Here is a 44,782-nt window from a genome sequence, read left to right as displayed (position 1 = left end):
GGCCAGGCCCCCGCCCCCACGCCCGCCCCACGGCCCCCGCCCCCCCCCCCCCCCCGCCGCCGCCCCCCCCCCCCCCCCCCCCCAACAGCCGGAAGAGCGCGTCTTCCTCGTCTGTCATTGGCGGTGTTTTCGGGGTGGGCACGGCCGCGACTCAAGATTTGTTCACGGATGAACGCATCGCATGCTTTTCACTGCCGAAAAACCCTCGGGCTGTCCTGCCGCCCCGCTGTTGCCGAAAAGTCGCGTTCGCGGCAGGCGTCGCGGGCCGTCAATGGCCCGCGACGCGCCTTGCGCCCCCTTGGGTCAGGCGCTTTCGGGTTCGTTTGCCACCTCGGGGGCCGGTTCGCCCGCGTCTTCCTGTTCGGCCAGCCAGCGTTCGGCCTCCAGCGCGGCCATGCAGCCCATGCCGGCCGAGGTCACCGCCTGGCGATACTTGTGGTCGGTCAGGTCGCCGGCGGCATAGATGCCGGGAATGCTTGTCTCGGTGCTGTCGGGCTTGGTGACGACATAGCCGCCCATGTGCGTCTCCAGCGCGTCCTTGACCAGTTCGTTGGCCGGGGCATGGCCGATGGCCACGAAGACGCCGGTCACGGGCAGCTCTGTCACCGCCTCGGTTTTGACGTTCCTGACCTTGATCCCCTGAACGCCAAGCGGGCTTTCGGCGCCGTAGACCTCGTCAAGCTGATGATTCCACAAAATCTCGACCTTGGGGTGCTTGAACAGCCGGTCCTGCAGGATCTTCTCGGCGCGCAGCTCGTCGCGGCGGTGGATCAGCGTCACCTTGCTGGCGAAATTGGTCAGGAACAGCGCCTCTTCAACGGCGGTGTTGCCGCCGCCGATCACCGCGATCTCCTGCCCGCGGTAGAAGAACCCGTCGCAGGTGGCGCAGGCCGAGACGCCGAAGCCCTTGAACTTCTCCTCCGAGGGCAGGCCCAGCCATTTCGCCCGGGCGCCGGTGGCCAGGATGATGGCGTCGGCGATATATTCGGTGCCGCTGTCGGACTGGCAGCGGAAGGGGCGGGTGTCGAAATCGATTCTGGTGATGATGTCGCCGATGATCTCGCTGCCCACGGCCTTGGCGTGCGCCTCCATGTTGACCATCAGATCCGGGCCCTGGATTTCCGTTTCGCCGGGCCAGTTTTCTACGTCCGTGGTGGTGGTCAGCTGGCCGCCCGGCTCGATCCCCTGGACCAGGATCGGCTCAAGCATGGCGCGGCTGGCGTAGACGGCGGCGGTATAACCGGCCGGGCCAGACCCGATGATCAGGACCTTGGTGCGGCGTTGCTCTGCCATGACGATATTCCCTTCACGTGGTACGGCATCGGATATAGGCGGGCCGGACGTCGGGCGAAAGGGGCGGATCGACGCAAGAGGCATATGAAAGGATATTGCGTCTACGTGAAAGATTATTGCGCCTTAGGGCCTTTATGCGTATAGTCTCGCAAATCACCCTCGACAGGACAGCCCGCACATGCCCAGCACCCGTTTGGATGAGATCGACCGCATGATCCTGGCCGAGTTGCAGGCCGATGGCCGCATGACCAATGTGGAACTGGCCAAGCGGGTGGGTATCTCGGCGCCGCCCTGCCTGCGCCGGGTGCGCACGCTCGAGGAACAGGGGTTCATCCGCGGCTATCATGCCGAGGTGGACGCGCGCGAACTGGGCTTTGAGGTTCAGGTCTTCGCCATGGTCGGGCTTGTCAGCCAGGCCGAGAAAGACCTTTCCGCCTTCGAGGAGAAATGCGCGGGCTGGCCGCTGGTGCGCGAGTGTCACATGCTCAACGGTGAGGTCGATTTCATCCTCAAGTGTGTGGCCCCCGACCTGCGGTCGTTCCAGACCTTTCTGACGGAACATCTGACGGCCGCCCCCAACGTGGCCAGCGTCAAGACCTCTCTGGTGATCCGGGGCGCCAAGGATGATCCCGGCGTGCCCTTCGAAGTGCTGGAGGCCCGCCTGGCGCAGGAGGCCTGACCGGCGTCGATCGCGGTTATCGCCTCCCTGCGACCTTTGCGCGGGGCGTACGCGCGCTTAAAGCCGGATCGCGCTGATGAGGCGGCCGTAATCGGCCGCTTTCGCATGGGTGCTGCGGCGATAGCTGAAGAACCGGTCCGGGTCGGCGTAGGTGCAGTGGCGGGTCCATTGGGCCTGCCATACTCCGGCTGCGCGCAGCCGGTGCAGCCCGAACCCCGGCAGATCGAAAAGATACCTGTCGCCTGCCCCGCTGGCGAAAAATCGGGCGTTCTCGGGGTCGTCGGCCAGGAAATCATCCAGGAAGTCCGGGCCGACCTCGTAGTTGCGCTGGCTGATGCAGGGGCCGATGACGGCCAGGGTTGCGCCCCGGTCGGCGCCCAAGGCCTCCATCGCGTCGAGCGTGGCCTCCAGCACCCCGTCCAGTGTCCCGCGCCAGCCAGCATGCGCTGCGCCGATCACCCCGGCTGCGTGATCCGCGAACAGCACCGGCTGGCAATCGGCCGCCAGCACGGACAGCGCAAGCCCGGGCCGATCGGTGACAAGCGCGTCTGCCTTGACCGGTGACGTGCCCGGTTCGGTCACTGTGATCGCCTGGGCCGAATGCACCTGGTGTACGCCCAGCAGCGCCTCGGGCGCGACGCCAAGGGCGTCGGCGGCGCGGGTACGGTTGATCGTCACCGCCTCATGCTGGTCGGAACTGCCATAGCCGCAATTCAACCCGGCGAAGACCCCCGACGACGCGCCGCCCCGGCGGGTAAAGAACCCGTGGCTGAGGGGCGCAAGGCCGGGGGCGGTTATGATATCGAGCGTCATGTCTCCAGTCCGGGCGGGGCCGGGTGGCCCTCGGGAAACAGTCCCATCACCTTGAAGAGGTGACCCATCTCGTCGGGGTGCGTCAACCTTCGGTGCGCGGCGACGTGGCTGTCCAGCGCGGCCCCGTGCAATCCGCGGGCCAGGGCGCGGGCGCGGTCGGTGATGCCCAGCCGCTCTAGAAAGACGCCCTGCGCGGTCAGCCGCGTGTGGCACGCGGGGGCTGCCGCCAGGGCCAGGGCCTCGAAATCCACATGGGCCGTCAGGTCGGCCCTGCCCGGAGCGGCAAAGGGATCGGCCTGGGCGTGCTCCTCGAGCGCCTGAAAGGTGTCGCCCAGCGCGCGCCAGTCGCCGTAGTCGAGAATCAGCGCCGCGCCGCCATGGCGGGCGAGACGCGTGCCGATCTGCGCCACGATTCCGGGCAGGGCCGGGCAGGTCTCGACGATGTCGCCGGGGGCCGTGTCCTCCAGCCGATGGTCAAGCGCGGCCAGCGGGGCGGGATCGGACAGGCCGGGGCGCAGGGCCTCGCCCTCCAGTCCCACCATGACCTCGCGCCAACCGCCCGGATCGCGCTGGAACTGGCGGATCGGCAGGGCATCGAAGAACTCGTTGGCCACCAGAAAGAGCGGCGCCGCGGGCAGCGCGTCCAGCCCGTCGATATGGCGGGCCTGTGGCAGACGCTCGGCCTGTTGCGCGCGCAGTGGGGCCGAAGCCTCGATCAGGATCACCTGCGCGGCCGCATGGAACCCCGGCACGCCTGCCGTGGCGCGCAGGGCATCGGCCATCAGCGTGCCGCGGCCCGGGCCAAGCTCGGCCAGTACGAAGGCCGCCGGCGCGCCCTGGTCCATCCAGGCCTGCGCGAGCGCGAGGCCGATGACCTCGCCGAACATCTGGCTGACCTCGGGCGCGGTGATGAAATCGCCGGCCTGCCCCAGCGGATCGCGGGTGCTGTAATAGCCATGCTTGGGGTGCAGCAGGCATTCGGCCATGTAGTCGGACAGGGGAATCGGGCCGGTGGCCGCGATCCGGCGCGCCAGGAGATTGCCCAGTGGCGTCATGCCTTGGCCTGTGGCGCGCCCCGCAGGGCCCAGAGCATGACCGCCAGGCCCACCACGATCATCGGCAGTGACAGCGTCTGGCCCATGGTCAGGCCGATACCGTCGACATGAAACGCCAGCCCCACCGGGTTGCCGGGGCCGACGAATTGCGCGTCGGGCTGGCGCACGAATTCGACCAGGAATCGCGCCGTACCGTAGCCCGCGAAGAACAGCCCGGCCAGCGACCAACGGCTCTTGAGCCAGCCCCGCACGAAGGCAAGCCAGATCAGCAGCAGCCCCAGCAAGAGCCCCTCCAGCCCCGCCTCGTAGAGCTGGCTGGGATGGCGCGCGCAAAGCCCCTCGACACCGGGGCAATCCTGGGCGGCCGCGCCGGGAAAGATCACACCCCAGGGCAGGCCGGTGGGCCGGCCCCAAAGCTCGGCATTGATGAAATTGGCGATCCGGACAAGGAATATGGCGGGCGGGGCGGCCAGCGCCACCAGGTTGGCGATATCGCCCAGCCGCACGCCGTGCTTGCGTGCCACCAGCCAGACCGCCACGACGACGCCGAGAAAGCCGCCGTGAAAGGCCATGCCGCCCTGCCAGAGCATCGCGATCTCAAGCGGGTTCTGGATGTAATAGCCGGGCCGGTAGAACATCACATAGCCCAGCCGCCCGCCGATGATGACGCCCAGGATGATCGCGGTCAGCAGGTCCTCGACCTGTTCGCGGGTCATGGGCGCGCTGTCTCCGGCCCAAAGCCCCGGGCGGGTCACGGCCATCACCGCCAGCCGCCAGCCCAGCAGGATGCCGACGATATAGGCCATGGCATACCAGCGCAGGGCGAAACTGGCGCCGAAAAGCTGGATCGTGAAGATCTCGGGGCTGATGTCGGGAAAGGGAATGCCTGCGGTCATGAGCCTGTGCTTGCGGTGCGGAACGGGTGAAGTCAAGCCGGGGGCAGGGTTGCCAAGCCGCCCGGCGCCGCCCATATATCCTACAGATGTGACCGGAGGCTGACATGCAGACCCGAAACAAGGTGCTGGACGATTTTTCGCAACTGATGACCAACGCGATGGGCGTGGCCCAGGGCGCCAAGGACGAGGCGCAGACGGCGATGAGTTCCATGGTCGACCGCTGGCTGGCTGACCGCGACCTGGTCACACGCGAGGAATTCGAGGCCGTGCGCACCATGGCCCAGAAGGCCCGCGAGGAGAACGAGGCGCTCAAGGCCCGGATCGCGGCGCTTGAGGGCGGCTCCGGGTAGTCCCGGTTCGGGCCGGGGGCGAAGCGCCACCCGAATAGCGTGCAGTATGTCGGCGCGGGCCTTGACCTGCGTCACGCCTTCCGCCTCCAAGACCCTTTTTGAGGCGTCTGTCCTTTTATCCCCAAGAAAGTGCTTTACAGATCGGCCCGTCAAGGCCCACCATATCTTGTGAGGGATATGGCTTCGACCCGCTGTCCCTAGAGCAGGCAGCTAGCAATTGGGGCTTTGTCAGGCCCCGCCGCTAGCAGGACAGGAGGCCCCATGGCACTGACGGAGCAGGTCCCCGACTCCGCCGAGATACATCCCATCGACCTTGTCGAGCATATCGCCGAGCATCACGACTGGGCGTTCGACCGGATCGCCGATGACCAGATCGCCATGGCGGTCGAAGGCCAGTGGCGAACCTATTCGATCACCCTCGCCTGGTCGGTCTACGACCAGACGCTGCGGCTAATCTGCACCTTCGAGATGGAGCCGCCCGAGGAGCGCGTGCCCGCCCTTTACGAGGCGCTCAACAGTATCAACGACATGTGCTGGGCCGGGGCCTTCACCTTCTGGGCCGAGCAGAAGCTCATGGTCTATCGCTATGGCCTCGTGCTGGCGGGCGACCAGATCGCCAGCCCCGAGCAGATCGACACGATGATCTCGGCCGCCGTGCTGAGCGCCGAACGCTACTACCCGGCCTTCCAGCTTGTCACCTGGGCCGAGCGCAGCGCGGCCGAGGCGATCCAGGTGGCCATCGCCGAGGCCTATGGCACCGCTTGATCGGCGCGCGGGCCGGGTGCGCACGTCCCGGCCCCTGACCCGCAGCCTTGAACCCTGTGCCGCCTGTCCCTAACACTCGGGGTCAAATAGGGGTGCTCTCATGGACATGACAGAGATCGAACGCCGCGGCATGGTGCTTCTGGGCTGTGGCAGGATGGGGTCCGCCATGCTGGCGGGCTGGTTGGCGGGGGGCCTGTCGCCGGGCGCGGTCCGGGTGATCGACCCCGACCCCTCGGACTGGCTGCGCGCGCAGGGCGTGCATCTAAACACCGCGTTGCCCGATGACCCGGCGGTGGCCTTGGTGGCGGTCAAGCCGCAAATGATGGGCCAGGCGCTGCCCGCGATGCAGGCGCTGGGCAATGGCAAGACCGTGGTGCTTTCGGTGGCGGCCGGCACGCCGATGTCGGCCTTCGAGGCGGCGCTGGGCGCGCGCACCCCGGTGATCCGGGCCATGCCCAACACGCCCTCGGCGGTGGGGCGCGGGATCACCGCCATCGTCGGCAACAGCCATGCCAGCGCGGCCCAGATGGACCTGGCCGAGGCGCTGCTTTCGGCAGTGGGGCAGGTGGTGCGGCTGGATGTCGAGGGCCAGATGCACGCGGTCACCGCGGTGAGCGGCTCCGGCCCGGCCTATGTCTTCCACCTGATCGAGACGCTCGCGGCGGCGGGCGAGGCCGAGGGGCTGCCCGCCGAGTTGGCCCTGCGGCTGGCCAAGGCGACGGTGGCCGGCGCCGGCCAATTGGCCGAGGAGGCCCCGGAGGACCCCGGCCAATTGCGCGTCAACGTTACCTCGCCAAACGGCACCACGCAGGCGGCGTTGGCGGTTCTGATGGAGGAGGACACGGGGTTTCCGCCGCTTCTGCGCCGGGCGGTCAGGGCGGCAGCGGCACGCAGCAAGGAGCTCGCCGATGGCTGATGAGATCTCGATCGACGATTTCCTGAAGGTGGATATCCGCGTGGGGCGCGTGACCCGCGCCGAACCCTTCCCCGAGGCCCGCAAACCGGCGATCAAGCTCTGGGTCGATTTCGGCGACGAGATCGGCACCCGCAAGACTTCAGCCCAGATCACCGACCATTACACGCCGGGCGACCTGCCCGGGCGGCAGGTCATCGCCGTGGTCAATTTCCCGCCCCGCCAGATCGGCAAGTTCCTGTCCGAGGTGCTGGTGCTGGGCCTGCATGATGCTGATGGGGCCGTGGTCCTGTTGTCGCCGGACACCGATGTCCCGCAAGGAGCCCGGGTGTGCTGAAACTGCTGATCACGAGACCCATCGCCCAACCGGTTCTGGATCAGACCCGGGCCAGGTTCGACGTGACCCTGGGCGAGGCGGCGCTGAGTGAAGAAGAGGCGGCGCTGGCGCTGACCGCCTATGACGCGATCCTGCCGACCCTTGGCGATGCCTTCAGTGCGGCGGCCTTCGAACGCGCCGGAGACCCGCGGGCGAAAATTATCGGCAACTTCGGGGTGGGCTACAACCATATCGACGTGACGGCCGCCGCGGCGGCGGGCGTCGTGGTGACGAACACGCCGGACGTTCTGACCGATGCCACGGCCGATATCGGCTGGACCCTGATCCTGGCCACGGCGCGGCGCGCGGGCGAGGGCGAGCGCATGGTCCGTGCCGGCCAGTGGGGCGGCTTCGGGCCGCAATCGCTGCTGGGCACGGATGTTACCGGAAAGGTGCTGGGCGTGGTCGGCATGGGCCGGATCGGGCAGGCGGTGGCCCGACGCGGCCACTACGGCTTCGGCATGGAGGTGATCTACCACAACCGCTCGCCCAAGGACGCGGGCCTGCCCGCACGGCAGGTCGAGACGCTGCAAGACCTCATGGCGCAGGCCGATTTCGTGGTTGTCACGGTGCCGGGCGGGGCCGGGACGACCGGACTGATCGACGCGCGGGCGCTGGCGGCGATGAAGCCCGGCGGCATATTCGTCAACATCTCGCGCGGCGAGGTCGTGGACGAGGCCGCCCTGATCGCGGCGCTGGAACAGGGCCGCATCGCCGGGGCGGGTCTGGATGTCTACGCGGCGGAACCGCATGTGCCGGACCGGCTACGCGCGCTGGACAACTGCGTGCTGTTGCCGCACCTGGGCTCGGCCACCGTGGAAACCCGGCAGGCCATGGGCCAGATGGCGCTGGACAACATCATCGCCTTCACCGAAGGGCGCGACCCGCCGCAGCGGGTCAACTGAGGCGGGACCGACCGGCGACTACACCAGGGGCGGCGTGTCGCTTTCGGTGGCCGCGCGCCAGTGGCGGCGGCACAGGCTGACATAGCTTTCGTTGCCGCCGATCTGCACCTGCTCTCCCCCGGTCAGCACGCGGCCTGCGCCATCGGTCCGGACCACCATGGTGGCCTTCTTGCCGCAATGGCAGATCGTGCGCACCTCGCGCATCTCGTCGGCCAGCGCCAGCAGGGCGGCGGAGCCGGGAAAGAGCTGGCCCATGAAATCCACCCGCAGCCCATAGCACATCGCCGGCAGGTTGAGATCGTCCACCACCCGGGCCACTTGCCAGACCTGCGGTTCGGTCAGGAACTGTGCCTCGTCGATGAAGACACAGGCACAGGGGCCTTGGGCCAGGCGCGACTCGATCTTGCGAAAGAGATCCTCGCCTGGCGCGAAGGTGTCGGCCGGGGTTCCTATGCCGATCCGGCTGGCGATGCGGCCCTCGCCCGCGCGGGTGTCGAGTTGCGAGGTCAGCAGGTAGGTCTGCATGCCCCGCTCGATGTAGTTATGGCTGGCCTGCAGCAGCACGGTCGACTTGCCCGCGTTCATTGTCGAGTAGTTGAAATGGAGCTTGGCCATGACGTTGTCTCGGTTCGAGGTATGCGAGGGGTTGAGCCGTGGTGTCCCGGACCGGCGCCGGGTGCAAGGGCAAACGCGTCGGGCCTTGCGCGCGGGGCCGTCCCGCGACAGGGTCGCGGCACTGGTCCATCATCCCGAGGTTGCCGTGACCCACGACGACACCATGCCCAACATCGAGGCGGCCGCGCTGCGCCAGCCCGACCGTGCCGCGCTGGCCGCGCCCGGCGATCCGGGGCATCCGCCGCGCATCCTGCTGCTCTACGGATCGCTGCGCGAGACAAGCTATTCCCGCGGCGTCGCCGAAGAGGGCGCGCGGGTGCTGCGCGCGCTGGGCTGCGAGACGCGGTTCTTTGATCCGCACGGCCTGCCGCAGGTGGACGATCATGGCGTGGACGAGGGCCACGAGAAGGTGGCCGAACTGCGCGCGCTGGCGCTGTGGTCCGAGGGGATGGTCTGGTCCAGCCCCGAACGCCACGGCGCCATGAGCGGGCTGATGAAGACCCAGATCGACTGGCTGCCGCTGGCCCCGATCGGCGGCATCCGGCCCACGCAGGGCAAGACGCTGGCGCTCTGCCAGGTCTCGGGCGGCTCGCAGAGCTTCAACGCGGTCAACCAGATGCGCCTGCTGGGCCGCTGGATGCGCATGGTGACGATCCCCAACCAATCCTCGGTGCCCAAGGCCTGGGGCGAGTTCGACAAGGGCCGCATGAAGCCCTCGCCGCTTTACAATCGCATCGTGGACGTGATGGAGGAACTGGCCCGCTTCACCCTCATGGTGCGTGGCCGCAAGGAGATGCTGGTGGACCGCTATTCCGAACGGGTGGAAAGCCTCGACGCGGTTCATACGCGGGTGAATTCCTGACCCGGCCGTGACCATGCGGTGTGCTGCGCACGCTTTATGTGTGATTGGGGGCCAGCCCCCAAACCCCCGGAGTTTACCTGCCAAGATGAAGGGGCGGCTCAGGCGCGTTCCACGATCACCGAGCCCACAGAATAGCCCGCCCCGAAGGAACAGATCAGCCCGGTATCGCCGGTGTCGAGATCGTCCGAATACTGGGCGAAGGCGATGATGGAGCCCGCCGAGGAGGTATTGGCATAGTCCTGCAGGATGTTGGGCTGTTCCTGCGGGCTGGGCGTGCGGCCCAGGACCCGCTTGCCGATATAGTCGTTCATGGTCTTGTTGGCCTGGTGCAGCCAGAGCCGTTTCAGGGCGTCGGCGACCACGCCCTCTTGCGCCATGTGATCGGCGATATGTCGGGAGACCAGCGGCAGCACCTCCTTGAAGACCCTGCGGCCCTCCTGCATGAACTGCATGTCGCGGCGGTCTTCCATCTGGTCGTGGCTGCGACGCAGGAAGCCGTCGTTGTTGCGGATATTGTTGGAGAACTGTGTTGCCGCGCGGGTGGACCTGATCCTGAAATGCGGACCCTGCAGGTCGTCGTCACGCTCGATCAGAAGGGCGGTGCAGACATCGCCGAAGATGAAGTGGCAGTCCCGGTCACGCCATTCCAAGTGGGCCGAGCAGATTTCCGGGTTCACCACCAGTGCGCGGCGGATCGTGCCGGCGCGGATCATGTCGGTGGCGGCGAGGATGCCGAAGGTGGCCGAGGAGCAGGCGACGTTCATGTCGAAGGCGAAACCGCCGGTGCCCAGCAGGCTCTGGATTTCCACGGCGATGGCCGGGTAGGCCCTTTCGTGGTTGGAGGCGGCGCAGAGGATGGCATCGACGTCACCGGCGGCGACCCCGGCCTTGTCGAGGGCCTGCCGGCCGGCGTCCAGCGCCATCTCGGCCATCAGGCTGGGGGCGTCATCGGCGCGCGGGGCCAGGCGCGGAAACATGCGGTCGGGGTCGAGAATGCCGGACTTGTCCATCACGTAGCGGCTGCGGATGCCCGAGGCCTCTTCGATGAAGGCGGAGGAAGAGTGCGGGATGGGCGCGACCTCATCGGCGGCGATCGCCGCGGCATTGGCCGCGTTCTGCCGGTCGGCATAGGCGTTGAAGGCGGCGACCAGTTCCGCGTTGGAAATGCTCTGGTCCGGGGTGAAGACCCCGGTTCCGGTGATCGCGGCGCTGTGCATGTCTCTCCTCCCTCGGCTGCGTGCCAGGATGGGGAAAGGGCAGGCCCAAGGCAAGGGTGACGGAGCGTCTGAGGGCGCCCCGGCCGGCGCCCCGCCCGGGTATCGCTTCAAAAGGCCGACAGGGCCCTTTGTCCGGCAGGGCCGGACCGGGTGATTACCCCTGCAGTGCCCGCACGCGCACCTCGTCGCTGACCTTGGCGGTCATCGCCAGGGCGGCGGCGTGCGACCCGGCCAGGGTGGTGTAATAGGGGATCTTGTCGGCCAGGGCCACGGCGCGGATCGAGCGGCTGTCCTCGACCGCCGCCGCCCCCTCGGCCGAGTTGAAGACCAACGCGATCTCGCCGTCCTTGAGGCGGTCCACCACGGTGCGGCCGCCCTCGTAGACCTTGTTGACCACCTGCGGGGCAAAGCCCTGTTCGGCCAGCCATTTCGCGGTGCCGCGGGTGGCGCAGATCGTCATGCCGAGGTCGGTCACCATCTTGGCGGTTTCGCGCAGCACCGCGCCCTTGTCGGCATCCTTGATCGAGAAGAACACCGTGCCAGCGGTCGGCAGGTCCTGGCCCGCGCCCATCTGGGCCTTGAGGAAGGCGCGGCCAAAGTCGCGGGCCCAGCCCATGACCTCGCCGGTGGAGCGCATTTCCGGCCCCAGGATCGTGTCCACGCCCGGAAAGCGGTTGAAGGGCAGCACGGCCTCCTTGACCGAGAACCAGGGCGTCTTGGGATCGGCCAGGGTGAAGGGGTTGCCCAAAGGAAGCACATCCATCGGGTCCTCGGCGGGCGGGTAGGGTGGCCGGTGCGGGAAGTTCGACAGCGGCTCGCCCGCCATCAGCCGCGCGGCGATGGATGCGATGGCTGAATCGGTGGCCTTGGCGACGAAGGGCACGGTACGGCTGGCGCGCGGGTTCACCTCGATCAGGTAGACCTCGCCGTCCTTCACGGCGAACTGCACGTTCATCAGCCCCTTGACCCGAAGCGCGCGCGCGAGGTCGATGGCCTGGCGCTTCATTTCCTCGACGACATCGGCGGGCAGCGAATGCGGCGGCAGGCAGCAGGCGCTGTCGCCCGAATGCACGCCGGCCTCCTCGATGTGCTGCATGATCCCGGCGACATGCACCGCCTCGCCATCGCACAGGCAGTCCAGGTCGACCTCGACCGCACCCGAAAGATAGCCGTCCAGCAATACGGGGCTGTCGCCCGACACGATCACGGCCTCGGCGATATAGCGTTCCAGATGGGCCATGTCGCGCACGATCTCCATGGCCCGCCCGCCCAGCACATAGGAGGGGCGGATGACCAGTGGAAAGCCGATGCTCTCGGCGATTTCCAGTGCCTGTTTGTCGCTGCTGGCGAGGCCGTTCTTGGGCTGTTTCAGCCCCAGCTTGCCCACCAGCGCCTGGAACCGTTCGCGGTCCTCGGCAAGGTCGATGGCGTCGGGCGCCGTGCCCAGGATCGGGATGCCGGCCTGTTCCAGGTCATTGGCCAGCTTCAGCGGGGTCTGGCCGCCGAATTGTACGATGACACCATGCAGGGTGCCGTTGTCCTGCTCGACGCGCAGGATCTCCATGACGTGCTCGAAGGTGAGCGGTTCGAAATAGAGCCGGTCCGAGGTGTCGTAGTCGGTGCTGACGGTCTCGGGGTTGCAGTTGACCATGATGGTCTCGTAGCCCCGTTCGGTCAGGGCGAAACAGGCGTGACAGCAGCAATAGTCGAATTCGATGCCCTGGCCGATCCGGTTGGGGCCGCCGCCTAGGATCACGACCTTCTTGCGGTCGGAGGGCCGCGCCTCGCATTCGACCTCGCCCATCATGGGGGCCTCGTAGGTGGAATACATGTAGGGGGTCTGGGCCTCGAATTCCGCCGCGCAGGTGTCGATCCGCTTGAAGACGGCGGTGACACCGGCCGCTCGCCGGGCCTTGCGGACATCCGTCTCGCCTTGCTCGGTCAGCTTGGCAAGGCGGGCATCCGTGAAGCCCATCATCTTGAGCCTGCGCAGGCCCTGCGCCTGCGTGGGCAGGCCGTTCGATTCCACGTCCTGCTCGGTCTCGATGATCTCGCGGATGCGGGCCAGGAACCACGGATCATAGGCGGTGATGTCATGGATGTCGGAGTCCGGGAAACCCTCGCGCATGGCCTGGGCGATGACGCGCAGCCGGTCGGGGGTCTGCCGGGCCAGTTCGCGGGTGATCGCCGCGCGGCCGTTCGCGGGATCGTCGGCGCCGGGAATGGTGATCTCGTCGAAGCCTGACAGGCCGGATTCCATCGAGGCCAGCGCCTTTTGCACGGACTCGTGGAATGTGCGCCCGATCGACATGGCCTCGCCGACGGATTTCATGGCCGTGGTCAGATGAGGTTCCGAGCCGGGAAATTTCTCGAAGGCGAATTTCGGAATCTTGGTGACGACATAGTCGATGCTCGGCTCGAAGCTCGCCGGCGTGACCTTGGTGATGTCGTTGTCCAGCTCGTCCAGCGTGTAGCCCACGGCGAGTTTCGCGGCGATCTTGGCAATGGGAAAGCCCGTCGCCTTGGAGGCCAGCGCCGAGGAGCGCGACACGCGCGGGTTCATCTCGATCACGACCATGCGGCCGTCTTCGGGGTTCACGGCCCATTGCACGTTGGAGCCGCCGGTTTCCACGCCGATCTCGCGCAGCACGTTGATGCTGTGCGTGCGCATCAGCTGGTATTCCTTGTCGGTCAGCGTCAGCGCCGGGGCCACGGTGATGGAATCGCCCGTGTGCACGCCCATTGGGTCCACGTTCTCGATGGAACAGACGATGATGGCGTTGTCCGCCTTGTCGCGGACGACCTCCATCTCGAATTCCTTCCAGCCCAGCAGGCTTTCGTCCACGAGGATCTGCCCCACCGGCGAGGCATCCATGCCGGTGCGGCAGTAGTGGATATACTCCTCGCGGTTGTAGGCCACGCCGCCGCCGGTGCCGCCAAGGGTGTAGGCGGGGCGGATGATCGCGGGAAGGCCCACATCCTCGAGCGCCTCCAGCGCGATGGCGACCCCGGCGTCAAGGTCGTGGTGGCCGTCCGCGGCCCGCGGCGCGGTGACGATGGTGGCCTTCGGGTTCTCGATTCCCAGCCGGTCCATCGCCTCGCGGAAGAGGTTGCGATCCTCTGCCATCTCGATGGCGTCGCGCCGGGCGCCGATCATCTCGACGCCGTATTGTTCCAGCACGCCCATGTCGGCCAGCGCCAGCGAGGTGTTCAGCCCGGTCTGGCCGCCCATGGTGGGCAGCAGTGCGTCGGGGCGTTCCTTGGCGATGATCTTGGCGACGGTCTCGGGGGTGATGGGCTCAATGTAGGTGGCATCGGCCAGGCCCGGGTCGGTCATGATGGTGGCCGGGTTGGAATTGACCAGGATCACCCGGTAGCCCTCTTCGCGCAGCGCCTTGCAGGCCTGGGCGCCGGAATAGTCGAACTCGCAGGCCTGGCCGATGATAATGGGCCCCGCACCGATGATCATGATCGACTGGATGTCGGTTCTCTTCGGCATTGTGGCGGCCCCTCAGCTTTCAGGTGTGCGATTCAGGCATCGTGGATGTCCCCAAATTGTCGCGGGTTATAGGGATGGTGCGCGCCGGTGCAAGGGCTCATTGGTGCAGGCGCTCCGGGGCACCGCGGCGCGACGGCGCGATGCGGCGCCTTTGCCGGCCAAAGGGGCGTTTTCGGCCCTGTTCGCCCGGCAGGCCACGGACTATGTCTCGGGGTCGGAACGGCGCGGGGAAAGGGACGCATGTGCGGCTGAGGTTCGACAGCATGACAGGGCCGGAAATGGCGGGCGGCGCGGCGCAGTTCGACGGCGCGGAGCAGGTGATCCAGGCCGACGCACCCGACGAGGTGCCTCCCGCCCTGGCTGCTCTGGATGCCGCGCGTGCGGCGGGCAAGTGGCTGGCGGGCTATGCCAGCTACGAGTTGGGCTACGCGCTCGAGCCGGCGCTGGCCGGGCTGATGCCCGAAGGCCGCCGCTTGCCGCTGCTGTGTTTCGGGGTCTTCGACGGGCCGAAGCCTGCGGCGCCATTGGCAGAGGGGGCGGCGCGGATCGGGCCGCTGCGCCCGCGCTGGGACGCGGATCGCTATGAAACCGCCTTTGCCCGTGTCCATGACTGGATCGGGGCGGGCGACATCTACCAGGCCAACCTGACCTTTCCCGTCGACGCGCCTGTCGCGGGCGAGAGTGCCGCGCTTTACGCCGCGCTTGCCGCGCGCCAGCCGGTCGGCCACGGCGTGCTGGTCGAACAGGAGGGTCTGCCCGACATCCTGTCGCGCTCGCCCGAGTTGTTTTTCCGCATCGACGCCGATGGGCGGCTGGAAACCCTGCCGATGAAGGGCACCGTGTCGCGCGGCGACACGCCCGAGGCCGACGCCCTGGCCCGCGCGCATCTGTCCGGCGACGTCAAGAACCGGGCCGAGAACCTGATGATCGTGGACCTGTTGCGCAATGACCTGAGCCGCATTGCCGAGGTCGGCTCGGTGCGGGTGCCCGAGCTGTTCCACGTCCAGACCTACACCACCGTTCACCAGATGGTCAGCCGGGTGGTGGGGCAGTTGCGCCCTGTTGTCGGGCTGAGCGAGATTTTCGCCGCGCTATACCCCTGCGGCTCGATCACCGGGGCGCCCAAAGTTCGCGCCATGCAGATCATTCGTGAGTTGGAAGGGGCCCCGCGCGAGGCCTATTGCGGTAGCATCGGCTGGGCCGCCCCGGACGGGCGCGCCGAGTTCAACGTGGCCATCCGTAGCCTGCTGCGTGCGGGCGACACGGCCACGCTCAACGTCGGTGGCGGCGTGGTCTGGGACAGCACGGCGCGGGACGAATACGACGAGGCGCTGCTAAAGGCCAGCTTCGCGGTGCTCTAGATCACTGCGCCGCGTGCTGCTGCACCTCGGGCTGCGCATAAAGATAGTCGCGCGTCACCGGCACCGCGTATTGCGCGTGGGACAGCTGGAACTGGAACACGCCCTGGCGGGCCTGTTCGAAGGTCGCCTCGCAGGCCACGAGGTAGAACCGCCACATCCGTATGAAACGGTCGTCGTTCATGGCCCGGACCTGCGGCAGGGCGGCCTCGAAGCGCTGGCGCCAGTGGTTCAGCGTACGGGCGTAGTGCCCGCGCAGCACCTCGATGTCCGTGGCCCAGAGACCCGACCGCTCGATCGGCGGGGCCAGTTCCGACAGCGAGGGCACGTAGCCCCCCGGAAAGATATACTTCGCCAGCCAGTCCGAGGTCGGCCGCGGCGGGGCGACCTGCCCGATGGTATGAATCAGCGCCACGCCCTCGGGGGCCAGCAGATCATGCACCTTGCCGAAATAGGTGTCGTACTGTGGCAGCCCGACGTGTTCGAGCATGCCGACGCTGACGATGCGGTCGAAGGTCTCGTCGAGCTTGCGATAATCGGCCAGGCGGAAATCGACCCGGTCGGACAGGCCCGCGGCCTCGGCCCGCTGGCGCGCGGTGGCCAACTGGTTTTCCGACAGGGTCACGCCGGTGACCCGTGCGCCATGGTCGCGCGCCAGGGTCAGCGCCATGCCGCCCCAGCCGCAGCCGATATCCAGCACGCGGCACCCCGGCTCCAGCCGCAGCTTGGCGGCGATATGGGCCTTCTTGGCCTCCTGCGCCGCGTCCAGGGTCATGTCGGGGCGGGCGAAATAGGCGCAGGAATACTGCATGTCCGCGTCCAGAAAGAGACGGTAGAGGTCATCGGAGAGGTCGTAGTGATGCGCCACGTTGCGCCGCGCCCGGCGCGGGTCGTTACGCTGCAGGACGCGGTTCATCCGCCGCCGCAGGTTCTGCATGGTCCTGACCCAGGCTGGCAGTTGGCCGTGCCCGTGCATGTTATGGGTGAACAGCGCGACGAGGTCGTAAAGGCCCTCGGGCGCGACCTCGATCTGGCCGTCCATGTAGCCCTCGCCAAAGGCCATGACGGGGCTGAGGCAGAGCGCCCGGTAATGCGCCGGGTCTGTCAGCCGCACCCGGGCCGGGGCCACCGCGTTGCTGTCGCGTCCGTAGGTGCTGACCGATCCGTCAGCCCAGGTGACCTCGAGCCGCCCCGCGACGACGAGCCTGTCCAGCAGCCTGTCCAGTGTGGTCTTCCACATGGCCCCTCCTTTCGTCGCAGATCGTTGTAAGCCGTGCGACACATGAAAAGCAGTCAGATCATAGCCCAAAGCGGCGATCCGGCCAAGCCCGCCCGGCCTGCGCCCTTGCCCCCACCGAGGCCACGGTGTATCGGCCCGACCGACGCCCAAGCCCATCGCAAGAGGACATCCCATGCACGCCTACCGCACCCACAGTTGCGCCGCCCTGACGAAGGACAGCGTCGGCGAGACCGTCCGCCTCTCGGGCTGGGTCCACCGCGTGCGCGATCACGGCGGGGTACTCTTCATCGACCTGCGCGATCACTACGGCGTCACGCAGGTGCTCTGCGACCCAGACAGCCCGGTCTTTGCCGAGGTGGAAAAGCTGCGCAGCGAATGGTGCATCCGCATCGACGGCACGGTCAAGGCGCGCGACCCGGAGCTGATCAACCCCCGGCTGCCCACCGGCGAGATCGAGGTCTACATCCGCGACATCGAGGTCCTGGGCGCGGCCGAGGAACTTCCCTTGCAGGTCTTCGGCGATCAGGACTACCCCGAGGACACGCGCCTGCGCTATCGCTACCTGGACCTGCGCCGCGAAGAGATGCAGCGCAACATGACCCTGCGCTCGGACGTGGTGGCCGCGATGCGGCGGCGCATGTGGGACCAGGGCTTTCGCGAATACCAGACGCCGATCATCACCGCCTCGTCCCCCGAGGGCGCGCGCGACTTCCTCGTGCCCTCGCGCCTGCATCCGGGCAAGTTCTACGCGCTGCCGCAGGCGCCGCAGCTGTTCAAGCAGCTGATCATGGTCTCGGGCTTCGACAGGTATTTCCAGATTGCGCCGTGCTTTCGCGACGAGGACCCGCGCGCCGACCGGTCGCCCACCGATTTCTACCAGCTCGACATGGAGATGTCCTTTGTCGAACAGCAGGACGTCTTCGACACCATCCAGCCGGTGATCGAGGGCATCTTCGAGGAGTTCGGCGGCGGCAAGACGGTCGACAAGCACTGGCCGCAGATTTCCTATGCCGATGCGGCGAAATGGTATGGCACCGACAAGCCCGACCTGCGCAACCCGATCAAGATGCAGGACACCTCGGAGCATTTCCGCGGCAGCGGCTTTGCCATCTTCGCCAAGCTGCTGGAGCAGCCGGGCACCGAGGTTCGCGCCATCCCCGCGCCCGGCGGCGGGTCGCGCAAGTTCTGCGACAGGATGAACGCCTTTGCCCAGAAAGAGGGCCTGCCGGGGATGGGGTATATCTTCTGGCGCGATCAGGGCGAAGGGCTTGAGGCCGCCGGCCCTCTGGCCAAGAACATCGGCCCCGAACGCACCGAGGCGATCCGCCAGCAGCTGGGCCTCGGCGTGGGCGACGCGGCGTTTTTCCTGGGCGGCAAGCTGGCCAGCTTCGAGCGCATCGCGGGCAAGGCGCGCGACGTGATCGGCGAAGAGCTGGGCCTGACCGACCACGACCGCTTTGCCTTTGCCTGGATCGTCGATTTCCCGATGTACGAGGCCGACGAAGAGACCGGCGCGGTGGACTTCAGCCACAACCCGTTTTCCATGCCCCAGGGCGGGCTGGCCGCATTGGAGGGCGACCCGCTCCAGGTGCTGGGCTATCAGTACGACCTGGCCTGCAACGGCTATGAGCTGGTCTCGGGCGCGATCCGGAACCACCGGCTCGACGTGATGATCCGCGCCTTCGAGAAGGCCGGCTACGACGAGACCGAGGTCCGCAAGCGGTTCGGCGGGCTGGTCAGCGCCTTCCAGTACGGCGCGCCCCCGCACGGCGGCTGCGCCGCGGGCATCGACCGGATCGTCATGCTGCTGGCCGAGGAACACAACATCCGCGAGGTCATCATGTTCCCCATGACCCAGCGCGCCGAAGACCTGATGATGGACGCCCCGTCCGAGCCCACCAACGCGCAACTGCGCGAGCTGCACCTGCGCGTGATCCCGCCTGAGGAATGACGTCCAGCCCTGCCTGCCATCAGATCACCTGCACCCGGTCCAGGCGGTCCTGCACCATGGCGGCGACCCGGTCGCGCTGGTCCGCTGTGGACTGGCCGGTGGTCAGCAGATCCTCCAGGCAATCGACGGCCTCGGACAACGGGGTGTCGGCGGCACTGCGCGCCACGCCGCCCAAGAACTGCGCCAGGTAGCGCAACCGGCGCCTGTCGGTCGCCCCCGAGAGGGCATCGGCGGCCGCGGCCAGATCGTCGCGCAGGGCGATCCCGTCGGGTTCGACCCGGTCATCGGCCAGCACGCGCAGGCCGGTCGGCCGCCGTTCCTCGGACAGGTGTTCGAGGATCACCGACTGGAACTGGCCCAGCGTGGCGATGGGCTTGGCCAGAAACCCGTCCGCACCGGCCTTGAGCGCGGCGTCGTGGGTATCGGAATCGCCGCTCATTCCCAGCAGAACGTCCACGCGCGGGCTGGCCCGCCCCAGGGCGGCGATCAATCCTGCGCCCGAGCCATCGGGCAGCCCCATGTCCACCAGCACCACCGAGGGCCGGTAAACCCGCAGGTGGCGCCGCGCGTGGTGCAGGGTATCGGCGCGCCGGATGCGGGCCCCCGACCGCAGGCAAATCAGGCGGAGCGCCTCCGAGGCGAAGCGGCTGTCCTCGACCGCCAGAACGGTCAGGCCCAGAAGCGGGCGTTTCGCCGTCGGCGCGCGGTTGGGAACAATGTCGTCGAGGCTGTCCATGCGGCGATCCCCCGGAGGCTGTGGCTGTGGTGAGCCTCATTGGGACTCAGCTTGGTGAACGCTCGGTTAACGCCCGCGACGTTGAAGCGCGGGCGCGGGCCCGATGAACGGATTGCCCCGGATCCGGCGCTGGCGCATACTATGAACCGCCTTACAGGAGACGCAGATGATCGGACGCTTGAACCATGTGGCCATTGCCGTGCCCGACCTCGAGGCCGCGGCGGCGCACTACCGCGACGCATTGGGTGCCACGGTGGGCGCGCCACAGGACGAACCCGACCACGGCGTCACGGTGGTTTTCATCGAACTGCCCAATACAAAGATCGAGCTTCTGCATCCGCTGGGCGACGACAGCCCCATCGCCGGATTTCTTGAAAAGAATCCCGCGGGCGGCATCCATCACGTCTGCTACGAGGTCGAGGATATCGTCGCCGCGCGCGACACGCTGAAAGAGGCGGGCCTGCGGGTGCTCGGGGACGGCGAGCCGAAAACCGGCGCCCACGGCAAGCCGGTTCTGTTCCTGCATCCCAAGGACATGCACGGCACCCTGACCGAACTGGAACAGGTCTGATGGGCATCACATCGTCCCTCGTGCTGCTGGCCATCGTCTGGTTCATGGTCTTTTTCGTGGTGCTGCCGCTGCGCCTGACCACTCAGGGAGAGGCTGGCGAGGTCGTGCCCGGCACCCACAAGAGTGCCCCGTCCGATCCCGGGATCAAGCGCAAGGCCAAGATCACGAGTATCTGGGCGCTCCTGATCTGGGCGCTTCTGGCCGGGGTGATCTGGTCGGGCGCGATCTCGGTCAGCGATTACGACTGGGCCGACCGCATGGGCGATACCCGACAACCGTAGTGCGCCCCGGTCTTCCCGCGGAGCAGTTTTTCCTTGGCTCCCGGGCACTGTCACCTATCATTGTCGCAAGGTGCGGGTGAGCTGCGCCGTCCGTTGCGTGCCAACGGCAAATTCATCGTCGCGCCAAACCCGTCGCCGGGCGGCGCGCACCCTCCCTCAAAACTTCCACAAAATCGGAACCGTCATGGATACACATACCCCCCATCCCGCCACCCGCGATCTTGCCGCCGACCACCGCGCGGGCAAGCTTTCGCGGCGCGAATTCCTGACCCGTGCCACCTCGCTGGGGGTGTCCGCCGGGGCCGCCTACGGGCTGATTGGCCTGGCCGCGCCGAGTTCTGCGCGCGCCGAAGCCCATGTGCAGCAGGGCGGCACCCTGCGCATCCAGTCCGATGTGCGCGCGCTCAAGGATCCGCGCACCTATGACTGGCCGCAGATGTCAAACTTCTCGCGCGGTTGGCTGGAATACCTGGTCGAATACCAGCGCGACGGGTCGATCACGCCGATGCTTCTGGAAGACTGGGAGGTCAACGCTGACGCCACCGTCTACACCCTGCGCGTCCGGCCGGGCGTGACCTGGAACGACGGGAGTGATTTCACCGCCGCCGACGTGGCTCACAACATCACCCGCTGGTGCGAAAAGGATGTCGAGGGCAACTCCATGGCCTCGCGCATGACGCCGCTGATCGACCCCGACACCGGGTTGGCCCGCGAAGGCGCGATCGAGGTTACCGACGATCTGACCGTCACGCTCAACCTGTCGTCGCCCGACATTACCCTGATCGCGGGCTTCTCGGATTACCCGGCGGCCATCGTGCCGCAGGATTTCGCGGGCGATCCGCTGGACAGCCCCAAGGGCACCGGTCCCTACCTGCCCGAGGACTTGCAGGTCGGCGTGCGCTCGGCCCTGGTGCGAAACACCGATCACGATTGGTGGGGCACGGAGGTCTTTGGCGGCCCCTACCTGGACCGGATTGAATATGTCGATTTCGGCACCGACCAGGCCTCGCATTTCGCGGCCGCCCAGTCGGACGAGGTGGACATGGTTTATGAATCGCTGGGTGAGTTTGTTGATCTGATGGACACCCTCGGCTGGACGAAGTCCGAGGCGGTGACCGCGAACACGGTGGTCATCCGGCCCAACCAGAAGGCCGAAGTGGACGGCGAGCGGCCCTATGCCGACGCCCGGGTGCGGCGCGCGCTGGCCATGGCGGTATCCAACGACGTGCTGCTCAGCCTCGGCTATGACGGGCGCGGCCGCGTGGCCGAGAACCACCACGTCTGCCCGATCCACCCCGAATATGCCGAGATTCCGGCCCCGGAACACGACCCCGAGGGCGCCGCCGCCCTGATGGCCGAGGCGGGCATGGCGGATTACGAGCACGAACTGATCTCGATCGAGGACAACTGGCGGCGCGCCACCTGCGATGCCGCCGCCGCCCAGCTGCGCGACGCGGGCATCCCGGTAAAACGCACCGTGATCCCCGGCGCGACCTTCTGGAACGCCTGGACGGATTATCCCTTCTCGGCGACGGACTGGGCACAGCGTCCCCTTGGCGTGCAGGTGCTCGCCCTCGCATATCGTTCGGGCGAGCCCTGGAACGAGGCGGGCTTTTCCAACCCCGAGTTCGACGCGGCCCTGGCCGAGGCGCTGTCCGTGGCCGATGCCGACACGCGCCGCGCCCTGTCGGAAAAGATGCAGCGGATCATGCAGGACGAGGGTGTGGTCATTCAGCCCTACTGGCGCTCGACCTACCGGCACGCGAAGTCGGATGTCGTGGGGGCCGAGCAGCATCCGACCTTCGAGCTCCACGTCTACAAACTGGGCCTGGCGGCCTGATCGCAGGTCTGATCCAGCAGGGTCGCCGCCCGCTCAGGCGGCGCGGCGGCCCGCAAGCACACCGATCCGGTTGCGTATCTCGGGCCGGATCGGCCCCTCGCGCGGGGCATCGGCCAATGTGGTGATCCAATGCGGTTCGGGCCGGATTTCGCGGTTCGATCCCGTGCGGGTCCAGTGCAAGCCGCGCAGCACCGCCTGCGCCGCCTCGGGCAGGCAGTCGGGTATCTCGCGCCCGTTCACAACCGCCCAATTCCCGACCCAGAGCCTTGCCGTTGTCCAGGGATTGTAGCCGCCTCCGCCCAGCACCAGCAGGCGTGGGGCGATGGGCTTCAGCGCCCGCAAGACCGCCCAATGCGCCCCATTGGACAAGGCCAGCCGCGACTGCGGGTCCTCCAGCACGGCATCGGCCCCGCATTGCAGCACCACCGCGTCGGGCCGGTGGGCCGCGACCTGTGGCAGGATCAGTGCATCGCGGATCAGCGCCATCTCGCTATCGTTCAGCCCGCGCGGCACCGGCAGGTTGAAGACCTGCCCGACCCCGCGGTCGTCCAGCCCGCCGGTGCGCGGCCAGCGCCCCTCTTCGTGGGTCGAGATCACGAGCACCTCGGGTTCTGTCGCGAAGGCATGTTCCACCCCGTCGGCGTGATGCGCGTCGATGTCGACATAGGCGACCCGCCGCGCGCCATTGCGGCGCAGCGCCTGGACCGCCAGCACCGCATCGTTGAGGTAACAGAACCCGCTGGCCCGGTCGGGCAGGCCGTGATGCGTGCCCCCGGCGGGGGAATGCACCACGCCGCCGCGGGCCAGCATCTCTCCTGCCAGAAGCGAGGCCCCGGCGGCCGTGGCCGGGCGCGAATACATCTCGGGAAAGACCGGGTTGGAGGGCGTGCCGATATTGTGCCGGGCGCGGATCGCCTCGGGCACCTGCTGGTCCCGCTCGGCCCGGTGCAGCGCCTCGACATAGCGGGGCGTGTGGAACCCCGTCAGCGCGGCGGGTTTGGCGCGCGGGCTGGAACGGTATTGATCCGGCCCCAGCCAGTCCAGCGCCCGGGCGAGGTCGATCACCGTCGAGACCCGCGGGATGCGCAGCGGGTGCCATGGCCCATAGCTCGACCCGCGGTAGATCTCCGAGCCGAGGAAAAGCGGCCGGGCGTCAGTCGCCAAGGGCGGCCTCGACGGCGCGGGTGATGGCCGGCGCGGTCGGAGAAACGGGTGATCCCCACTGGCCCAGCACTTCGCCCTCGGCCCCGATCAGAACCTTGTGAAAGTTCCAGCGCGGTGCGATGCCATGGTCCTGCGCCAGCCAGCGATAGAAGGGATGCGCCTGGGCGCCGGTCACCGGCGTGATCACCGTCATCGGCAAGGTCAGGTCGAAATTGACATCGCAGAAGTCCTTGACAGCGTCCTCGCTGTCCAGCTCTTGGCGAAAGTCCTCGGACGGGACAGCCAGCACCGTGAGACCGGCCTTGGCATAGTCCTCGTGCAGGGTTTGCAGATCATCGAACTGTGGCGTGTAGGCGCACAGCGAGGCGGTGTTCGTCACTAGCGCCGGCCCATCAATCCGCAGCGTGCCGCCGTCGATGGATGAAAAGACCATGCGATCCGGCTCGGCGGCAAGCACGGGCGCCGCAAGGGCGACAAGCGCGGCGGCGAGGGTGAGGATAAGACGGGGCATGTTCGGTTCTCCTGTCCTGGGGGCGGCGCGGTGCCGCCGCCTGTGCGTGGCGAGATAGTCCGGCGCTGCGAAAGGACCATGACCGGTGCCCGATCCCCCTTCCCGCGCGGGGCAGGGCAGGCTATGGCAGGCCCCATGTCCCAGAACCCGCCCGACCTGCGCCCCGATCTCGCCCCCCGTGCCCGTCTCACCGAACCTGCCCGCCCCGGACAGCCGACCATTGGCATGGTCTCGCTGGGCTGCCCCAAGGCTCTGGTGGACAGCGAACGCATCCTGACGCGGCTGCGGGCCGAGGGCTATGCCATCTCCTCCGACTACGCCGGCGCCGATGCCGTCGTAGTGAACACCTGCGGCTTTCTCGACAGCGCCAAGGCCGAAAGCCTGGATGCCATCGGCGAGGCGCTGGCGGAAAACGGCCGGGTGATCGTTACCGGCTGCCTGGGTTCCGAGCCTGCCTATATCACCGGCGCACATCCGACTGTCCTGGCGGTCACCGGCCCGCACCAATACGAACAGGTGCTCGATGCCGTCCATGCCGCCGTGCCGCCCGATCCGGACCCTTTCGTGGACCTGCTGCCCGCCAGCGGGGTCAGCCTGACGCCGCGCCACTACAGCTATCTCAAGATCTCCGAGGGCTGTAACCACAAGTGCAAGTTCTGCATCATCCCCGACATGCGCGGCAAACTGGCCAGCCGCCCGCACCGGGCGGTCCTGCGCGAGGCGGAAAAGCTGGTCGAAAACGGCGTGCGGGAACTGCTGGTCATCAGCCAGGACACCTCGGCCTATGGCACCGACTGGTCCCGCGAGGACCGGGCAGGCGCAGAGCAGCCCATCACCCGGCTGGCCCGCGATCTGGGGCAACTGGGCGCCTGGGTCCGGCTGCACTACGTCTATCCCTACCCGCATGTGCGCGAGCTGATCCCGCTCATGGCCGAGGGGTTGGTGCTGCCCTACCTGGACATTCCGTTCCAGCACGCCCACCCGGACACCCTGCGCCGCATGGCCCGGCCCGCCCATGCCGAACGCACCCTCGACCGCATCGCCGAATGGCGCAGCCTCTGCCCCGAGATCACCCTGCGGTCCACCTTCATCGTCGGCTATCCGGGCGAGACCGAGGACGAGTTCCAGCATCTGCTCGACTGGATGGACGAGGCGCAGCTCGATCGCGTCGGCTGCTTCAAATACGAAAACGTCGAAGGCGCCCGCAGCAACGCGCTGTCCGACCATGTGCCCGAGGCCGTCAAACAGGACCGCTGGGATCGGTTCATGGAAAAGGCCCAGGCCATTTCCGAGGCCAAGCTGGCGGCGAAAGTGGGCCGGACCATGGAGGTGATCGTCGACGACATCGACGAGGACGGCATCGCCACCTGCCGCACCAAGGCCGACGCGCCCGAGATCGACGGCAACCTTTTCATCGACGAAGGCACCGAGGGCCTGTCGGTGGGCGACATCGTCTTTGTCGAGGTGGACGAGGCGGGGGAGTATGATCTGTGGGGGTGCTTGGCGACACGCACATGATCGAAGGGCATTTGCCTGCGAACGCGGCCGATGGGGCCGGTTGCGCGTCCTTGTCGTACTGATACATCCCTCTAGGTTTAAAAAAATGACCAAGCTTCTCCACAATGACACCTGTCCGATCTGTTCGCGCGAGGTTGCGGGTTATGCGCGGCAGGCCGGGCGGGCCGGTGTGGCGCTGGAAATCGACGGTCTGGACGCCGCCCCCGACTGGGGGCTGGACCGGGACGCCGCCGCGCGGACATTCCGCGTCGAACAGGGCGGCCGGGTCCATGAAGGGCTGGATGCCTTTCGCCTGCTCTGGGCGCGGCTGCCCGGCTGGCGCTGGCTGGCCCGGTTGACAGGGCTGGCCGGGGTTCATTGGCTGGCCGACCGGGGCTATCGCCATGTTGTGGCCCCGGCGCTCTATGCGCTGCACCGCCGTCGCCAACGTCGCGCGGCTCAGTCCGGCGACAGGTAAACCCGCACCGCCTCTTGCACATGGCGGAACCGGTCTCCGCCCAGGTGCTTGCCGCCGAACCAGCGGGTGACGCAGACGAGGTGCCCCTCGATCCCTTCGCGCTCCAGCATCCGCAGGATGACCAGGCCCGCGCCCGCCTCGCCGTCGTCGTTCTTGAGCGCCCCCCCCGGCAGCAGCACGGCCCAGGTGTTATGCGTCGCCTTGGCGAACTTCTTTTTCCGGCACAGGGCCTTGATGAAGGCCTTGGCCTCTTCTGCCGAGGCGACAGGCCCGCCCGAGACCGCGTATTTCGACCCTCGGTCGCTGATGACATTCTCGATGATCCGCATGGGACGGACCAAGCACAGGCCTTGCCCCATATCAAGGCGGCATGTCGCAGCCCCCGGTCAGCCCCGGGGTGGTACACAGGCACGAGTGCCTGCCGATAACGACCCCTGGGCAGTTGGCATTACGGGCGCGTCTCCGTCGCCTGACGCCACGTCCCCTGTGACAGCCGCGGCTGGTGCGTTAAATTGAATCCATGACAGATCGTGCCACCACCCGCGCCGAGGTGATCGCCGACGCCACCCTGCATGTCCTGGGCATTGGCCTGGCCGTGACGGGCACCGTTCTGCTGCTGGTCTTTTCCGGCGGCCGTGTCGACGCCGGCACGCGGGCGGCACTGGCGGTGTACGGCGGGGCGCTGAGCGCCTCTTTCGTGATATCCGCCTGCTATCACCTGGCCCCCTGGGAGGCGCTGCGCGACACCCTGCGGCGCATCGACCAGGCCGCGATCTACGTCAAGATCGCGGGCACCTATACCCCGTTCGCGATCTTCATCGGCACGGGGTTTGCCCATGGTGTGCTGACGCTGGTTTGGGCGCTGGCCAGCATCGGCGCGGTGGTCAAGCTGGCCCTGCGCAAGCGGCTGGGCAAGTGGGCGGCGGTCATGTACCTGGTTCTGGGTTGGATGAGTCTGTTGCTGGCCTGGCCGTTGGTGCAATTGCTGCCCGTGGCGGCCTCGGTGCTGATCCTGGCGGGCGGGATCACCTATTCGGTCGGGGTGGGACTTTTCTACTGGGCCGATCTGCGCTTTGCCCACGCGATCTGGCATGGGCACGTGCTTGCGGCTTCGGCCTGTTTTTTCATTGCCGTTTCACTTGGGGCCTTCAGCCTGCCGGGCTAAAGGTTGGCGACAGCCGCGCGCACGGCCGCGCGCCGGTCCGCGTTCGCCGGGTGCGTGCCCAGAAAGCGGTCGCCCGGGTCGGGGATGCGAAAGAAGAAATCCGCCCCGCGCAGCGGGTTGAACCCGGCCCTGGCTGCAACAGTCGCTCCACGGCGGTCGGCCTCCAGCTCGAACTCCTTGGAATAGCTGCGCGCGGCCAATGCGGCGCCCAGATCCTGCGCCGCGGCGACGTTGCCGCCTGTCGCGCCGGCCAGGTGACCGAAGACCAGCGCCCCCAGAGTCGCGTTGCGCTGCTGGCGGGGGATATGGCCGGCGATGTGGTGCGCGGCCTCGTGGGCCATCACGAAGGCCAGTTCATCGCGGTTGCGGGCATCAGCGATCAGTGCGAGCGTGAACCCGATCACCGGGCGCCCGTCTTCGTCCAGCGTCTGAAAGGCATTGGCGGGCACCTCGGGACGATCGTCCACCACGATCAGGAAGTCGCAGTTGCGCCGCGGATCGATGCGGCGGCACTCGGCTTCGGCCACCGGTTCCACCTGGTCGACCACCTCGACGAAGGCGCGCTGGATCGCCCGCGGCGTGCGCAGGATGTCGAAGTCCTGCGGCGCGGGCGCGGCCACACCGTCCGGTCCGGGGCTTTGTGCGGGGGGCGTGGCAAGGGGCGGCATGGTGCAGCCCGCCAACAGCAGCCCCGCCACCAGAATCGCCCATCGTGCCCTCATTGCGCATTGCCTCCCGTCAGCCCGGCATCCCGTCTGCCCGCTGCGGCCCGATATAATACCCCCGGCGGGCTGCGCCAGACCCGCGCGCCTTGACATCGCGGCCATGGGCGAAAGACTGCCCCGGACGCCCCGCCCGGACAGGAGCCGCGCCCATGTTCACGATCGAGCACGATTTCGACGCCACCGTCGTCACCCTCGTCGATGAGGGCCGCACGTATTTGCAGGAGGACGTGACAATCAACGGCTTCGAGGAGTGCGTGACCGTGGAACAATGGGACGCGCGCCGCGACGCGGTGATGCGCGTGACGCTGTCGATGGCGCAATTGCGCGACCTTGCCATGGCGCTGGACCTGCCCGAGGGGGTCTATCGGCTCAAGCCCGAGGGGCGCGCCTCCGGCCGGGACGGATCAGCCTGACGGGCCCGGCGCCGTGCCCGCCAGCCGGTGGTAGAGATGCGTGAAGGTCGCCGCGCCGAGAATCGGAATGAAGAGGTTCATGATCGGCACGGTCAGCGGCAGCGCCATCAGGACCCCGGCCATCCAGATCTGCGGCAGGTTCTCCCGGCGCATGGCATCGGCGCCCGCGCGCCCCTCGCGGCGCATGGCGGCAACGGTGAAATACTCGCGGCCCAGCAGGAACCCGTTAAGCGCATAAAAGATGAAGGGCGCGGCAAAGGGCAGCATCATATAGCCGAAGATCGCCAGCAGATTGGCCCCGATCAGCACGCCCAGGAAACTGACGGTGTCGCGGAAGGCCTCCCAGAGGCTTTGCCGGCCCAGCGGCGGCAGGTGCGGGTAGTGGCGGTCCTCCACGGCCTGGGCCACGTCGTCGAGAAACATGGATGTGATGGCCGAGGCGACGGGAATCATCAGGAAGACCGACAGCACCAGCATGAAGAATGCACTGCCCCAAGTCATAAGGTCGCCGATCCAGGTGACCGGGCCGATGCCCGGGATCGCGACCGAGCCGGGGTCCAGAAGCGCGACCAGTTGCAGAAGGCCCGCGTATGCGGCCACGAGCAGCGCCAGGGTCAACCCGACGCCCCACCATAGCACCCTGCGGAACCGAGGATCGCCGATCTGGCCCAGAGCCTTCAGGAAGTCTGACAGGATCATTCGAGAAAGGTCACTTTCCGGCTCAGGTCCGGGCGGGGGCGTTCGGGCGGCGCAGTGGTCTCGGTGCCGATATGGATCAGGCCCGCGACCCGCTCGGTCGGGGTCAGGCCAAGATGGGTTTCCACGAAGGTCCGGTCATGCACCGGCCAGCCCGTCAGCCAGTTCGCCCCCCAGCCCGCGGCCAGGGCCGCGTTGAGCAGCGCCAGGCAGGCCGCGCCAGCCGAATAGGTCTGCTCGATTGCGGGGATCTTGTCGGACAACACCGGGCTTTCGATCACCGCGACCACGAGGTCGCCGTCTCGGAACTGTGCAAGGCCCTTTTCAAGCTGCTCTTCGGGCAGACCCTGAGCGGCATGGCGTTGCGGGATCACATCGGCCAGACGTTGCAGGACAGCCCGGTCGAGCACGACAAAGCGCCAGGGCTCCAGCTTGCCATGGTCGGGCGTGCGCGCGGCGGCGGTCAGAAGCTGGTCGAGCTCAAGCCGGTTGGGCACCGGGGTGGTCAGCGTCTTTGCGGGGCGTGACCGCCGCTTGAGCAGGAAATCGAGCGCAGCCTGGTTGCGGGGCGGCATGGGCGGTGTCCTCCGGGATCGATTGCCAACCAACCAGATAGGCTGTTTTGGCCGCCGGGGCCAGAGTCCAGCGCGCGACGGGCGGCCGCGTCAGCCTCCGCGGGGCATCACGCGCAGGAAATGGGTGTCGGAAGCTTCGGCTTGACCCGTCGGCATCGATCAAATAGCTATCCGCTGTCCCGAGCGGGTATGGTGAAATGGTATCACACGAGCCTTCCAAGCTCTTGGTGCGGGTTCGATTCCCGCTACCCGCTCCAGTTCCGCCCCGATGACCTTATTTCACGCGGCCTTGCTGCACGGGTCATGGTGGCTCGGACTTGTGCTTTGCAGGACCTGTCGCTAAGCCACCGGCGACGACGCGACGAACGGGTTCCCCATGGCACCGCCCCACAGCACAGAGGACGACCGCGCGAAATCTCGCCGGGTAGGGGCGCTGGCCGAGTTGTGGCCCTTCCTGCGCCCCTACCGCGCGATGATGACGGCGGCGATCGTAGCGCTTGTCTCGACGGCGTTTGTCGCGCTCACGCTGCCCCTCGCCGTGCGGCGCGTGGTCGACAATTTCGAAACCGCCGCCGGCCGGTTGCTGGATGACTATTTTGCCGCTGCGCTGCTGATCGCCGGGTTGCTGGCGCTGGGAACGGCGGTGCGCTACTACCTTGTCACGCGGCTTGGCGAGCGGGTGGTCGCCGACATCAGAACGGCCGTCTACGACCGCATGATCGCCATGTCGCCCGCCTTCTACGAGCGAATCATGACCGGCGAGGTGCTCAGCCGGATCACCACCGATACGACGCTGATCCTCAGCGTCATCAGTTCTTCGGTGTCCATTGCGCTGCGCAACCTGCTGATCTTTCTGGGCGGGTTGGTGCTGATGCTCTTTACCTCGGGCAAGCTGACCGGTCTGGTGCTGCTGGTGGTGCCGGCGGTGATCGTGCCCATCGTGCTTCTGGGCCGGCGCCTGCGCAGCCTGAGCCGCGAGAACCAGGACTGGATCGCGGCCTCGTCGGGCAATGCCTCGGAGGGGTTGCAGGCGGCCCAGACCGTACAGGCCTTCACCCACGAGGGCCTGAGCCGTGCCCGGTTCCACGATGTCACCGAGAAGAGCTTTGTCGCCGCGCGCCGCCGCATCGGGGTGCGGGCGCTGATGACGGCCATCGTGATCTTTCTGGTCTTCGCCGGGGTGGTGGGTGTCCTCTGGATTGGCGCGCGCGATGTGCGCGCCGACCAGATGTCGATCGGTGAACTGGTGCAATTCGTCATCTACTCGGTCATGGTGGCCGGGGCCGTTGGTGCCCTGACCGAGATCTGGGGCGAATTGCAGCGCGCCGCGGGCGCGACCGAGCGGCTGGTCGAATTGCTCCGGTCCGAGGATGCGGTGCAGGACCCGGCCGACCCCCTCCCGGCCCCCGAGGCACGCCGGGGCGAGATCGTCTTCGATGGGGTGACCTTCAGCTATCCCGCGCGCCCCGGGCAACGGGCGCTGAACGGCATAGACCTGACGGTGAACCCCGGCGAGACTGTGGCGCTGGTCGGCCCCTCGGGCGCGGGCAAGACGACGATCATCCAGCTTCTGCTGCGCTTTTATGACCCCGAAGGCGGGGCCGTGCGGCTGGACGGTGTGAACCTGCGCGACATGGCCCGGGCCGACTTCCGCCGCCATATCGCGCTGGTCCCGCAGGACCCGGTGATCTTTGCCGAGACCGCGCGCGAGAACATCCGCTTCGGCCGCCCCGAGGCCACCGATGCCGAGGTCGAAGCCGCCGCCCGTGCGGCCGCCGCCGACGACTTCCTGCAGGCCTTGCCGCAGGGTTACGACAGCTATGTCGGGGAACGCGGCGTGATGCTCTCGGGCGGGCAGAAACAGCGCATCGCCATCGCCCGCGCCATCCTGCGCGACGCGCCGGTGCTGCTGCTGGACGAGGCCACAAGCGCGCTGGACGCCGAAAGCGAACGCGCGGTGCAGCACGCCGTCGATACCCTGTCGCGGGACCGCACCACGCTGATCGTCGCCCACCGGCTCGCCACGGTGAAGAAGGCCGACCGCATCGTGGTTTTCGAGGCGGGCCGGATCGTCGCCCAGGGCACGCATGACGCACTGGTGGCCGAGGGCGGGCTTTACGCCCGGCTGGCGCGGTTGCAGTTCACCGAAGGCATGGCGGCCGAGTGATCCGCTCAGGTGGCCAGCAGCCAGAGCGCCACACCGATCAGCAGCAGGCCAAAGCCGAAATTCAGGGCCCTAGCGGACGTGTCCGTGCGGAACCAGCGCCCCAGCACGTCGCCCGCCAGCGTCCAGACCATGAACGCCACGAAATTGTTGAGCGTGAAGACCGAGGTGATGAGCAGCGTCGCGCCGGGGACATCGGCCGTCAGGGGCGCGAATTGCGTGAACATCAACACGATGATGACATAGGCCTTGGGGTTCAGCACAACCAGCAGCGCGCCGTCCCACAGGCTGGCCGGGCGGGGATCGCCCGCGCCTTCGAGGGCCCCGGCCCGCAAGAAGCGCAGCGCCAGCCAGCCGACATAGACGGCCCCGGCCAATTGCAGCGCCCGCGCCAGCGCCGGCGCAGCGGCCAGAGTGCCGATCAGCCCGAGGCCGATGGCCAGCGTAACCAGCCACGTCGCAAGGTGGTAGCCGAGAAAGGCTGGCAGGGTGGCCCGAACCCCGAAGCGCGCGCCGTTGGCCGCGAAGAACAGGTTGCCGGGTCCGGGGCTGTAGGCCAGCGGGAAGAGAAACAGCACAAGGGCAAGGGCAAGGGTGAGTTCGGTCATGGCACGTCTCCTGCGCCGGAAGATGCGCCGGCGGTTCGCCCCGAGTGACCCGGAACATGCGCATAGCGCGGGCGTGAATTTCGCCGCGTCACTCTTGCGTTGTCCACGCGGCGCAATCATCCTCTTTCGGAACGATCACCGGCCGGACAGGGGTTCGGCGGTCTTTCAGGGAGGAGACGACCATGAGCTTTGCCTCGATGGCCGATCGCGATGCGATTGAGCAGGAAATGCCGTGGGAAGAGCGCGACATGCCGGTGACGCTCTACCAGTTGCTGTCGCGCACCGAGGCCGCGCACGGCCGGCGCAACGCCTTGACCTTCCAGATGTTCTCGGACCCGAAGGCGCCGGCCGAGACGCTGACCTGGACCGGCCTCAAGGACCGGGTCAGCCAGGCGGCCAACATGTTTCGCGGGCTGGGCGTAGGCGAAGATGACGTCGTCGCCTTCCTGTTGCCCAACTGCACCGAGGCGGCGCTGACCTATCTGGGCGGTGCCGTGGCCGGGATCGTCAACCCGATCAACCCCCTGCTGGAGCCCGAGCAGATCGCCGCCATCCTGCGCGAAACCGACGCCAAGGTCCTGGTCACGCTCAGGGCCTTTCCCAAGACGGACGTGGCCCGGAAGGCCGCCGAGGCGGTGGCCCTGGCCCCCAACGTGGAAACCGTGCTCGAGGTCGACCTGCTGCGCTACATCACCGGGGTCAAGAAATTCATCGTCCCGCTGCTGCGTCCCAAGACCCCCGTCAATCACCAGGCGAAGGTCATCGACTTCAATGCCGAGCTGGACCGGCACGCCCCCGTTCTGGCCTTTGACGACAGCATGGGCGACCGGGTCGCCGCCTATTTCCACACCGGCGGCACCACCGGCATGCCCAAGGTCGCCCAGCACCGCTATTCGGGGATCATATACAACGCCTGGCTGGGCCAGCGGCTTTTGTTCACCGAGACGGATGTGCAGATGACGCCGCTGCCCATGTTCCATGTCTTCGCGACCATCGTGTCGCTGGGGGCCTCGCTGGGCTCGGGGGCGCATATCGTCTTTCCCACCCCGCAGGGCTATCGCGGGGACGGGGTCTTCGACAACCTGTGGAAGCTGATCGAACGCTACAACGCGACATTCCTGATCGGGGTGCCCACGGCCCTGTCAGCCATGATGCAGCGCAAGGTGGATGCTGACATTTCTTCGCTGCGACTGGTCTTCTGCGGTTCGTCCCCCCTGCCGCTGGAGCTTTACCGCCGCTTCGAAGAGGCCGCCGACGTGACTATCTGCGAGGGCTACGGGCTGACCGAGGCCACCTGCCTGGTCTCGATCAACCCGCCCGACGGGGAAAAGCGCGTCGGCTCCATCGGCCTGCCGTTTCCCCATTCGGACGTGCGCATTCTCAATCACACCTCGGACGGGCCGGCCGAGGCGCGCGTCAACCAGATCGGCGAGATCTGCGTCGACAGCCCCGGGGTCTTCGAGGGCAAGACCTATACCCAGACCGAGAAGAACAACGGTTTGTTCCATCACGACCGCTACCTGCGCACCGGCGATCTGGGCCGGATCGACGAGGACGGCTATCTCTGGATCACGGGCCGCGCCAAGGACCTGATCATTCGCGGCGGTCACAACATCGACCCCGCCGAGATCGAGGAGGCGCTGGCAGGCCACGCGGCCGTGGCCTTTGCCGCCGCCATCGGCCAGCCCGATGCCCACGCGGGCGAGCTGCCCTGCGCCTACGTCGAACTGGTCGACGGTGCAAAGGTCTCCGAGGACGAACTGATGCTGTTCGCCAATGACCGCATCCATGAACGCGCGGCGCATATCAAGTATCTTGAAATCCTTCCCGAACTGCCCAAGACGGCCGTGGGCAAGACGCTCAAGAACGAGCTGCGCAAGCTGGCCATCGCCCGGGTCTACGGCGCGGCGCTGGCCTCTGCCGAGGTCGCGGCCGAGGTGGACCGCGTGGACGAGGACAGCAAACTCGGCCTGGTCTGCTACCTACGCAAGACCGGCACCGTAACCGATGCGGACGCCCAGAAGGCGTTGGGCACCTACACCCGGCCCTGGGCTTGGGCGGGGTAGGGCGCGAAACCGACGGACCATCGGGCACGTAGCGCCTGTAACGGGGCAGGGCCCTCTCTGTCGACTGCCAATGATCGGTGAACAGTAGCCCTGATCGCGGGGCATCTGGTGCTGCTGGAGAGAATCGAACTCTCGACCTCTCCCTTACCAAGGGAGTGCTCTACCTCTGAGCTACAGCAGCGCCGTGCGCGGCGGGATTAGACCTAAACCCGCCGCCGTGCAAGCCCTCTCTGGACGGTTTTTGCGCGGCACTGTAGAGGGGGTGCCATGAGCGGAAAAACCGACCCCAAGTCACCCCGAAAGCCCGATCAGGACCGCGACGCGCGGCTCAAGGCGGCCCTGAAGGCCAACCTGCAACGCCGCAAGCGGCAGGCGCGGGGGCGGGCCGCATCGGATGACGGGTCGGACACGGGCAAGGCCCAGGACAAAGAGTAGGCAGACATGGACTCCATCATCATTCGCGGCGGCGCGCCCCTGTCGGGCGAGATCGAGATCGCCGGGGCCAAGAACGCGGCGCTGGCGCTGATGCCCGCGGCGCTGCTCAGCGAGGAGCCGCTGACGCTGACCAACACGCCGCGGCTGTCGGACATCAAGACGATGACGACCCTGCTGCAGTCGCTGGGGACCGAGGTGTCGGCGCTTCAGGACGGGCGCGTGCAGGCCATGGCCTGCCACGGCGAGATCAACCACGTCGCCGACTACGACATCGTGCGCAAGATGCGGGCCTCGAACCTTGTCCTAGGCCCGCTGCTGGCGCGCGCGGGGCGCGCGATTGTCTCCCTGCCTGGGGGATGTGCCATCGGCGCGCGGCCCATGGATATCCATATCCACGGGCTCGAGGCGCTGGGCGCCGAGATCGAGCTGAAGGACGGCTATCTGCACGCCAGCGCGCCGCGTGGTCTGGCGGGCGCGCCGGTGGATTTCCCCTTTGCCTCGGTCGGGGCCACGGAAAACGTGATGATGGCCGCCACCCTTGCCAAGGGCACCACGGTCATGACGAACACCGCGCGCGAGCCCGAGATCGTCGATCTGGCCACCTGCCTACGCAAGATGGGCGCGCGGATCAGCGGCGACGGCACCTCTGAGATCACCATCGAGGGGGTCGACCGTCTGCATGGTGCGACCCATCCGGTCGTGACCGACCGGATCGAGCTGGGCACCTACATGCTGGCCCCGGTGATCGCGGGGGGCGAGGTGACCTGCCTGGGCGGCAGCCTGGGCCTGGTCGGCGCCTTCGCGGAAAAGCTGGAAGAGGCAGACGTGCATGTGCAGGAGACGGCCAAGGGTCTGCACGTGGCGCGCCGCAACGGCCGCCCCCGGGCGGTGGATGTGACCACCGCGCCCTTCCCGGGCTTTCCCACGGACCTGCAGGCGCAGATGATGGCCATGCTCTGCTTTGCCGAGGGCACCTCGGTCCTGGAGGAGCGCATCTTCGAGAACCGCTTCATGCATGCGCCGGAATTGATGCGCATGGGCGCTGAGATCGAGGTGCAGGGCGGCACGGCGACGGTGCAGGGCGTGCCGGCACTGAAGGGCGCGCCGGTCATGGCGACCGACCTGCGCGCCAGCGTCTCGTTGATCCTGGCCGGGCTTGCCGCCGAGGGCGAGACCCAGGTCAACCGCGTCTACCACCTGGACCGTGGCTACGAGGCGGTCGAGGACAAGCTGGGCCGGGTCGGCGCGGATATCGAGCGGGTGCCGGGGCGATGAGCGAGGATGCGAGATTCGAGGACGGGGCCGAGCGTCCACTGCGCCTGCGGGCGCTGGATACTGATGACCTTGCGGTGATCTCGGGACTGGTCCAGGACGCCGTCTTTCCGGGCAGCGAGATGCGCTGGGAAAGTGGCGCGCGGCGTTTCGGGCTGTTGCTCAACCGGTTCCGCTGGGAGGATGCGCCGCGGGCCGAGGCCCGGGGCCGCCCCTATGAGCGGGTGCAATCGGTGCTGGCCTTCGAGGATGTGCTCTCGGTGCAGAGCCAGGGCGTGGCCCCGGGGGACAGCGAGACGGTCCTGTCGCTTCTCTCCGTGCAGTTCGAGCCGGGCCCGGACGGGACGGGGCAGGTGCTGCTGACGCTGGCCGGCGATGGCGCGATCCGTCTGCAGGTCGAGGCGCTGGAGGCCGTGCTGCGTGATGTGACCCGGCCCTATGCGGCGCCGTCCGGGGCGCGTCCGACCCACCCCGAGGGGTAGCATTGCCGAATTGAGCGCTTGCGCGCGCTGTTCAGTCCGACATCGGGACCGCGCCGCCCTGTTTCGCGCGGCGTGCAGGTGGGGCCGGTGCCGGGGGCGCTGCCCCCGTCCGCGCGGGGCGCGGACTCCCCCGCGGTATTTTCGACCCAAAGAAGCCGGGTGCCGCATTGCGGCTTGGGTGCGGGATTTGTATGGGAACGGGCAAAGGAGAAAGCCCATGCCCGTTTTCCTGTCGACAGAGGATGCCGATTTCGAGACCGGCTTTGCCGCGCTTCTGGGGATGAAGCGCGAGGACAGCCCCGAGGTGGACCAGGCGGTCGGTGAGATCATCGCCGATCTGCGCGCCCGCGGCGATGCGTCGCTGCTGGAGCTTACGGCGCGGTTCGACCGGCTGGACCTCGCGGCGGACGAGCTGCGGATGTCGGAGGCAGAGATCGCACGGCATGCCGCCGCCGTTCCCGAAGACCAGCGGGCCGCGCTGGAGCAGGCGGCCGCGCGCATCCGAGCCTATCACGAACGCCAGGTGCCCGAGGATGCCTGGTGGGAGGACGCAGCGGGGGCGGGTCTGGGCTGGCGCTGGACGCCGGTTTCGGCGGCGGGGCTCTATGTGCCGGGCGGCTTGGCCAGCTACCCGTCATCGGTGCTTATGAATGCGATCCCGGCCAAGGTGGCGGGGGTCGGACGTCTGGCCATGGCGGTGCCCACGCCCGATGGCGTGGTCAACCCGCTGGTCATGCTGGCCGCCCGCCTGGCCGGGGTGGACGAGATCTACCGGATGGGCGGCGCGCAGGCCGTGGCGGCGCTGGCCTATGGCACCGAGACCGTTGCCCCTGTGGACAAGATCACCGGACCGGGAAATGCCTTTGTCGCGGCGGCCAAGCGGCGGGTTTTCGGCAAGGTTGGGATCGACATGATCGCGGGACCATCGGAAATCCTTGTGATTGCCGATGGCGACAACGATCCCGACTGGATCGCGCTGGACCTGCTCAGCCAGGCCGAGCATGACGAGAGCGCCCAGTCGATCCTGATCACCACGGATGCGGCGTTTGGCCAGGCCGTGGCGCGCGCCGTCGAGGCCCGGTTGGGAACGCTGGAACGGCGCGCCATCGCCGGGGCCAGCTGGCGCGATTTCGGCGCCGTGGTGGTGGTGCGCGACCTGGACGAGGCGGTTGCGCTGTCGGACCGGATCGCCCCCGAACACCTGGAGCTTTGCGTGGCCGATGCCGAGGCGCTCTCGCGCCGGATCACCCATGCCGGGGCGATCTTCATCGGGGGCTGGACGCCGGAAGCGATTGGCGATTACGTAGGCGGGCCGAACCATGTCCTGCCGACGGCGCGGTCGGCGCGGTTTTCCTCGGGATTGTCCGTGATGGATTTCGTCAAACGCACCACGCTCGCGCGCATGACGCCGGCGGCCCTCGGCCGGATCGGGCCGGCGGCCGAGACACTGGCCCAGGCTGAGAGCCTGGAGGCGCACGGCCTGTCGGTGCGGGCCCGGCTGGACAAGCTGAACGACGAGGGTGGCGCATGAGCCGGATCGTCGATATCCAACTGGACGACAGCGGCTTGCCGCCGCCCACGCCCGAGATCGAGCAGGAACGCAAGGTCGCCATGTTCGACCTGATGGAGGAGAACGCCTTTGCCCTGCCCGAGCGCGAGGGGCGTGAGGTCCCGCAGGGGCCGTTCAAGCTGGCGCTGTCGATTCGCGACCGGCGGCTAGTCTTCTCGGTGGCCACCCGGGACGACACGCAAGTGGCGGAATTCCAGCTGTCGCTGGGGCCCTTCCGGCAGGTGGTGAAGGACTATTTCCAGATCTGCGAAAGCTACTTCAACGCCGTCAAGAACGCGACTCCGGGCCAGATCGAGACCATCGACATGGCCCGTCGTGGCATCCACAACGAAGGCGCGCGGGTGCTGCAGGAACGGCTGGAGGGCAAGGTGATCGTGGACAATGACACCGCCCGGCGGCTCTTTACCCTGATCTGCGTGCTGCATTTCGGGGCCTGACGGATGGATGCAGCAGCCCCACAGGCCCTTCCGCAATCGGTGCTGTTCTGCTGCGATCACAACTCGGTCCGCTCGCCCATGGCCGAGGGCATCATGAAAAAGTTCTATGGCACCGATACCTATGTGCAGTCCGCCGGGGTCAAGGGCGAACTGGAGGTCGACGGCTTTGCCATCGCCGTTTGCCAGGAAATCGGCGTGGAACTGTCGCGCCATCGGACCCGCTCCTTTGACCAGATGCAGGAATGGGGCGACGATCTGTCCTCCTTCGACCTGATCGTGGCGCTGTCCCCGGCCAGCCAGCGCCGGGCGCTGGACCTGACCCGGCATGTTCACCTGGAAATCGACTACTGGCCGATCCTGGACCCCACCGGACTGGGCGAGAGCCGCGAGGCGAAGCTTGGCAGTTACCGACAGGCCCGCGACCAGATCGTGGCGCAGCTGACCGCCCGCTGGGGGCCGGAGCGCGAGGCATGAGCGGGATCGAGGTGCGCCCCCTGACGGGTGCCGATCTGGAAAACGCGCTGGAGGACGTGGCGCGGTTGCGCATGACGGTCTTTCGCGACTGGCCATATTTCTACGACGGCTCTCTCGATTATGAGCACCGCTATCTGCAAAATTATCGTGACAGCGCGGGGGCGATCCTGGTGGGCGCCTTCGATGGTGCGCGCCTGGTCGGCGCGGCCACCGGCACGCCAATGGAAGACCATGCCGAGGATTTCGCCCGAGCCTTCGACGGACAGGGGCTTGCCCTTGAGGAGATCTTCTACTGTGCGGAATCGGTGCTTTTGCCCGCCTATCGCGGGCGGGGGGTCGGCCATGCCTTCTTTGACGCGCGCGAGGCGCATGCGCGCCGCCTCGGCCGGAGATATAGCGCCTTCTGTGGCGTGATCCGCCCGGACGATCACCCCCAAAGGCCTGCCGCATACCGCCCCCTGGATGCGTTCTGGCGCAAGCGGGGCTACGCGCCGCTGCCCGGCGTGATCGCCCGTTTCGGCTGGACCGACATCGGCGACACGGCCCAGAGCACCAAGCCGCTGCAATTCTGGATGCGTACCCTATGAGGATCGCGGCGGTGGCCTATCAGGTCGAGCGTCTTTCGGGCTGGCCTGCGTTGGAAGCGAAATGGACAAGGATCTTCCAGGCGGCGCAGGCCGATCTGATCGTCCTGCCCGAATATGCCGCGATGGAGGCGGCCTTGATCGCCGCCCCTGCGACGTTGGAGCCGAGGCAATGGTGCGACTTGGCTGCCGAGCGGGCCGGGACCTGGTGCAACCGCGCGGCGGCCTTCGCCCGGCGTCATGCCTGTCATGTGCTGGCCGGCACGGGCCCGGTCGCCACCGGGCGGGGTATGGTCAATCGCGCCTGGCTGGTTGGGCCGGATGGCGCGATGGCGCATCAGGACAAGCTGATCCTGACCCCCTACGAGCGCGACACCCTTGGCGTGACCGCCGGAGAGGATTTGCAGCTTTTCGACACCGCGCTGGGCCAGATCGGACTCCTGACCTGCTATGATTGTGAATTCCCGATCCTGGCGCGCAGGTTGGCCGAGGCCGGCGCCGACATGATCCTGGTGCCCGCCTGCACGGACACACCCGCCGGCCAGACCCGGGTTCGCCAGTCGGCCCGGGCTCGCGCCATCGAGAACCAGTGCCTCGTGGTGCAGGCCCCCTTGGTGGGCCAGGTCGCGGGCTGCGATGTCATCGACGAAAGTACCGGCAGGGCGGGCCTGTTCTGTCCTCCCGATCACGGGTTGCCGCCCGACGGAGTCCTCGCTCAGGGCGCCACGGACCGCCCGGGCGCGGTGGTTGCTGACCTTGACCCCGATGCGATCACGGCGCCGCGCCAGACCGGCCAGGTGGGCAATTTTGCCCACTGGGACGAGCAGCAAAGACACGATCGCAGCGTCGAATCCGTGGCCTTGTCCTGATTGGCCCTTGAAATATGGGCGTTAAGCGATCATCTAGCAGCGTCCGCGATTGTGCGGGATCAACAACGGAGTGAACATGGCCAAGGAAGAACTGCTCGAATTTCCCGGTGTCGTGAAGGAACTCCTGCCGAACGCGACATTCCTGGTCGAGCTGGAAAACGGCCATACGATCATCGCGCATACGGCAGGCAAGATGCGCAAGAATCGCATCCGTGTTCTGGCTGGCGACAAGGTGCAGGTCGAGATGACACCCTACGACCTGACCAAGGGCCGGATCAATTACCGGTTTAAATAGCGCGAAGCCAATGGCTTCGCGACAGTGCGGGTAGACGTTTTGCGCAGCAAGATGTGGCCGGCACCGGTCTGCAATCCCGGGCGCTGAAATGACCGACACCCCCAAACTCATCCTCGGTTCGGGCAGCCCGCGCAGGCTGGAGCTTCTGGCCCAGCTGGGCTTGACCCCCGATGCGGTGCGCGCCCCCGACATCGACGAATCCCCGGCACAGGGCGAGAAGCCCCGCGACTACGTGCGCCGCATGGCCCGTCAAAAGGCCGAGGCCAGCACTTGCGCCGCCGGTGAGGTCGTGCTCTGCGCCGATACCACCGTCTGCATGGGCCGCCGCATCCTGGGCAAACCGGCCGATGCGGGCGAGGCGGCGGCGTTTCTGTACGCCCTGTCCGGTCGGCGCCACAGGGTGATCACCGCCGTCGCCGTGCGCGCGGGCGAGGCGATCAGCCTCAAGGACGTGGTCACGCAGGTCAGGATGAAGCCGCTCTCGGACATCGAGATCAACGGCTACCTCGCCACGGGCGACTGGCAGGGCAAGGCGGGTGGCTATGCCATCCAGGGCCCCGCCGGGGCCTTCGTGCCTTGGATCGCGGGATCTTACAGCGCGGTGATGGGCCTGCCTGTCGTCGAGACCGCGAACCTGCTACGGGCGGCCGGCATCGAGGTCTGGTCATGAAGGGGCGGCAGATTGTCCTCGACCGGCTGGGGGGCCGCGAGGCGGCAGCGCTGCTGGTCGATGGCAAGCTCGACGATCTGCTGTTCGACGATCCCGATCAATTGCGCCCCGGTGCGATCTTCCGCGCTATCTGCGACCGTCCGCTGAAAGGGCAGGGCGGCATGGTCCTGCGCCTGCCAGATGGCGACAGTGCCTTCCTGCGCCATGCCAAGGGGTTTGCGCCCGGTCAGCCGCTTCTGGTGCAGGTGACGGGCTTTCCCGACGAGGGCAAGGCGGTGCCGGTGACGTCGAAGATCCTGTTCAAGAGCCGCCACGTCATCGTCACCCCCGGCGCGCCGGGCCGCAATGTCTCGCGCCAGATCAAGGACGAGGATGAACGCGAACGCCTGCTGGAGATCTCTCACGAGGTCGACCTTCCCGAGGGCGCCGGGCTGATCCTGCGCTCCTCCTGCGCGGGGGCGGAGGCGGAGGCGATCGCCGGCGACATCGGGGACATGGCTGCCCTGGCCGTCGCCGTGATGGGCGATGCCGAAGGGCGCGACCCCGAAGCCCTGGTCGAGGGCGATGGCCCCCATGCGCTGGCCTGGCGCGACTGGGTGGGCCCGGCCGAGGTCGTGACCGATCCGGGTGGCTTCGTCCGCACAGGCGTGCTGGAGCAGATCGAGGCGCTGACCACGGGCCGGGTGGCCCTTGCCGGCGGCGCTTTCATGTATGTCGAGCCGACCCGCGCGCTGGTGGCGGTGGACGTGAACACAGGCGGCGAAACCTCGCCGGCCGCGGGCCTCAAGGCCAACCTCGCTGCCGCCCGGGCACTGCCCCGGGCGCTGCGCCTGCGCGGCCTCGGCGGGCAGGTGGTTGTGGATTGCGCCCCGATGACCAAGGCGCACCGCAAGCAGATCGACAGCGCCCTGCGCGCGGCTTTCCGGGCCGACCCGCTGGAGACGGCGCTCGTGGGGTGGACGCCGCTGGGCCACATCGAACTGCAGCGCAAGCGCGAACGCTTGCCGGTCCTGCCGCGACTTGGCAGTCTTCTGGCATGACCTGCCCGATCTGCGCCAAGCCCACGGCCCCCGATTACCGCCCCTTCTGCAGCCGTCGCTGCGCCGACCTGGACCTGGCCCGATGGCTGGGAGGCAGCTATGCCGTGCCCTCGCAGGACCCCGAAGAGACCCTTGAAGCGCTTGAGGAAATCGAACGCCTCGGGTCCGACGACACCCCCCGCCCACATTGAGGTAAAATGGGTCTGGACACCCCCCGGACCATCCCCTAGAACGCGCCCACCCGAACGCAGCGCGTTCACCCGTGCCCGGGTAGCTCAGGGGTAGAGCAGTGGATTGAAAATCCTCGTGTCGGTGGTTCGATTCCGCCCCCGGGCACCACTTTTGCTAAGAAAAACAAATACTTAAGCATCGCACATTTTTACGATATGTGTTGCACACTCATCGCACAGTTTTTTCATGCGTTGGCGCGGGTGATTTGCTGTGTTGAACACAGTGTTTGCGGTTGCTGTGTTGAATACAGTGTTTGGACACAGTTGTTGTGACATAGTGTTTAACCATAGCTGCGTGAAACAGGTGATTTGCACAACTTGCAGTCAAAGATTTATGTGGTTTGCTGCCCCAGCTTGGTCAGTTGGCAGTCACTTGTTCCCACTGCGCATGACACGGCTATAGATGTTCAAAGCGCGAGCAGGACCATCACCGCCATCACTATCATGGCAATGATCTGGAAAAAGTAGAAGGCGAAGCGAACCAATATGACCCGGTCTGTCTGCGTGAGTGTGATGTGAACCAAGCTTTGAATGACCCTTGCCGCTAGAACAGTGATCGCCAGAGTATTCACAAGGGCATTGTCCAAGCCAACATGGTCTATGGCAAAAACGATTGCGCCGAACACAGGAAGGTTTTCAATGCAGTTCATGTGGGCCCGCATTGCGCGAGGGTAGATGCCCGTTCCCACATCTGGATCAGCGGTCCAATGGCTGATCCGTGTGCGACCAGATAAAATGCGGCTCCAGCGGTAAATCCCGACCGTGCCGAACAGGATCAACAGTGTCCAAAGGGCAAAGCCCAACAGCGTTAAAACGGGAATAGTCATGTTGTGTAGCCTTTGTTTTGGTCAGGTCCTGGTTTTTGAGATTCCTTCGAGACTGATCGCGTGTTTGTCAAGCTGATAGCGGCGTGTTGCAATCGCGTCAGACGTCGCTTTTCAGGCTGACAGCGCCAACACAAAACCGAACTGTGCGATGACGCTTGGGGAAACACAGTATGGTCGCACTCAGCCCAAACACCCACACGCTGCTGGACGGCGAAGTGAAGGTGTACAAGCGCGGCAATAGCAAGCGCTGGCAGGCCACGTTCAAGATTGACCAGCACTGGGTGAGGATCAGCACGGGCAAGACGGTGTTGGAGGAAGCCAAGACTGTGGCCCGTGACCAGTATCTTGAATACAAGTTCCGCGCCAAGCACGAGCTGCCTGTTGTGACCAAACGCTTTGAGGATGTGGCCAAGCTGGCGATTGCGGATATGCAGCGGCAGCTGGACGCGGAGGCTGGGCGCAAGGTCTACAAAGATTACATCAAGGCACTGAGCCTCTATTTCATCCCCTTCTTTGGCAAGAGGTACTGTACCCTAAGGTCTGGAAATTCGCTCGAGTTGGGGGCCATGAGCCCCTGCTGGGGCGCACCCCAGCAGGGGCTGCCCATTCTGGTATTCCATGGAGTTGTAAACCAACCATGGAGAAGAGCGAATGGACAGACGAAAGGATACGGCGGTTGAGGCGGTCTTGGAACAGCTGATTGAACAAGGGCCTGGCGACATTGCCGGGGTGTTCGCCCGCGCGTTCGAGCTGGCGATGCAGATCGAGCGCGAGCGCTTTCTCGGGGCTGGGCATTACGAGCGCACGCCCGAGCGCCGGGGCTATGCCAACGGCACCAAGCCCAAGAGGATCGACACGCCTGCGGGCACCGTGAACGTTCAGGTGCCCAAGACGGCCGGGCACGAGGGGGAGCCATTTTACCCGCAATCGCTGGAGCGCGGCCGGCGCTCGGTGAGGGCCGTCATGCTGGCGGTCGCCGAGATGTATGTGAAGGGCGTGTCGACCCGCGATGCCGAGGCTGTCATGCGCGAGTTCGGCATCGAGAGCCTGTCATCCTCCCAGGTCAGCCGCGCCGCCAAGCTGCTGGATGAGGAGTTGGCGGCCTGGCGCGACCGCCCTCTCGGCGAGATCAAGTACCTCATCCTCGACGCCCGGTACGAAAAGATGCGCCATGGCGGCATTGTGCGCGACGTCGCCGTTCTCTCCGCTATCGGTATCGGCCCGGATGAGCGCCGCCGGGTGCTGGGCGTGTCGGTAGCCCTGTCGGAGGCCGAGGTCCACTGGCGGGCGTTCCTCGAAAGCCTCGTCGCCCGCGGACTG

The 44,782-nt window shown here is 67.2% G+C and carries 49 protein-coding genes and 3 tRNA genes; 34 read left to right on the top strand and 18 right to left on the bottom strand.

Features of this window, described 5'->3' with window-relative positions:
• Positions 1 to 303 precede the first annotated feature (303 nt).
• Positions 304 to 1,293 carry a thioredoxin-disulfide reductase gene (gene trxB, locus ACH107_RS07980; protein WP_310690437.1) on the bottom strand — a complete coding sequence of 330 codons (990 nt, stop codon included), beginning with the start codon at positions 1,291 to 1,293 and terminating at the stop codon, positions 304 to 306.
• 178 nt (positions 1,294 to 1,471) lie between these two features.
• Between trxB and ACH107_RS07975 the strand changes: the two genes are divergently transcribed.
• Positions 1,472 to 1,972, top strand: a complete 501-nt coding sequence (locus tag ACH107_RS07975) for an Lrp/AsnC family transcriptional regulator (RefSeq protein WP_310690436.1) — start codon at positions 1,472 to 1,474, stop codon at positions 1,970 to 1,972.
• A 57-nt stretch (positions 1,973 to 2,029) separates the two neighbouring features.
• Here the strand turns inward: ACH107_RS07975 and pgeF are convergent, their stop codons facing one another.
• The 3 genes from pgeF to lgt are packed head-to-tail and all read right to left on the bottom strand — an operon-like array spanning position 2,030 to position 4,736.
• A complete protein-coding gene (gene pgeF / locus ACH107_RS07970; protein ID WP_412505362.1) occupies positions 2,030 to 2,785 on the bottom strand; it encodes a peptidoglycan editing factor PgeF in 756 nt (251 codons plus the stop codon).
• The gene (locus ACH107_RS07965; protein WP_412505361.1) at positions 2,782 to 3,840 is read right to left on the bottom strand and encodes a class I SAM-dependent methyltransferase; all 1,059 of its coding nucleotides are present in this window, start codon (positions 3,838 to 3,840) and stop codon (positions 2,782 to 2,784) included. Before ACH107_RS07965 ends, pgeF begins: the two co-directional genes overlap by 4 nt.
• On the bottom strand, positions 3,837 to 4,736 hold the full coding sequence (gene lgt, locus ACH107_RS07960) for a prolipoprotein diacylglyceryl transferase (protein WP_310690433.1): 900 nt from the start codon (positions 4,734 to 4,736) through the stop codon (positions 3,837 to 3,839). The genes ACH107_RS07965 and lgt overlap by 4 nt, the downstream gene beginning before the upstream one ends.
• A gap of 104 nt (positions 4,737 to 4,840) precedes the next feature.
• Here lgt and ACH107_RS07955 point away from each other — a divergent pair, with 104 nt between their 5' ends.
• The 5 genes from ACH107_RS07955 (at position 4,841) to ACH107_RS07935 (ending at position 8,045) form a co-directional block, all read left to right on the top strand.
• Positions 4,841 to 5,086: an accessory factor UbiK family protein gene (locus ACH107_RS07955; protein ID WP_310690432.1), complete on the top strand. Its 246-nt coding sequence runs from the start codon at positions 4,841 to 4,843 to the stop codon at positions 5,084 to 5,086.
• A gap of 261 nt (positions 5,087 to 5,347) precedes the next feature.
• Entirely contained in the window at positions 5,348 to 5,851 is a 504-nt protein-coding gene (locus ACH107_RS07950; protein WP_310690431.1) for a YbjN domain-containing protein, read from the top strand.
• Between the two features lie 100 nt (positions 5,852 to 5,951).
• Positions 5,952 to 6,767, top strand: coding sequence for a pyrroline-5-carboxylate reductase (gene proC / locus ACH107_RS07945; RefSeq protein ID WP_412505360.1), 816 nt, complete (start codon positions 5,952 to 5,954; stop codon positions 6,765 to 6,767).
• Positions 6,760 to 7,101, top strand: a complete 342-nt coding sequence (locus ACH107_RS07940) for a tRNA-binding protein (protein ID WP_310690429.1) — start codon at positions 6,760 to 6,762, stop codon at positions 7,099 to 7,101. Before proC ends, ACH107_RS07940 begins: the two co-directional genes overlap by 8 nt.
• Entirely contained in the window at positions 7,095 to 8,045 is a 951-nt protein-coding gene (locus ACH107_RS07935) for a 2-hydroxyacid dehydrogenase (RefSeq protein ID WP_412505359.1), read from the top strand. The genes ACH107_RS07940 and ACH107_RS07935 overlap by 7 nt, the downstream gene beginning before the upstream one ends.
• Before the next feature lie 18 nt (positions 8,046 to 8,063).
• Here the strand turns inward: ACH107_RS07935 and ACH107_RS07930 are convergent, their stop codons facing one another.
• The gene (locus ACH107_RS07930) at positions 8,064 to 8,660 is read right to left on the bottom strand and encodes a thymidine kinase (RefSeq protein WP_310690427.1); all 597 of its coding nucleotides are present in this window, start codon (positions 8,658 to 8,660) and stop codon (positions 8,064 to 8,066) included.
• A 163-nt stretch (positions 8,661 to 8,823) separates the two neighbouring features.
• Here ACH107_RS07930 and arsH point away from each other — a divergent pair, with 163 nt between their 5' ends.
• Positions 8,824 to 9,522: an arsenical resistance protein ArsH gene (gene arsH, locus ACH107_RS07925; RefSeq protein WP_310690468.1), complete on the top strand. Its 699-nt coding sequence runs from the start codon at positions 8,824 to 8,826 to the stop codon at positions 9,520 to 9,522.
• A gap of 98 nt (positions 9,523 to 9,620) precedes the next feature.
• On the opposite strand, the gene ACH107_RS07920 is transcribed toward arsH, so the two are convergent.
• Positions 9,621 to 10,739, bottom strand: a complete 1,119-nt coding sequence (locus tag ACH107_RS07920) for a beta-ketoacyl-ACP synthase III (protein WP_310690426.1) — start codon at positions 10,737 to 10,739, stop codon at positions 9,621 to 9,623.
• A 154-nt stretch (positions 10,740 to 10,893) separates the two neighbouring features.
• A complete protein-coding gene (carB, locus tag ACH107_RS07915; protein WP_412505358.1) occupies positions 10,894 to 14,238 on the bottom strand; it encodes a carbamoyl-phosphate synthase large subunit in 3,345 nt (1,114 codons plus the stop codon).
• A gap of 263 nt (positions 14,239 to 14,501) precedes the next feature.
• Between carB and ACH107_RS07910 the strand changes: the two genes are divergently transcribed.
• Complete coding sequence (locus ACH107_RS07910; protein ID WP_412505357.1) at positions 14,502 to 15,599, top strand: aminodeoxychorismate synthase component I; 1,098 nt, start codon at positions 14,502 to 14,504, stop codon at positions 15,597 to 15,599.
• 1 nt (position 15,600) lies between these two features.
• On the opposite strand, the gene ACH107_RS07905 is transcribed toward ACH107_RS07910, so the two are convergent.
• Entirely contained in the window at positions 15,601 to 16,836 is a 1,236-nt protein-coding gene (locus ACH107_RS07905; RefSeq protein WP_412505356.1) for a class I SAM-dependent methyltransferase, read from the bottom strand.
• Positions 16,837 to 17,008: 172 nt separating this feature from the next.
• On the opposite strand from ACH107_RS07905, the gene aspS reads away from it, so the two are divergent.
• Positions 17,009 to 18,787: an aspartate--tRNA ligase gene (aspS, locus tag ACH107_RS07900; RefSeq protein WP_310690422.1), complete on the top strand. Its 1,779-nt coding sequence runs from the start codon at positions 17,009 to 17,011 to the stop codon at positions 18,785 to 18,787.
• Between the two features lie 19 nt (positions 18,788 to 18,806).
• On the opposite strand, the gene ACH107_RS07895 is transcribed toward aspS, so the two are convergent.
• On the bottom strand, positions 18,807 to 19,523 hold the full coding sequence (locus tag ACH107_RS07895; protein ID WP_412505355.1) for a response regulator: 717 nt from the start codon (positions 19,521 to 19,523) through the stop codon (positions 18,807 to 18,809).
• A gap of 166 nt (positions 19,524 to 19,689) precedes the next feature.
• On the opposite strand from ACH107_RS07895, the gene mce reads away from it, so the two are divergent.
• The 3 genes from mce (at position 19,690) to ACH107_RS07880 (ending at position 22,215) form a co-directional block, all read left to right on the top strand.
• On the top strand, positions 19,690 to 20,094 hold the full coding sequence (gene mce, locus ACH107_RS07890; RefSeq protein ID WP_310690420.1) for a methylmalonyl-CoA epimerase: 405 nt from the start codon (positions 19,690 to 19,692) through the stop codon (positions 20,092 to 20,094).
• Positions 20,094 to 20,375, top strand: a complete 282-nt coding sequence (locus tag ACH107_RS07885; RefSeq protein WP_310690419.1) for a DUF1467 family protein — start codon at positions 20,094 to 20,096, stop codon at positions 20,373 to 20,375. The genes mce and ACH107_RS07885 overlap by 1 nt, the downstream gene beginning before the upstream one ends.
• Before the next feature lie 184 nt (positions 20,376 to 20,559).
• The gene (locus ACH107_RS07880) at positions 20,560 to 22,215 is read left to right on the top strand and encodes an ABC transporter substrate-binding protein (RefSeq protein WP_412505354.1); all 1,656 of its coding nucleotides are present in this window, start codon (positions 20,560 to 20,562) and stop codon (positions 22,213 to 22,215) included.
• Between the two features lie 33 nt (positions 22,216 to 22,248).
• On the opposite strand, the gene ACH107_RS07875 is transcribed toward ACH107_RS07880, so the two are convergent.
• Positions 22,249 to 23,379 carry an acetoin utilization protein AcuC gene (locus tag ACH107_RS07875; RefSeq protein WP_412505353.1) on the bottom strand — a complete coding sequence of 377 codons (1,131 nt, stop codon included), beginning with the start codon at positions 23,377 to 23,379 and terminating at the stop codon, positions 22,249 to 22,251.
• Positions 23,369 to 23,890 (bottom strand): glutathione peroxidase, encoded by a 522-nt coding sequence (locus ACH107_RS07870; RefSeq protein ID WP_310690416.1) that lies wholly within the window; start codon positions 23,888 to 23,890, stop codon positions 23,369 to 23,371. Before ACH107_RS07870 ends, ACH107_RS07875 begins: the two co-directional genes overlap by 11 nt.
• 135 nt (positions 23,891 to 24,025) lie before the next feature.
• On the opposite strand from ACH107_RS07870, the gene rimO reads away from it, so the two are divergent.
• Complete coding sequence (gene rimO / locus ACH107_RS07865; RefSeq protein ID WP_412505352.1) at positions 24,026 to 25,408, top strand: 30S ribosomal protein S12 methylthiotransferase RimO; 1,383 nt, start codon at positions 24,026 to 24,028, stop codon at positions 25,406 to 25,408.
• Positions 25,409 to 25,493: 85 nt separating this feature from the next.
• Entirely contained in the window at positions 25,494 to 25,865 is a 372-nt protein-coding gene (locus ACH107_RS07860) for a thiol-disulfide oxidoreductase DCC family protein (protein WP_412505351.1), read from the top strand.
• Here ACH107_RS07860 and ACH107_RS07855 read toward each other — a convergent pair.
• The gene (locus ACH107_RS07855; protein ID WP_310690413.1) at positions 25,847 to 26,194 is read right to left on the bottom strand and encodes a YigZ family protein; all 348 of its coding nucleotides are present in this window, start codon (positions 26,192 to 26,194) and stop codon (positions 25,847 to 25,849) included. The genes ACH107_RS07860 and ACH107_RS07855 overlap by 19 nt on opposite strands.
• 191 nt (positions 26,195 to 26,385) lie before the next feature.
• Here ACH107_RS07855 and trhA point away from each other — a divergent pair, with 191 nt between their 5' ends.
• The gene (gene trhA, locus ACH107_RS07850; protein WP_412505350.1) at positions 26,386 to 27,030 is read left to right on the top strand and encodes a PAQR family membrane homeostasis protein TrhA; all 645 of its coding nucleotides are present in this window, start codon (positions 26,386 to 26,388) and stop codon (positions 27,028 to 27,030) included.
• Here the strand turns inward: trhA and ACH107_RS07845 are convergent.
• Complete coding sequence (locus ACH107_RS07845) at positions 27,027 to 27,752, bottom strand: M48 family metallopeptidase (protein ID WP_412505349.1); 726 nt, start codon at positions 27,750 to 27,752, stop codon at positions 27,027 to 27,029. The genes trhA and ACH107_RS07845 overlap by 4 nt on opposite strands.
• A gap of 152 nt (positions 27,753 to 27,904) precedes the next feature.
• On the opposite strand from ACH107_RS07845, the gene ACH107_RS07840 reads away from it, so the two are divergent.
• The gene (locus ACH107_RS07840; RefSeq protein WP_412505348.1) at positions 27,905 to 28,168 is read left to right on the top strand and encodes a hypothetical protein; all 264 of its coding nucleotides are present in this window, start codon (positions 27,905 to 27,907) and stop codon (positions 28,166 to 28,168) included.
• Here ACH107_RS07840 and ACH107_RS07835 read toward each other — a convergent pair.
• Both ACH107_RS07835 and ACH107_RS07830 read right to left on the bottom strand, forming a co-directional pair.
• Positions 28,160 to 28,867, bottom strand: a complete 708-nt coding sequence (locus tag ACH107_RS07835) for an EI24 domain-containing protein (protein WP_310690409.1) — start codon at positions 28,865 to 28,867, stop codon at positions 28,160 to 28,162. The two genes, ACH107_RS07840 and ACH107_RS07835, sit on opposite strands and share 9 nt — an antisense overlap.
• Entirely contained in the window at positions 28,864 to 29,439 is a 576-nt protein-coding gene (locus ACH107_RS07830; protein ID WP_310690408.1) for a nitroreductase family protein, read from the bottom strand. The genes ACH107_RS07835 and ACH107_RS07830 overlap by 4 nt, the downstream gene beginning before the upstream one ends.
• Positions 29,440 to 29,622: 183 nt before the next feature.
• Here ACH107_RS07830 and ACH107_RS07825 point away from each other — a divergent pair.
• Together ACH107_RS07825 and ACH107_RS07820 are read left to right on the top strand one after the other, a co-directional pair.
• Positions 29,623 to 29,696: transfer RNA gene (locus tag ACH107_RS07825), tRNA-Gly, on the top strand.
• A 119-nt stretch (positions 29,697 to 29,815) separates the two neighbouring features.
• Positions 29,816 to 31,606 carry an ABC transporter transmembrane domain-containing protein gene (locus tag ACH107_RS07820; RefSeq protein ID WP_310690407.1) on the top strand — a complete coding sequence of 597 codons (1,791 nt, stop codon included), beginning with the start codon at positions 29,816 to 29,818 and terminating at the stop codon, positions 31,604 to 31,606.
• A gap of 5 nt (positions 31,607 to 31,611) precedes the next feature.
• Here the strand turns inward: ACH107_RS07820 and ACH107_RS07815 are convergent, their stop codons facing one another.
• Complete coding sequence (locus ACH107_RS07815; RefSeq protein ID WP_412505347.1) at positions 31,612 to 32,211, bottom strand: LysE family translocator; 600 nt, start codon at positions 32,209 to 32,211, stop codon at positions 31,612 to 31,614.
• Positions 32,212 to 32,393: 182 nt separating this feature from the next.
• Between ACH107_RS07815 and ACH107_RS07810 the strand changes: the two genes are divergently transcribed.
• Positions 32,394 to 34,277, top strand: coding sequence for an acyl-CoA synthetase (locus tag ACH107_RS07810; RefSeq protein ID WP_412505346.1), 1,884 nt, complete (start codon positions 32,394 to 32,396; stop codon positions 34,275 to 34,277).
• 106 nt (positions 34,278 to 34,383) lie between these two features.
• On the opposite strand, the gene ACH107_RS07805 is transcribed toward ACH107_RS07810, so the two are convergent.
• A tRNA-Thr gene (locus ACH107_RS07805) sits at positions 34,384 to 34,458 on the bottom strand.
• Between the two features lie 86 nt (positions 34,459 to 34,544).
• Here ACH107_RS07805 and ACH107_RS07800 point away from each other — a divergent pair.
• From ACH107_RS07800 to ACH107_RS07740, 13 genes are all read left to right on the top strand, one after another.
• The gene (locus tag ACH107_RS07800; protein WP_310690404.1) at positions 34,545 to 34,712 is read left to right on the top strand and encodes a hypothetical protein; all 168 of its coding nucleotides are present in this window, start codon (positions 34,545 to 34,547) and stop codon (positions 34,710 to 34,712) included.
• 6 nt (positions 34,713 to 34,718) lie between these two features.
• Positions 34,719 to 35,987, top strand: a complete 1,269-nt coding sequence (gene murA / locus ACH107_RS07795; RefSeq protein WP_412505345.1) for a UDP-N-acetylglucosamine 1-carboxyvinyltransferase — start codon at positions 34,719 to 34,721, stop codon at positions 35,985 to 35,987.
• Positions 35,984 to 36,466, top strand: a complete 483-nt coding sequence (locus tag ACH107_RS07790) for a DUF2948 family protein (protein ID WP_412505344.1) — start codon at positions 35,984 to 35,986, stop codon at positions 36,464 to 36,466. Before murA ends, ACH107_RS07790 begins: the two co-directional genes overlap by 4 nt.
• A 217-nt stretch (positions 36,467 to 36,683) precedes the next feature.
• A complete protein-coding gene (gene hisD, locus ACH107_RS07785) occupies positions 36,684 to 37,997 on the top strand; it encodes a histidinol dehydrogenase (protein ID WP_412505343.1) in 1,314 nt (437 codons plus the stop codon).
• Positions 37,994 to 38,473, top strand: a complete 480-nt coding sequence (locus tag ACH107_RS07780; protein ID WP_310690400.1) for a UPF0262 family protein — start codon at positions 37,994 to 37,996, stop codon at positions 38,471 to 38,473. The genes hisD and ACH107_RS07780 overlap by 4 nt, the downstream gene beginning before the upstream one ends.
• Positions 38,474 to 38,476: 3 nt before the next feature.
• Positions 38,477 to 38,947 carry a low molecular weight phosphatase family protein gene (locus ACH107_RS07775; RefSeq protein ID WP_310690399.1) on the top strand — a complete coding sequence of 157 codons (471 nt, stop codon included), beginning with the start codon at positions 38,477 to 38,479 and terminating at the stop codon, positions 38,945 to 38,947.
• Complete coding sequence (locus ACH107_RS07770) at positions 38,944 to 39,534, top strand: N-acetyltransferase family protein (protein WP_412505342.1); 591 nt, start codon at positions 38,944 to 38,946, stop codon at positions 39,532 to 39,534. The genes ACH107_RS07775 and ACH107_RS07770 overlap by 4 nt, the downstream gene beginning before the upstream one ends.
• A complete protein-coding gene (locus ACH107_RS07765; RefSeq protein ID WP_310690397.1) occupies positions 39,531 to 40,400 on the top strand; it encodes a carbon-nitrogen hydrolase family protein in 870 nt (289 codons plus the stop codon). Before ACH107_RS07770 ends, ACH107_RS07765 begins: the two co-directional genes overlap by 4 nt.
• A gap of 76 nt (positions 40,401 to 40,476) precedes the next feature.
• Positions 40,477 to 40,695: a translation initiation factor IF-1 gene (infA, locus tag ACH107_RS07760; protein ID WP_008186030.1), complete on the top strand. Its 219-nt coding sequence runs from the start codon at positions 40,477 to 40,479 to the stop codon at positions 40,693 to 40,695.
• A gap of 88 nt (positions 40,696 to 40,783) precedes the next feature.
• Entirely contained in the window at positions 40,784 to 41,365 is a 582-nt protein-coding gene (locus ACH107_RS07755) for a Maf family protein (protein ID WP_310690396.1), read from the top strand.
• Positions 41,362 to 42,405, top strand: a complete 1,044-nt coding sequence (locus ACH107_RS07750; RefSeq protein ID WP_412505341.1) for a ribonuclease E/G — start codon at positions 41,362 to 41,364, stop codon at positions 42,403 to 42,405. Before ACH107_RS07755 ends, ACH107_RS07750 begins: the two co-directional genes overlap by 4 nt.
• Complete coding sequence (locus ACH107_RS07745) at positions 42,402 to 42,596, top strand: DNA gyrase inhibitor YacG (RefSeq protein ID WP_310690394.1); 195 nt, start codon at positions 42,402 to 42,404, stop codon at positions 42,594 to 42,596. The genes ACH107_RS07750 and ACH107_RS07745 overlap by 4 nt, the downstream gene beginning before the upstream one ends.
• 73 nt (positions 42,597 to 42,669) lie before the next feature.
• Positions 42,670 to 42,744, top strand: a tRNA-Phe gene (locus ACH107_RS07740).
• Positions 42,745 to 43,042: 298 nt separating this feature from the next.
• Here the strand turns inward: ACH107_RS07740 and ACH107_RS07735 are convergent.
• Positions 43,043 to 43,462: an MAPEG family protein gene (locus tag ACH107_RS07735; protein ID WP_109388983.1), complete on the bottom strand. Its 420-nt coding sequence runs from the start codon at positions 43,460 to 43,462 to the stop codon at positions 43,043 to 43,045.
• 170 nt (positions 43,463 to 43,632) lie between these two features.
• Between ACH107_RS07735 and ACH107_RS07730 the strand changes: the two genes are divergently transcribed.
• A complete protein-coding gene (locus ACH107_RS07730; RefSeq protein WP_412505339.1) occupies positions 43,633 to 44,142 on the top strand; it encodes a hypothetical protein in 510 nt (169 codons plus the stop codon).
• Positions 44,114 to 44,782 (top strand): transposase (locus ACH107_RS07725; RefSeq protein WP_412505338.1); only part of this gene is annotated, 669 nt, incomplete at its 3' end. The genes ACH107_RS07730 and ACH107_RS07725, both read left to right, overlap by 29 nt.

Source organism: Roseovarius halophilus (ex Wu et al. 2025) (genome assembly GCF_047086965.1).
Note: the sequence above shows the minus strand (reverse complement) of the source record. Positions and strands in the feature narration are given on the sequence as shown.

What these genes read in the sequence shown, in the direction of transcription:
- ACH107_RS07955 (WP_310690432.1), top strand. Translation starts at nt 4,841, where the DNA reads ATGCAGACCCGAAACAAGGTGCTGGACGATTTTTCGCAACTGATGACC.
- trxB (WP_310690437.1), bottom strand. Translation starts at nt 1,293, where the DNA reads ATGGCAGAGCAACGCCGCACCAAGGTCCTGATCATCGGGTCTGGCCCG.
- trhA (WP_412505350.1), top strand. Translation starts at nt 26,386, where the DNA reads ATGACAGATCGTGCCACCACCCGCGCCGAGGTGATCGCCGACGCCACC.
- murA (WP_412505345.1), top strand. Translation starts at nt 34,719, where the DNA reads ATGGACTCCATCATCATTCGCGGCGGCGCGCCCCTGTCGGGCGAGATC.
- ACH107_RS07745 (WP_310690394.1), top strand. Translation starts at nt 42,402, where the DNA reads ATGACCTGCCCGATCTGCGCCAAGCCCACGGCCCCCGATTACCGCCCC.
- aspS (WP_310690422.1), top strand. Translation starts at nt 17,009, where the DNA reads ATGCACGCCTACCGCACCCACAGTTGCGCCGCCCTGACGAAGGACAGC.
- mce (WP_310690420.1), top strand. Translation starts at nt 19,690, where the DNA reads ATGATCGGACGCTTGAACCATGTGGCCATTGCCGTGCCCGACCTCGAG.
- ACH107_RS07930 (WP_310690427.1), bottom strand. Translation starts at nt 8,660, where the DNA reads ATGGCCAAGCTCCATTTCAACTACTCGACAATGAACGCGGGCAAGTCG.
- ACH107_RS07770 (WP_412505342.1), top strand. Translation starts at nt 38,944, where the DNA reads ATGAGCGGGATCGAGGTGCGCCCCCTGACGGGTGCCGATCTGGAAAAC.
- hisD (WP_412505343.1), top strand. Translation starts at nt 36,684, where the DNA reads ATGCCCGTTTTCCTGTCGACAGAGGATGCCGATTTCGAGACCGGCTTT.
- ACH107_RS07730 (WP_412505339.1), top strand. Translation starts at nt 43,633, where the DNA reads ATGGTCGCACTCAGCCCAAACACCCACACGCTGCTGGACGGCGAAGTG.
- ACH107_RS07965 (WP_412505361.1), bottom strand. Translation starts at nt 3,840, where the DNA reads ATGACGCCACTGGGCAATCTCCTGGCGCGCCGGATCGCGGCCACCGGC.
- carB (WP_412505358.1), bottom strand. Translation starts at nt 14,238, where the DNA reads ATGCCGAAGAGAACCGACATCCAGTCGATCATGATCATCGGTGCGGGG.
- arsH (WP_310690468.1), top strand. Translation starts at nt 8,824, where the DNA reads ATGCCCAACATCGAGGCGGCCGCGCTGCGCCAGCCCGACCGTGCCGCG.
- ACH107_RS07800 (WP_310690404.1), top strand. Translation starts at nt 34,545, where the DNA reads ATGAGCGGAAAAACCGACCCCAAGTCACCCCGAAAGCCCGATCAGGAC.
- ACH107_RS07975 (WP_310690436.1), top strand. Translation starts at nt 1,472, where the DNA reads ATGCCCAGCACCCGTTTGGATGAGATCGACCGCATGATCCTGGCCGAG.
- infA (WP_008186030.1), top strand. Translation starts at nt 40,477, where the DNA reads ATGGCCAAGGAAGAACTGCTCGAATTTCCCGGTGTCGTGAAGGAACTC.
- ACH107_RS07845 (WP_412505349.1), bottom strand. Translation starts at nt 27,752, where the DNA reads ATGAGGGCACGATGGGCGATTCTGGTGGCGGGGCTGCTGTTGGCGGGC.
- ACH107_RS07910 (WP_412505357.1), top strand. Translation starts at nt 14,502, where the DNA reads ATGACAGGGCCGGAAATGGCGGGCGGCGCGGCGCAGTTCGACGGCGCG.
- ACH107_RS07790 (WP_412505344.1), top strand. Translation starts at nt 35,984, where the DNA reads ATGAGCGAGGATGCGAGATTCGAGGACGGGGCCGAGCGTCCACTGCGC.
- rimO (WP_412505352.1), top strand. Translation starts at nt 24,026, where the DNA reads ATGTCCCAGAACCCGCCCGACCTGCGCCCCGATCTCGCCCCCCGTGCC.
- ACH107_RS07750 (WP_412505341.1), top strand. Translation starts at nt 41,362, where the DNA reads ATGAAGGGGCGGCAGATTGTCCTCGACCGGCTGGGGGGCCGCGAGGCG.
- ACH107_RS07765 (WP_310690397.1), top strand. Translation starts at nt 39,531, where the DNA reads ATGAGGATCGCGGCGGTGGCCTATCAGGTCGAGCGTCTTTCGGGCTGG.
- ACH107_RS07895 (WP_412505355.1), bottom strand. Translation starts at nt 19,523, where the DNA reads ATGGACAGCCTCGACGACATTGTTCCCAACCGCGCGCCGACGGCGAAA.
- ACH107_RS07755 (WP_310690396.1), top strand. Translation starts at nt 40,784, where the DNA reads ATGACCGACACCCCCAAACTCATCCTCGGTTCGGGCAGCCCGCGCAGG.
- ACH107_RS07920 (WP_310690426.1), bottom strand. Translation starts at nt 10,739, where the DNA reads ATGCACAGCGCCGCGATCACCGGAACCGGGGTCTTCACCCCGGACCAG.
- ACH107_RS07810 (WP_412505346.1), top strand. Translation starts at nt 32,394, where the DNA reads ATGAGCTTTGCCTCGATGGCCGATCGCGATGCGATTGAGCAGGAAATG.
- proC (WP_412505360.1), top strand. Translation starts at nt 5,952, where the DNA reads ATGGACATGACAGAGATCGAACGCCGCGGCATGGTGCTTCTGGGCTGT.
- ACH107_RS07905 (WP_412505356.1), bottom strand. Translation starts at nt 16,836, where the DNA reads ATGTGGAAGACCACACTGGACAGGCTGCTGGACAGGCTCGTCGTCGCG.
- ACH107_RS07735 (WP_109388983.1), bottom strand. Translation starts at nt 43,462, where the DNA reads ATGACTATTCCCGTTTTAACGCTGTTGGGCTTTGCCCTTTGGACACTG.
- ACH107_RS07835 (WP_310690409.1), bottom strand. Translation starts at nt 28,867, where the DNA reads ATGATCCTGTCAGACTTCCTGAAGGCTCTGGGCCAGATCGGCGATCCT.
- ACH107_RS07820 (WP_310690407.1), top strand. Translation starts at nt 29,816, where the DNA reads ATGGCACCGCCCCACAGCACAGAGGACGACCGCGCGAAATCTCGCCGG.
- ACH107_RS07815 (WP_412505347.1), bottom strand. Translation starts at nt 32,211, where the DNA reads ATGACCGAACTCACCCTTGCCCTTGCCCTTGTGCTGTTTCTCTTCCCG.
- ACH107_RS07860 (WP_412505351.1), top strand. Translation starts at nt 25,494, where the DNA reads ATGACCAAGCTTCTCCACAATGACACCTGTCCGATCTGTTCGCGCGAG.
- ACH107_RS07855 (WP_310690413.1), bottom strand. Translation starts at nt 26,194, where the DNA reads ATGCGGATCATCGAGAATGTCATCAGCGACCGAGGGTCGAAATACGCG.
- ACH107_RS07830 (WP_310690408.1), bottom strand. Translation starts at nt 29,439, where the DNA reads ATGCCGCCCCGCAACCAGGCTGCGCTCGATTTCCTGCTCAAGCGGCGG.
- ACH107_RS07940 (WP_310690429.1), top strand. Translation starts at nt 6,760, where the DNA reads ATGGCTGATGAGATCTCGATCGACGATTTCCTGAAGGTGGATATCCGC.
- ACH107_RS07880 (WP_412505354.1), top strand. Translation starts at nt 20,560, where the DNA reads ATGGATACACATACCCCCCATCCCGCCACCCGCGATCTTGCCGCCGAC.
- ACH107_RS07870 (WP_310690416.1), bottom strand. Translation starts at nt 23,890, where the DNA reads ATGCCCCGTCTTATCCTCACCCTCGCCGCCGCGCTTGTCGCCCTTGCG.
- pgeF (WP_412505362.1), bottom strand. Translation starts at nt 2,785, where the DNA reads ATGACGCTCGATATCATAACCGCCCCCGGCCTTGCGCCCCTCAGCCAC.
- ACH107_RS07885 (WP_310690419.1), top strand. Translation starts at nt 20,094, where the DNA reads ATGGGCATCACATCGTCCCTCGTGCTGCTGGCCATCGTCTGGTTCATG.
- lgt (WP_310690433.1), bottom strand. Translation starts at nt 4,736, where the DNA reads ATGACCGCAGGCATTCCCTTTCCCGACATCAGCCCCGAGATCTTCACG.
- ACH107_RS07840 (WP_412505348.1), top strand. Translation starts at nt 27,905, where the DNA reads ATGTTCACGATCGAGCACGATTTCGACGCCACCGTCGTCACCCTCGTC.
- ACH107_RS07780 (WP_310690400.1), top strand. Translation starts at nt 37,994, where the DNA reads ATGAGCCGGATCGTCGATATCCAACTGGACGACAGCGGCTTGCCGCCG.
- ACH107_RS07950 (WP_310690431.1), top strand. Translation starts at nt 5,348, where the DNA reads ATGGCACTGACGGAGCAGGTCCCCGACTCCGCCGAGATACATCCCATC.
- ACH107_RS07775 (WP_310690399.1), top strand. Translation starts at nt 38,477, where the DNA reads ATGGATGCAGCAGCCCCACAGGCCCTTCCGCAATCGGTGCTGTTCTGC.